Source organism: Endozoicomonas arenosclerae, assembly GCF_001562015.1.
GTDB classification, from domain to species: Bacteria; Pseudomonadota; Gammaproteobacteria; order Pseudomonadales; family Endozoicomonadaceae; genus Endozoicomonas_A; species Endozoicomonas_A arenosclerae.
In genome coordinates, this window is sequence record NZ_LASA01000143.1 from 1 (window position 1) to 48,330 (window position 48,330).

The 48,330-nt window shown below is 48.4% G+C and carries 41 protein-coding genes; 20 read left to right on the top strand and 21 right to left on the bottom strand.

From position 1 onward, the window contains the following. Positions 1 to 158: transposase (locus WG89_RS32990; RefSeq protein ID WP_172806884.1), on the bottom strand; the 158-nt coding region annotated here is incomplete at its 3' end. A gap of 287 nt (positions 159 to 445) precedes the next feature. Here WG89_RS32990 and WG89_RS21635 point away from each other — a divergent pair. Continuing rightward, positions 446 to 937 carry a peptidylprolyl isomerase gene (locus WG89_RS21635; protein WP_062269713.1) on the top strand — a complete coding sequence of 164 codons (492 nt, stop codon included), beginning with the start codon at positions 446 to 448 and terminating at the stop codon, positions 935 to 937. Further along, entirely contained in the window at positions 938 to 1,669 is a 732-nt protein-coding gene (locus WG89_RS21640; RefSeq protein ID WP_062269715.1) for a UDP-2,3-diacylglucosamine diphosphatase, read from the top strand. Positions 1,670 to 1,801: 132 nt separating this feature from the next. On the opposite strand, the gene WG89_RS21645 is transcribed toward WG89_RS21640, so the two are convergent. Then, the gene (locus WG89_RS21645) at positions 1,802 to 2,128 is read right to left on the bottom strand and encodes a GIY-YIG nuclease family protein (RefSeq protein WP_342669271.1); all 327 of its coding nucleotides are present in this window, start codon (positions 2,126 to 2,128) and stop codon (positions 1,802 to 1,804) included. 171 nt (positions 2,129 to 2,299) lie between these two features. After that, complete coding sequence (locus WG89_RS21650) at positions 2,300 to 2,926, bottom strand: MiaE family protein (protein WP_062269720.1); 627 nt, start codon at positions 2,924 to 2,926, stop codon at positions 2,300 to 2,302. A gap of 307 nt (positions 2,927 to 3,233) precedes the next feature. Here WG89_RS21650 and WG89_RS21655 point away from each other — a divergent pair, with 307 nt between their 5' ends. From WG89_RS21655 to WG89_RS21675, 5 genes are all read left to right on the top strand, one after another. Beyond that, the gene (locus tag WG89_RS21655; protein WP_062269722.1) at positions 3,234 to 4,094 is read left to right on the top strand and encodes a universal stress protein; all 861 of its coding nucleotides are present in this window, start codon (positions 3,234 to 3,236) and stop codon (positions 4,092 to 4,094) included. Positions 4,095 to 4,561: 467 nt separating this feature from the next. After that, entirely contained in the window at positions 4,562 to 6,727 is a 2,166-nt protein-coding gene (locus WG89_RS21660; protein ID WP_062269724.1) for a type I secretion system permease/ATPase, read from the top strand. A 2-nt stretch (positions 6,728 to 6,729) separates the two neighbouring features. After that, entirely contained in the window at positions 6,730 to 8,127 is a 1,398-nt protein-coding gene (locus WG89_RS21665) for an HlyD family type I secretion periplasmic adaptor subunit (protein ID WP_062269726.1), read from the top strand. 101 nt (positions 8,128 to 8,228) lie between these two features. After that, positions 8,229 to 17,663: an Ig-like domain-containing protein gene (locus WG89_RS21670; protein WP_062269728.1), complete on the top strand. Its 9,435-nt coding sequence runs from the start codon at positions 8,229 to 8,231 to the stop codon at positions 17,661 to 17,663. Positions 17,664 to 17,757: 94 nt separating this feature from the next. Beyond that, a complete protein-coding gene (locus WG89_RS21675) occupies positions 17,758 to 18,030 on the top strand; it encodes an HU family DNA-binding protein (RefSeq protein WP_062269730.1) in 273 nt (90 codons plus the stop codon). Positions 18,031 to 18,161: 131 nt separating this feature from the next. Here the strand turns inward: WG89_RS21675 and WG89_RS21680 are convergent, their stop codons facing one another. The 7 genes from WG89_RS21680 to WG89_RS21710 all read right to left on the bottom strand — a co-directional run bounded on the left by WG89_RS21680 (position 18,162) and on the right by WG89_RS21710 (position 27,696). Further along, complete coding sequence (locus WG89_RS21680) at positions 18,162 to 18,491, bottom strand: helix-turn-helix domain-containing protein (RefSeq protein ID WP_062269731.1); 330 nt, start codon at positions 18,489 to 18,491, stop codon at positions 18,162 to 18,164. A 128-nt stretch (positions 18,492 to 18,619) separates the two neighbouring features. Then, positions 18,620 to 19,849 carry a glycosyltransferase family 9 protein gene (locus tag WG89_RS21685; protein WP_062269733.1) on the bottom strand — a complete coding sequence of 410 codons (1,230 nt, stop codon included), beginning with the start codon at positions 19,847 to 19,849 and terminating at the stop codon, positions 18,620 to 18,622. After that, positions 19,846 to 21,096, bottom strand: a complete 1,251-nt coding sequence (locus tag WG89_RS21690; protein WP_079253977.1) for a GtrA family protein — start codon at positions 21,094 to 21,096, stop codon at positions 19,846 to 19,848. The genes WG89_RS21685 and WG89_RS21690 overlap by 4 nt, the downstream gene beginning before the upstream one ends. A gap of 328 nt (positions 21,097 to 21,424) precedes the next feature. Further along, positions 21,425 to 22,888 (bottom strand): glycosyltransferase family 39 protein, encoded by a 1,464-nt coding sequence (locus WG89_RS21695; RefSeq protein ID WP_172806885.1) that lies wholly within the window; start codon positions 22,886 to 22,888, stop codon positions 21,425 to 21,427. Between the two features lie 275 nt (positions 22,889 to 23,163). Then, positions 23,164 to 23,334, bottom strand: coding sequence for a XapX domain-containing protein (locus WG89_RS21700; RefSeq protein WP_062269740.1), 171 nt, complete (start codon positions 23,332 to 23,334; stop codon positions 23,164 to 23,166). Between the two features lie 159 nt (positions 23,335 to 23,493). Next, positions 23,494 to 24,756, bottom strand: a complete 1,263-nt coding sequence (locus WG89_RS21705) for a NupC/NupG family nucleoside CNT transporter (RefSeq protein WP_062269743.1) — start codon at positions 24,754 to 24,756, stop codon at positions 23,494 to 23,496. A 636-nt stretch (positions 24,757 to 25,392) separates the two neighbouring features. Next, a complete protein-coding gene (locus WG89_RS21710; protein ID WP_153301744.1) occupies positions 25,393 to 27,696 on the bottom strand; it encodes a hypothetical protein in 2,304 nt (767 codons plus the stop codon). A gap of 162 nt (positions 27,697 to 27,858) precedes the next feature. On the opposite strand from WG89_RS21710, the gene WG89_RS21715 reads away from it, so the two are divergent. The 9 genes from WG89_RS21715 to WG89_RS21750 all read left to right on the top strand — a co-directional run bounded on the left by WG89_RS21715 (position 27,859) and on the right by WG89_RS21750 (position 36,612). After that, a complete protein-coding gene (locus tag WG89_RS21715; protein ID WP_062269747.1) occupies positions 27,859 to 30,249 on the top strand; it encodes an ATP-dependent helicase in 2,391 nt (796 codons plus the stop codon). A gap of 183 nt (positions 30,250 to 30,432) precedes the next feature. Next, positions 30,433 to 31,509 carry an extracellular solute-binding protein gene (locus WG89_RS21720; protein WP_062269785.1) on the top strand — a complete coding sequence of 359 codons (1,077 nt, stop codon included), beginning with the start codon at positions 30,433 to 30,435 and terminating at the stop codon, positions 31,507 to 31,509. Positions 31,510 to 31,660: 151 nt separating this feature from the next. Further along, a complete protein-coding gene (napF, locus tag WG89_RS21725; protein ID WP_062269749.1) occupies positions 31,661 to 32,185 on the top strand; it encodes a ferredoxin-type protein NapF in 525 nt (174 codons plus the stop codon). Further along, complete coding sequence (locus tag WG89_RS21730; protein WP_062269751.1) at positions 32,178 to 32,495, top strand: chaperone NapD; 318 nt, start codon at positions 32,178 to 32,180, stop codon at positions 32,493 to 32,495. Before napF ends, WG89_RS21730 begins: the two co-directional genes overlap by 8 nt. 90 nt (positions 32,496 to 32,585) lie before the next feature. Continuing rightward, positions 32,586 to 35,072: a nitrate reductase catalytic subunit NapA gene (gene napA, locus WG89_RS21735; protein ID WP_062269753.1), complete on the top strand. Its 2,487-nt coding sequence runs from the start codon at positions 32,586 to 32,588 to the stop codon at positions 35,070 to 35,072. Positions 35,073 to 35,080: 8 nt separating this feature from the next. Continuing rightward, a complete protein-coding gene (locus tag WG89_RS21740) occupies positions 35,081 to 35,563 on the top strand; it encodes a nitrate reductase cytochrome c-type subunit (protein WP_062269755.1) in 483 nt (160 codons plus the stop codon). Beyond that, entirely contained in the window at positions 35,560 to 36,156 is a 597-nt protein-coding gene (locus WG89_RS21745) for a NapC/NirT family cytochrome c (protein ID WP_062269757.1), read from the top strand. The genes WG89_RS21740 and WG89_RS21745 overlap by 4 nt, the downstream gene beginning before the upstream one ends. Before the next feature lie 49 nt (positions 36,157 to 36,205). Continuing rightward, a complete protein-coding gene (locus tag WG89_RS29610) occupies positions 36,206 to 36,346 on the top strand; it encodes a TIGR02808 family protein (protein ID WP_079253978.1) in 141 nt (46 codons plus the stop codon). A gap of 83 nt (positions 36,347 to 36,429) precedes the next feature. Further along, entirely contained in the window at positions 36,430 to 36,612 is a 183-nt protein-coding gene (locus tag WG89_RS21750) for a hypothetical protein (protein ID WP_062269759.1), read from the top strand. Positions 36,613 to 36,683: 71 nt separating this feature from the next. Here WG89_RS21750 and WG89_RS21755 read toward each other — a convergent pair whose 3' ends face one another. The 11 genes from WG89_RS21755 to WG89_RS21805 all read right to left on the bottom strand — a co-directional run bounded on the left by WG89_RS21755 (position 36,684) and on the right by WG89_RS21805 (position 44,249). After that, positions 36,684 to 37,061: a DUF7674 family protein gene (locus WG89_RS21755; RefSeq protein WP_062269761.1), complete on the bottom strand. Its 378-nt coding sequence runs from the start codon at positions 37,059 to 37,061 to the stop codon at positions 36,684 to 36,686. Between the two features lie 285 nt (positions 37,062 to 37,346). Next, positions 37,347 to 37,745, bottom strand: coding sequence for a contact-dependent growth inhibition system immunity protein (locus WG89_RS21760; RefSeq protein WP_062269763.1), 399 nt, complete (start codon positions 37,743 to 37,745; stop codon positions 37,347 to 37,349). Positions 37,746 to 37,816: 71 nt separating this feature from the next. Next, entirely contained in the window at positions 37,817 to 38,248 is a 432-nt protein-coding gene (locus tag WG89_RS21765) for a hypothetical protein (protein WP_062269765.1), read from the bottom strand. A 30-nt stretch (positions 38,249 to 38,278) separates the two neighbouring features. Continuing rightward, positions 38,279 to 38,746, bottom strand: a complete 468-nt coding sequence (locus tag WG89_RS21770; protein WP_062269767.1) for a DUF2947 family protein — start codon at positions 38,744 to 38,746, stop codon at positions 38,279 to 38,281. A gap of 283 nt (positions 38,747 to 39,029) precedes the next feature. Continuing rightward, positions 39,030 to 39,443 carry an SCO4402 family protein gene (locus WG89_RS21775; protein WP_153301745.1) on the bottom strand — a complete coding sequence of 138 codons (414 nt, stop codon included), beginning with the start codon at positions 39,441 to 39,443 and terminating at the stop codon, positions 39,030 to 39,032. Between the two features lie 116 nt (positions 39,444 to 39,559). Further along, positions 39,560 to 39,940, bottom strand: a complete 381-nt coding sequence (locus WG89_RS21780; protein ID WP_062269771.1) for an SCO4402 family protein — start codon at positions 39,938 to 39,940, stop codon at positions 39,560 to 39,562. Positions 39,941 to 39,956: 16 nt separating this feature from the next. Further along, positions 39,957 to 40,715 carry a hypothetical protein gene (locus WG89_RS31750; RefSeq protein WP_216638537.1) on the bottom strand — a complete coding sequence of 253 codons (759 nt, stop codon included), beginning with the start codon at positions 40,713 to 40,715 and terminating at the stop codon, positions 39,957 to 39,959. A 6-nt stretch (positions 40,716 to 40,721) separates the two neighbouring features. Continuing rightward, positions 40,722 to 40,967, bottom strand: a complete 246-nt coding sequence (locus WG89_RS21790) for a hypothetical protein (protein WP_062269773.1) — start codon at positions 40,965 to 40,967, stop codon at positions 40,722 to 40,724. 55 nt (positions 40,968 to 41,022) lie between these two features. Further along, the gene (locus WG89_RS21795) at positions 41,023 to 41,229 is read right to left on the bottom strand and encodes a DUF2283 domain-containing protein (RefSeq protein ID WP_062269775.1); all 207 of its coding nucleotides are present in this window, start codon (positions 41,227 to 41,229) and stop codon (positions 41,023 to 41,025) included. A gap of 5 nt (positions 41,230 to 41,234) precedes the next feature. Beyond that, positions 41,235 to 41,720 carry a hypothetical protein gene (locus WG89_RS21800; protein ID WP_062269777.1) on the bottom strand — a complete coding sequence of 162 codons (486 nt, stop codon included), beginning with the start codon at positions 41,718 to 41,720 and terminating at the stop codon, positions 41,235 to 41,237. A 123-nt stretch (positions 41,721 to 41,843) separates the two neighbouring features. Then, positions 41,844 to 44,249 carry a DNA polymerase II gene (locus WG89_RS21805; protein ID WP_245662955.1) on the bottom strand — a complete coding sequence of 802 codons (2,406 nt, stop codon included), beginning with the start codon at positions 44,247 to 44,249 and terminating at the stop codon, positions 41,844 to 41,846. Positions 44,250 to 44,352: 103 nt separating this feature from the next. On the opposite strand from WG89_RS21805, the gene WG89_RS30560 reads away from it, so the two are divergent. The 4 genes from WG89_RS30560 (at position 44,353) to maiA (ending at position 47,941) form a co-directional block, all read left to right on the top strand. After that, on the top strand, positions 44,353 to 44,496 hold the full coding sequence (locus WG89_RS30560) for a hypothetical protein (protein WP_153301746.1): 144 nt from the start codon (positions 44,353 to 44,355) through the stop codon (positions 44,494 to 44,496). A 68-nt stretch (positions 44,497 to 44,564) separates the two neighbouring features. Next, on the top strand, positions 44,565 to 45,878 hold the full coding sequence (gene hmgA, locus WG89_RS21810) for a homogentisate 1,2-dioxygenase (RefSeq protein ID WP_062269779.1): 1,314 nt from the start codon (positions 44,565 to 44,567) through the stop codon (positions 45,876 to 45,878). Positions 45,879 to 45,962: 84 nt separating this feature from the next. Then, a complete protein-coding gene (gene fahA, locus WG89_RS21815; protein ID WP_062269781.1) occupies positions 45,963 to 47,297 on the top strand; it encodes a fumarylacetoacetase in 1,335 nt (444 codons plus the stop codon). A 14-nt stretch (positions 47,298 to 47,311) separates the two neighbouring features. Beyond that, positions 47,312 to 47,941: a maleylacetoacetate isomerase gene (gene maiA, locus WG89_RS21820; RefSeq protein ID WP_062269783.1), complete on the top strand. Its 630-nt coding sequence runs from the start codon at positions 47,312 to 47,314 to the stop codon at positions 47,939 to 47,941. Positions 47,942 to 48,330: the final 389 nt, after the last annotated feature.

Genomic DNA, 48,330 nt, shown 5'->3' on the forward strand with positions numbered 1-48,330 from the left:
TTACAAGAATATCTCTGTCTGTCAGGCTGTGAATCGTCCTTGCCTTGGCGGGTTATGTCTGAGCTGGCACAGTGTGGGCATTTCACCCCGTCAGGCCAGCGAATCTGGCGTATCTGTTCAAAGCACTTGGCGTTGTCGAGGAGGTCATAAAGTTTCATGACACTTTTGTACAAGAAAACGTCTTCTATTCATAGTCAAATAACTCGTCCTCAACCAGCTCCCCAGAATCCATTAAGAGCCAAAGTTAATTGGACTGATAAGGCCCGTATAAGTTCCCTGTTAAGCCTCCAACTACCCATGAATCACCCTGACAGAAGGTTTCACGATCATGACGCCATCAATCTTGGTGCTTTATTGCTCCCAGACCTTTTACACCAGCCTCATAACCACCTAAAATTGCAGGCTTCCCGTTCGCGGACCATTAGAAAGAGATTACGGTAACCCTATGGTTGTACTGCATACCAATTTTGGCGACATCAAACTGGAACTTGACGCCGAAAAAGCCCCCAAGACGGTGGCCAACTTTCTGGAATATGTGAAAAACGGCCAATTTAACGGCACCATCTTTCACAGGGTCATTGACGGTTTCATGATCCAGGGTGGCGGATTTGAACCGGGTATGGTTCAAAAGGACACTCAGGCTTCCATTGATAACGAAGCAGATAATGGCCTGAAGAATGCGGTCGGCACGATTGCCATGGCCAGAACTATGGATCCACACTCAGCTTCATCTCAGTTCTTCATCAACGTTTCTGACAACCACTTCCTGAACCACACATCCAAGACCCCGGACGGCTGGGGTTACTGCGTATTTGGTCAGGTCACCGAAGGTATGGACGTAGTCAACAAGATCAAGGCCGCCAAAACCACTTTCCGTGCTGGCCACCAGGACGTTCCCGTTGATGACGTGGTGATTGAGTCTGCGGAAACCGTTTAAATGAACCTACAGTTCATTTCTGATCTGCATTTAACACCAGAGCGCCCGGACATTGTCCGGGCGTTCACATCTTATATGCAGGAACAGGCACCAAAGTCGGATGCACTCTATATTCTCGGTGACTTTTTCGAGTACTGGGTAGGCGATGACGCCATGGAACCTTTTCACCATGACATCGCCAGACAGCTGAAAGCCTATACCGACTCAGGCAAACCACTGTATCTGATGGCCGGTAACCGGGACTTTGCCATTGGCAAAGACTTTCTCAAAATGACCGGTGCCATCTGGCTTAAAGACCCCTGCACGGTGGACATTAACGGTGAAAAAATCCTGCTGATGCATGGCGATCTGCTCTGCACCGGTGATCAGCAATACCTGCGTTATCGAAAGATTATTCGAAATCCTCTGGTATTGGGTTTGCTAAGACTGAGCCCGCTTAGCTATCGGCTCAATCTAGTGCAGAAAATTCGCAGCAACAGCAAGAAAGCCAAGTCCATGAAAACACTTGAGATCATGGATGTCACACAGGCAGAAGTGATCAGAATCATGGAGCAGTATCAGGTGAAAACCCTGATTCATGGTCACACCCATCGTCCGGATATTCATGATGTTCCTCTAACATCAGGATCCGGCAAAAGGATTGTGCTGGGTGACTGGGATAAAAAGGGCTGGGTGCTGACAGCCGACGAGTCGGGGTTGAATATGGAAGCTTTTGATATACAGCCCTCATAGAAATGTGGGCACTCGACTAACAATACACTGCGAAACTAATTCCGTTCATACTGAACATGAACCCATTCCGCTCACCCTGAGCTTGTCGAAGGGCGCAAAGTCTGAATTTTGGCATTGTGTCCTTCGACAGCCTCAGGACGAACGGGTGGTAGATTCCGCCAAGCGAGAAACTTCATCCCAGTCACCCTTAATCATGGCCTCTTTCTTTTTCCTGCTCCAGCCCTTAATTTGTCGTTCAGACTCTAATGCTTCAGCACGAACTGGATAAGTTTGGTGATAAACCAGTTCCACAGGTAATCGATTTGCGGTGTAACAACTCACAAATGCTCGTGACCTATGCTGGAAAAGCCTACTCTCAAGATCCTCAGTATGTCCTGTGTAATAACTGCCATCAGAACACTTGAGAATATATACAAAAAAAGCCATTTTTCTCCCTTGCTCTCTGATCTTCCGGATCATTGTCGAAGGATGCGGTTAATACACTTCGACAAGCTCAGTGCAAACGGTATGGAGTTTAGCGCTCAGACATACCCCGTTCATCCTGAGCTTGTCGAAGAATACTGGCAATGCACTTCGACAAGCTCAGTGCGAACGGTATGGCGTTTAGCTGAACTAGGAGTCTGAAGGTTCTCAGGCTGAAGCTGGCACACCGCTATGAAAACGAAACGCTTCATCAGCCGACTCAATTGCTTCCCGCTCCACTTCCGCAAAGAAAGCTACACGCTCATCAATAGACTCATCCGAGACACTCTCAGCCAGAGTCAGATAATCCTTGAAGTGGCGGCCTTCAGACTTGAGCAGTGACAGATAAAACTTCTTGAGTTCCTCATCAAGGTAAGGGGCCAGCTTGTGAAAACGCTCACAGGATCGGGCTTCGATATAAGCACCAATGATCAGAGTGTCCACCATACGAGCGGGTTCCCAAGTCCTGACATGTTTTCTAAGGGCACCCGCATAACGGGATGCCGACAGAGGTTTGTAGGGAATGTCCCGTTTTTTGATGATGGCCAGCACCTGCTCAAAGTGCCTCAGTTCCTCACGGGCAAGGCGGGACATTTTATTCAGCAGCTCAAAATGTTCGGTATAACGATACATCAGGTTCAGCGCAGTCGATGCAGCCTTTTTCTCACAATTGGCATGATCTACCAGCATTATGTCCTGATTTTTCAGGGCTTCGGAAATCCATTCATCCGGAGTTGCACAGGGCAAAAAAGCATCCAGTTCAGGAAAGAGTTCGGCCAGGCTCTGGTCACTCATTATTTATGTCTCTAAATCAGCCATGAGCAAAAGAAATATTTACAGCCCTTTGGGGATGAAAAAATTTCACGGTAAAAAACCGCCCTACCTTACCGTCTAAGCAGCTGCCTGTCATGAGTTCTTGTCTCTATCCCTTTGCTTTTAACGTCTACACGACAATTAAGTTAATAAGTTAATAATATTGATGCAGATCAATTTTTCGCTTCGTGCTATTCAGTACGATGAAGTTAGCCTATAAGAAAAAGCAGTATGAGCTTAGCCCCCCTCAGGGGTTTTGAATGACCTTACGCATAGAAAGGAGCAGGCCATGCAAGGAATACAACGCATACTTGTGATTGTTGATACCCGCAAAGCCCGTCATGTCGCATTTAATCGAGCCATTCAGCTGGCCAAAGCCACTCGATCCAGCCTTCATCTTCTGGCCCCTAACCCCAAGCCTGATACTGCGTCTGCTGAATTACTGGGTCACCTCAGTCAGGAGGCTCGTTCCCAGGGAATAGATGTCACCAGCCAGGAGCTCTGGAGAAATAACCTGCTGGAAACCATTATTCATGTCCGTCAGATGGAAAGAAGCCACCTGGTTGTGAAGGATTTCCGTCAGGAAAGCTTTCTGGAAAAACCTTTTTCAACCCCTACCGATTGGGCTTTGCTGAGAAAAAGCCGGGTGCCTGTTCTATTAGTACGGCACGATCGTCCCTGGGAAAAAGAGCTAATGCTGGCGGCCATCAACGCCGATCCGGATGATGCTGACCACCAGCAACTGAACCTGGCCATTATGGAGAACGCCAAGTCGGTGACTGGCTATTTTGATGCTGAGCTGCACCTGGCTTCTGCCTACCCCACCATCATGCTGGCTATGCAGGATAAAGGTGACGGTATGACCGACAAGGATCGCTATCTTCAAAACTGCCAGCACTTTGCAAAAGATTACGGTGTTGCGGAGAGTGCCATTCACCTGGTGCCCGCTCCGGCTGAAACCATGATCCCGGATCTGACTCGTGAGCTGGCAGCCTCCTTGCTGATTATGGGCACCAATGCCCGCTCCGGACTCAGCGCATTGACTCTGGGCAACACCGCCGAGCAACTGGCCAGCAACATTGACTGCGATCTTCTGGCGGTTCAGTCCAAGCATCACATGCTGCCCCTGGAGCGTGAGCTGGAAGCCTGAGAATTAACTGCTTGAATGCTACTTTCTGCAATACCTTTTTGAGGATTGCAGGAAGTAGCCATGGCACAAAACTTATCGTGGAATGGTTTTGTGCTCTCCTTCCCTACCCCATATCGTTCGCACTGACGCCTGTTGAGTTTCACAGGCTCCCGTCATGCCTTGAATCACAAAGCAAAGTTTGCCTGCCAGAAGTTGCGCAATAGCCAAAGCCGACTATTTTTTTAAAGCCATAACACGACGTGAGAACAGTAGAAGGATCTTTGGGGATCTCTCCCTCAGGCAATCCGTTACAGCTCTATGAATTGAAGATATTCCTTACTAACCGGACATAGAGAGGTCCACAGGTGGGGGTTATCAGGAACTGTTGGCAAAAATTCTGGTCATAGAACGAGAGTCTTGTACCTAGCCTTTCGTCCATCGGTGCATGCTCACAGAACAATTGAATCGACAAGGAACCAGTACTCTCCATGCATGAAGGTGAATTTAGCCCTGAATCACAGGCATCCCTTAAGAGCCGGGCACAGGTTCAGAGCCCATTGCTCGAATGCCTGTTGCTGCTCTGTCGTCACTACAAAATATCTGCTTCCAGTAGCACCCTGACCGCCGGTCTTCCATTAGATAATGGCCAGATGAATGAACCTCTGTTCATCCGCAGTGCCGATCGTGCCGGACTATCAGCCAGACATCTGCAGATCAGTCTTGAGCAGCTGACACCTCTGGTGCTCCCCGCTATTTTGCTACTGAAAAATAATAAGGCCTGCCTTCTTACTGATCTGGACCACGAGAAAGGTTCTGCCCGAGTCATCATTACTGAAAGTGGCTCTGGCAGTGAAGAGATTCCTTTGGCCACACTGGCAGAGCAATACACAGGAGAAGCTCTGTTTGTTAAGGAGAAGCACCGCTATGACGAACGAACTCCACGCACGCTGAAGCTCCCTGAACGACACTGGTTCTGGGGCACCTTGCTTCGCTCAAAAAAAATTTACCGCGATGTATTTATAGCTTCCATCGTCATTAATCTGTTTGTCATCGTCAGCCCGCTGTTCGTGATGAATGTTTATGATCGGGTAGTTCCCAACAACGCCGTTGAAACCTTGTGGGTGCTGGCTATTGGTGCCAGCGTGGCCTACCTGTTCGATTTTCTTCTGAAACTGGCAAGAGCCTATTTTATTGATGTGGCGGGCAAAAAATCCGACATTCTGCTCTCAGCCAGCATGTTTGAGCAGACCATGGGCCTGCAAATGGCTTCCCGACCGGTTTCAGTGGGCTCTTTTGCCCGGCACCTTCAGGAATTTGATTACATCAGGGAATTCATTACCTCCTCAACGGTCGCCACTCTTGTTGATTTACCTTTCTGTTTATTGATTCTCACGGTCATTGCCCTGCTGGGCGGCCCGATTGTTTTGGTTCCCATTGCAGGTATGGTCATCATTGCCATCCATGCACTTTCCATACAGCCTGCCTTGAGGGCGGCCATTGAGAACACCCAGCGTTCCAGCGCTCAAAAACATGCCACCCTGGTTGAGAGTCTCACAGGAATTGAAAGCATCAAGGCACGGAGCGCTGAAGGTGAGCTTCAACACCGCTGGGAAAAGCTCTCCGGCCATATTGCCAAGTGGGATATCAAGACCCGGTTTCTAACCGTATCTGCTTCTACGCTGTCAGCTTTCATCATTCAGTTAGTGACCATCGGGATTGTGGTATACGGTGTTTATCTGGTGGTTGATCAGGACCTGACCATGGGGGGGTTGATTGCCACTGTTATGCTGTCAGGTCGCTGCCTGACACCTGTCGCCCAGCTATCGTCTTTATCAACGAAGTTTTATCAGACACAGTCGGCATTGAATGCCCTGAACAAGGTGATGGATCTGCCTGTGGAAGAGCAGAGCCATGACAGCAGTCTGAAGGCACCGGACATAAAAGAAAGCATTGCCTTTGACCAGGTCAGCTTTGCCTACCCAAACCAGCATGGACAGGCCATCGGGGACGTATCCCTGACCATCAAGGCCGGTGAGAAGGTGGCCATTATTGGCCGAATCGGTTCCGGTAAAAGCACCCTTCAACGTTTGCTGATGCGTTTCTACACCCCCACTGCTGGCAGTATTCGCATTGATGGGCTCGATATTCAGCAGCTCTCACCCCACGAACTAAGAGACCGCATTGGCTACGTTTCCCAGGAAAGTCAGCTCTACTTCGGCACGGTCAGGGACAATATTGCCCTGGGTGCAGGGTATGTTGAGGACGAACAGGTTCTTGCTGCTGCTCGATTATGCGGAGTGACCGAGTTTACTGACCGTCACCCCAAGGGATTACAGATGCCTGTTGCCGAGCGGGGAGCCAACTTCTCCGGTGGCCAGAAACAGAGCATTGTGCTGGCCAGAGCCCTGCTCACTCAACCCAACGTTCTGCTCTTTGACGAACCCTGCAGCGCTATGGACAGCCTGTCGGAACATTACTTCCGGGAACGTCTGAGAACCCTTGCCAAGGACAAGACCCTGATCATGACGACCTACAAGTCCAGCATGCTCGACCTGGTGGACAGAGTCATTGTCATGGACAACGGACGTCTTCTGGCTGATGGCCCCAGGGACAAGGTTCTGGAAGCCCTGGCCCAGGGAAAAACGGAGTTTTAACCATGAAAATAGTGACCCATATCACAACCGTCAGGGAAAAAGTCGTCACCCTCTGGAAACAATGGAAACAATCTTTACAGGATTATAAGAGAGAGCAGTTCAGCCTCGAATATATGCCCGACACCAGCGCTGCGATCCTTATGCAGACCCCAAGGGGCGGCCGAATCCTGATTTACCTTTGCGTGCTGACCATCGTGGCTTTTCTGATCTGGGCGGCTTTCGCAAAACTGGATGAGATGGCCAGAGGCAGCGGCAAGGTTGTGCCTTCTACCCGTGTACAGATCATTCAGAATCTTGAAGGCGGCATTATCTCCAACATTTATGTCAGTGAAGGAGATAAGGTCAACTCAGAGCAGCCTTTGATGCAACTGGACAGCACCCGCTTTCTGTCTCTTTACAGAGAATCCCAGGTTGAATACCAGAGCCTGAAAGTGGCGGGCTTACGCCTCAAGTGTGAAATTGATGAAACGGAACTGCTGTTTGGCGGGGACGTAAACGACAGCCCCCAGGCCGTGGAAAGGGAAACCGCACTATTCAACAACCGTCGTGCAGCACTGAATAACGAGCTGGGTGTTGCAGAAGAAAAAATCAAACAGAGCCGCCACGAGCTTAATGAATTGAAATCGCGACGTAACCATCTGGAAAACAGCCTCAAACTGGCCACTCGGGAACTGGATCTGACTCGCCCTCTGGCCAGGGATGGAGCGGTTTCCGAAGTTGAGCTGCTTCGTCAGGAGCAACGCGTCAATGAACTCGCTGGCGATCTCGATGCCGCCAGACTCGCCATTCCAAGACTGGAGTCAGTCATGGAAGCAGCCTTGAAACAGTCCGCAGAACTGAAACTACAGTTCCGACAAAAAGCCATGCAGGAGCATAAAGAAAATACGCTTCGGCTGGCGCAACTCGAAGAAGTATTGACTGCCCATCAGGACCGTGTGGATCGAACTCTGGTTCGCTCCCCGGTATCCGGCACCGTCAAAAAGGTCAATCTCAATACTCTGGGTGGCGTAGTCCAGCCTGGGATGGATTTGATGGAAGTCGTGCCACTGCAGGACCAGCTGCTGATCGAAGTCCAGATTCGCCCGAAAGATATTGCTTTTTTAAGGCTGGGTCTGAACGCCATCGTCAAGGTCACTGCCTATGACTATGTCATTTATGGCAGCCTCAAGGGCACCGTGGATCACATCAGTGCCGACACGATTCAGGACGAAAACGGCCAGAGCTTCTATATTGTTCGGGTCAGAACGGAAAAAAGCCATCTGGGCACTTCCGAAAAGCCGCTACCGATCATTCCAGGAATGCAGACCAGCGTAGACATTCTTACAGGAAAAAAATCGGTTCTGGATTATTTGCTCAAACCCATCATCAGAGCCAGACATTCCGCTCTGCGAGAGGCTTGAGCAAAAGACTTTTATTAGAGTGAGCCTGAAATCAGAGCCACTCAAGACTCCGTTTCAAACATTTATTTTTTAACGCCGACTTGAATTTGCTGAGGTATCCGATGGCCAACGAAGATTCAGCAGTAACCCCTACTGTTACCGTTGTCACCGCTCGAGGTGTGAAGGACCCTGACACCGGACTTCCCATTGAACTGGCAAAAGGCACCACTTTGCCACTGAGCCTGCCCCTGGAAGTCGTACCGGGCGGTAGCCTGACAGTAGAGCTTAACGGCAAGCTGCTTCAGATCACGGAACCCGGCACCATGACACTGGGCCAGCACCTGAAAACAGCTGCCACCATTGCCCCGGATGTCACCACCGAAGTCATAACCGAAACGATTGTCGAGCCGGAAGAGCCCACAGCAGAACAGAAAGCCGCTATGGCCAAAGCGGCCAAGGTTTCATCGCCCAGTGATGCCGGTAGTATTGAAATGCCGGCTGTGGTTGAAGTTGATCAGCTGACAGCACTGCCTGAATCCAGTGACAGTCAGATCACGCAATTGCTGAATGAAACGGCCGAGGCCAGGGCCACTCGTGCAGAACTGGATCAAAAGGAAAAAGATCAGAAAGAAGCTGCTGAGAAAGCATTGGCGGAGCCCAGTTACACGACTCAAGCAGCCATTCCTGCCACGCTGCTGACACCTGCCAAACCGGCACCAGCAGCTGCTGTAGCCCCCCCGGAAGTACCCAAAGTCACAGCTATTAACCCCGACAGTGGCGTTCAGGGTGATGGTATTACCCGACACTCTGATCTGGACGTTGAAGGTACTGGCAGACCTGGCGATCTGATTCGCCTGTTTGTTAACGAAGAAGCCACTCAAAAAACGACAACTGTCGATAACAAGGGCAACTGGATCATCAGCTGGCAAGCTCCGGGAGAAGGTCAATTCGACTTGTCAGCCAAAGCCATCGCAGGTGGTATGACCAGTGATGCGTCTGAGCCCATGCACATCACCGTGGATCAGACACCTCCCAGACATGAAATCGAGACACCAGAGTTCACTGTCTATAACCTCTCCCCAGTCGAAATTTCGGGCACATGCACACCTGGTTTACAGGTTGCCATTACCCTGGATGGCAAACCAGCAGGGTATTTCCAGCCCACCGAAACGGGTGAATGGACACTCGACCTGCCCTTGCCTGCAGAAGCCCATGGTGATTACGTTTATCAGTTCACCATCACGGATGCAGCGGGTAATGCCACCACCCGTGATGTCACTGTTCGTTCCATTACCGCTGTTTACGATGTCAAAGTATCTCCGGACTCAGGCAAAGAAGGTGATGGCATCACCAATGCTGAAAACATAACAGTCTCTGGCAAATGCCCACCGAACAGTACTGTCTTTCTTCAGTACACCACTGACGGGTCGCCTCAAACCAGTCAATACCCCTGCTCTCCTGAAGGAGAGTGGACAAGTGAAAGCATCCACCTGCCTGCAAATGCTGTCTATCCGTTTGCGGCCAGGGTCAAACTGTCTGACGGCAGTTTTTCAAAGCTGGTCGAGTTCCATGTTGAGCGCGACTCAAGAGCTTACCTGCAACTTGAAATTGACGATCCTTTCTACACCAATATCAACCCTCCTGTTATCAAGGGTGAAGCAGAAGCCAACTCTCACATTACCGGTGAATTAAGTCAGCAGGGATCCGTCAAGGCCAGGGCAGAAGTCGATGTTAACAGTCCTTTCAGCCTGCACTTCAAAACCGTTGACTCACAAACCTCCAGACTGCCCGACGGCGATTATGGCCTGAAAGCTGTTCTGACCGACCGGGCAGAAAATACTGCAACCCAAACCCGAAAACTGGTATTGGATACTGTTGCGCCTGACACTCCAGACAAATTGACGGTAGAAGCAGCAGGTGTTCAGCCACTGGATGATGGCTTTCAGGTAAAGAGCTTCACGTTCACTGTTTCTGGTGTAGCTGAACATGAGGGCCACATAGTTCGCCTTGAACTGCCCAATGGGCAGGTTTATGACCATGTCAAAGCAGGCAAAGATGGTGTCTGGTCTCAACCGGTTTCTGTGTCATCTGAAGGCCGTTATGTCATTAAGGTCTTTGAAACCGATCTGGCCACTAACTCTACTCCCCAGCCAGGCTCTGTCACTGTTGCTGTAGAAGGCGTTCCTCTGCAAATTTTAGGTGTGGCGGATCAGGAAGCCACGGCTCAACTGAAGACAGACGACACTCTGACTGTTCGGTTCAACCTGAACAAAACAGCGGTGGTGTCTGACTCAGGAGAGATTACCTGCAGACTGAACCTTCTGAACAAGGACAACACGGTCTTCAAGGAAGTCACTGCAACACTGGATCGTGACGCGACGGATTCAGCCAGCAAGCAGTTGGTATTCAGCTACAGGATCGCCAGTGGTGACCATGCTGAAGGCGTTGAGGTTGTTTCCAACTCTCTGGTAATGACAGATGAAGCTGCCATTAAATCCACACTGGGCACACCCCTTCAAACAGATTTTGAGCAGGCCACTCTGGCTGGTCTGCATATTGATGCTATAGCGCCTAATACACCTGTCATTCTTTCAATCAGTCCGGACTCAGGCAACAGCGACAGTGATCTTAGAACCAATGTCGAAGAGTACTCCCTGAAAGGCCAGGCTGATGCAGGGTCAGAAGTACTGCTGTTTGACCATGGTGTTGCCCTGACCCTGCCTGAAAAAATCATTGCGTCTGAAGGCGGATTCTGGGAAGTTCTCATTGAAGAGGCTAGCAAGGAATACACTGCCAGCTATACCGCCCAGTGCAGGGACAGTTTTGGCAACCTCAGTGCCTTGTCAGCCGCCAAAGAGGTGATCGTAGACCAGGTCAATCCACACCTCGTGTCTCTGGAAGGTACAACAACCAGTACAGCCACCTCACTTAAAGCAGGCACTGAGGTCACTTTCAAGCTGGTCTTTAATGAAACCGTCCAACTGACTGGCAAGCCCGTTCTGAACATTAAAGTCGGTGACCAGGTTGTTCCGCTGGAGGTTAAAGCCGAAGGTGATGACCTGATTGCCCTGTATACCGTACAGGAAGGCTTTCAGGACTCCGATGGCATTACCGCTCATTCTTTTGTATTCACTTCACAACAGCCGGGTGCAGAGGGGCAGCCTCCTGCCACTGTTAACCTTGGCCTGATTACTGATTTATCAGGAAACCCTGCTGAAAGCGATCTCGAAAGCCTGCAGAATACACATATTCTGATTGATGCGATCACACCTGAGATTGTTATTGATCCACCCAAAGCGACAGCAGACGCTCAACCTGTTATTTCAGGTACCTCTTCAGAGCCCCTTAGCCAGCTCGAACTTTATGTTGAAGGCAGCAAGGTGGACATTGAAGAGGTTCAACTTGAGGCCAATGCGTGGTCAGCAAAACTGAGCCAGCCACTGGCCACTGACAAGCATTACTCACTGAAAGCGGTGGGTCTTGATAAAACCGGAAATGAAGGGGCTTCTGAACCGGTTGACCTACATATTGATGCCTCTCTTCCCTATGTATCCATTACTTCCCAACCCTACAGCCATAGTGCGAATCTGGTCATTGAAGGGATCAGTAACATTCACAACGGGAAGGTTCAGCTTTCCCTGAATAAAGGCCAGTTCACTGATCTGGATACCGACGCACAAGGTAACTGGCAATACACCGTTACAGCTGCAAGTGAAGGACTCTATCAGGTTGAAGTCACAGCAACAGGTGAGAATAAACTCAGTGATACCGCCAGAATAGAAATAACTCTGGATAGAACTGCGCCTGTTTTCGTGAGTGAACTGGGAGAGATTTTCACCAATAACCAGCCTGTCTTTTCCATGAAATTGGATACAGAGGCTGATTATCTTAAAACTGTCTGGTTAGCAGTCAATAACGAAACCGTACTTGCTACCTACAACTCTGCGACAAAATCCTGGGATGCCACTCCCCTGACGCCTCTGATACAGGGCGAACAGAAGATTATTTTCCAGGCGGTTGACCTTGCAGATAACGAGGGCCGCTACGAAAAAATCATCCATGTTGACTCTTTAGCACCCTACATTGAACTGGATCAGTCTTGCCTGAGTGCACCGGCCCTGACACCGGTATTCTATGGTCATGGTCAGAATGGCACCAAAGCAAAGCTGCTTATAAAAGACAAGGTATCCGGTGACACACTGGACTCACTGAGTCAGACTGTTTCCCAGGGCAGCTGGAAAGTCACAGCGCACAAAGCACTGCCTGCCGGTGATTACACCGTTCAACTTACAGCAGAAAAAGAATTCAGTGACGGTCAGACACTGGTCAGCAAAACCGTTGAGTTTGATCTTGCCCTGCAAGCTCCACCTGAAACAACGCCTCCTGCTCCAGATCAGGACCTGTTACTCACGCTGGACGCGATAAAGCCCTGGCATAACCTTAAGAAAGCGGTATCCCTATCTGGTCAGGCAAAAGAAGGCAGCCTTGTTTCTGTCACAATTGACGGCCATGACATGGGGGAAGTCACTGCTGCCCCCAATAATACCTGGCAAATGCCTCTCAGCCCTGAGCAGCTCTCTGTTCTGAAAGACAAAGAGGGTGCTCAGGATATTCTGGTACAGGCTCGGCTTGATAAAGCCGTCGCCGAAGTTAAGAATGTTCTGTTTGGGGTAGATACCACTGCGCCTGAAATCACCTTGAATCCCCTTGAGGTTTCAGGTTCAAAATACACGTTCAGTGGTACTTTCTCCGAACAGCACCCCTATTCTGAAGCCATCAGAGTCCTGGTCATTGATACCCGCAAGGACTCCCAAGACCCATCCAACTACATTCGTCTGACCCCTCAGTTAAAGGACGGTCTCTGGAAAGCGGAGTTAGACGCCAGTGACCTGCCTCCGGGCGACAAGTACCTGCTCATAGTCAAAAGTAAGGACAAGGCAGGCAATGACACGACTGAAAAGCAAACATTCAATATTGAAACCGCTGCCGAACCCACTCCGCCTGAGCCAGCAACAGGCCTTGAACTAACGCTTGCTCAGTGTCCTGACTGGATCAACTTACAAAAGCCGTTCAAACTGTCAGGCTCCGCCAAAGAAGGCAGTCAGGTCAGTGTCGCCATTGCCGGCCATGATTTCGGCACAGCCACCGCAGACACCAATAATGTCTGGAAACTGGATATCTCTCCGGAATCACTTCAGGCCGCTCTTTCCGGTCAGGAAGGCGTGAAAGACGTTCTGGTAACGGCCTCCCTGGGTGAAGATAAAGACAGCAAACAGGATCAGGTGGGCATCGACACCACCGGACCTGTCGTTACCCTTGACAGTTACACGACCACTGCCACTCATCATGAGTTCACCGGTCACATCGAAGAAGCCCATCCAGCCAAAAAAGGCTTAAAACTGCATCTGGTTGATATGGAGAAAGGCTCCAGCGACCAGAGCCATTACATCAAGCTGACCCCAAAAGTTGAGGGTAATCAGTGGACTGCCAGCATCGAGCACAGGGAAGCTCTCACACCGGGTGATCATTATCTGCTGCTGGCCAGTAGCAGGGATGCAGCCGGCAACGTGTCTTCCAATAAATTACGCTTTGATCTCAAAGTTCCAGAAGTTAAAGCACCAGAGCCTACTGAAACACCTGAACCAGCAGCTCCAGTCGCCATCAAACTGACTCTGGATCCCCTGCCCCAACTGACGAATCTTGGCAAGTCCTTGTCGATTTCCGGCCATGCTTCGTCTGGCAGCGTCGTTGCTGTGGAGATTGGAGGGCAGTCACTGGGCTCTGCTACGGCCAAGCCGAACAATACCTGGGAACTGCTGCTCAGTCCGGAACAGCTGAAAGGTCTGCCCGATGGATCACTGAACGTTGTTGCCAGCACACTCCTTGATGGTACCAGAAGCACTGATCAGGCTACCCTTGTCGTTGATCAGTCAATGCCGTTGCTGACACTAGATACCCCGATCTGCACACAAGAGACACCGGTATTCACGGGTACCATTGAAGAGCCCCACCTGGCTTCTTTTGAAATCCAGTTGCTCAACGGTGCCGGTCATGTTCTGGATACTCTGGTAGTCACTTACCCTGAAACAGGTACCTGGAAGGCAACAGGTACCCAGCCACAGCCATCAGGAGATGACTACCAACTGACCTGGACTGCCACTGATCAGCTGGGGCAGAAAAACGTTAATACACTGCCTTGCGCTATCCAATTTACACCAGCGACTGAAGAACCAGAATCACCCGTTGATCTGGGACTGACTCTGGGCAAAGTCCCTGAATGGATCAATCTTCAACAGTCTGTGACCCTTTCCGGTACAGCTAAAGAAGGCAGTGCCGTCCGTGTTGCCATTGCTGGTCAGGATTTTGGTACTGCGACTGCAGGCAGCAATAACGCGTGGCAGAAGGAGATTACTCCAGAGGATCTTAAGACCCTTCTGACAACCGGGGAAGGTCTGAAGGAAGTGCTGGTTCAGGCTTATCTTGGTAAAGATTCTGCTACTGCCAATGGTCAGCTGGGCATCGATACTACGAAACCCGCCATCACTCTCGATAACTATACAACCTCTGAAACCCATCACGTTTTCAGTGGTAGTTTCACTGAGGCCCATCCTCTAAAAGCAGGTATGCGGGTACGCCTTTTCGATTCAGGGAATGACCCCAGTGACAAAAGCAAGTACCAGCTCCTTGAAACCAAGATGCTGGATGAGCAGCACTGGCAAGCCCAGATCAAACACAGTGATGTCCCACCACTGGTGGAGAGTTATGGTCTGCTACTCAAGAGTCAGGACAAGGCCGGTAACGACTACTCCAAAAAAGAGCTTTTTGAACTAAAACCTCTTGTCGAGACCAGGAAACCTGCCATTGAAGTTGAAATCACTGCGGCACCGGCTGTCAGTGCATTGAATGAGAAGTTTGAAGTTTCAGGAACCGCCAAAGCGGGCAGCACCATGGCGTTTGAGCTTGGCTCACTGAAGCTGGCACTGGCACCGGTTGTAGGTGGCGACGGCCTCTGGAAAGTCACTTACGCTGATATTCCTGAGACAGACCGCACATCTCTGCCCGAAGGTCCTTTGACATTCAAAGCCATAGCTTCTCTGGAGGGTCATGAGACCTCTGCCAAAGAGCAGTCAATTGTCGTCGATCGTACTAAACCCGAGATAACCATTGATCATGAAACACTGGTTGATCCTGAGCAGAAGTTTACGGGTACCTTCACCGAGGACCACCTCGAAGGCATCAGTGCAAAGCTGGTTGCCAGCGACAATACAGAGTTACCGCTGCAGGTGACTTGGGAAGGAAACAAGTGGACAGCCATTGGCCAGCACAGTCTCGCTAAAGGTAATTTCCAGTTTCATATCACGGTAACAGATCAGGCTGGAACCACCCATACAGCAAAAGAAGAGTTAAAACTGGTTGCTGCTGAAACGCCAGAAGGCCCGTTAGCCCAGGCCATCCTGGACCCGGCATCTCTGGCTACAGAACAGACAACGCCTGTACTGCAGGGAACCCTCTCGGATATTAATCATGAGCATCTTCAAGGACTGACCCTTGAACTGGTTAACAAGCAAACCAGTGAGAGATTATCTCTTCAGGTAGAACCTGAAGAAAACTGGAATGTTCAGGTGCCTGAGGCGTTGAAACAAGGCAGTTATACCGTCACTCTCTATGCTCTGGATAAAAACAACCAGCACACAGAACTGGCTTCTGACACTCTGGACGTGTTTGGCAAAGATCATCTCTTCACCCTGGTGGAAGCGCAAGGCGCAAGCCTGATTGATGGCAATCTCTTCCTGCCGCTCAATAGTCAGAACAAAGTTGAAGGGAAAGTTACGGTAAAAACCATTCCCGACTCTGATCTGAAACTGATGCTGGTCAACCCTTCCAAAGGGGCAGGTAATATCCCTTCACCCGATGGGCAACCGGTTAAGACCAACAAATTTGGTAAAGCCACCTTTGACCTGTCTTCCATGCCAGCAAGTCCTGGAGGCCTTTATACAAGTGGCTTCACAGTCAAAAGCCCGGGCAGTGAAAGAGGCAGAGCCGATGTTTTCTATCTGGCCATGTCACCCATTCCTGTCTATCACTACAGCTTTAATACCCAGACCAGTGCCGATCTGACAACCCAGTTCAGATCCCTGACCTTTGGACAATACAGTCCGATTGAAGGCAGTATGCCTGCTGTTGCTGGAACCTTTGGGGCAGGCGTTCAACTGGGTCACGGTCATCTGGTCAATAGCGGCCTACCCGATATTCTCAAAGGCGACTTTACTGTCTGCGCTGACCTTCAGCCTTCCCCGGATTCATCAAACTTCACCCTGATGGGTAGACCTGATGGTCTGATGATTGGCCTGATAAACGATAAGGGACAGATAGGCGTATCTGCTGGAAAACAGGCTGTCTTTTCCCATTCCATCCTCGGACAGGATGTACCCTTCCACCATGTCTGCCTTTCCCGATCTGTAAACCCGGAGGGAACGCAGAGTACGGTAGCGATTGCCGTCGATGGCAAGATGGAAGTAGAGAATGGAAAGCTGGATCACCCGAATGGTGTCAACACAGATATTACCGCCATCGGTGGTTACCTTGATGATGAAGGCCATATCATTGAAGCGGAAGGTAAACTGGACAACCTGAAAGTCTTCAATGAAGCCAACAGAATGGTCGATGCTTCATCGGATCTTTATGTGGTCTGGAGCTGCCCCGACAACGGCAAGTGTGCCCAGAACGAGTATCTGCCGTTGGGCCAGGAAGCTGTACAAATGAGTTCACTGAGTCAGGGCGGTGACCTGTACATTGAATTCGCGGGGCTCAGAGCAGCCTCGAATAAAGGTTACACTTTCAATGCAGAGTTTGATGTTCGTTTTAATGGACAGCCCGTTACGGCCGACGCGCAGTCACCGGGATTATTCAAGTTAACCGGTGTCAGTGCTGAAAACCTGGGCTCACTGGAAATCAGACCCAGTAACCCCGATTCCATTTATCTGAATGACGGGGGCGACTCGATTAAATCCTATGGCTACACCGTCAAAATGGCGACCAGTCTTGAAGGTCTGAACCATCCGGAACTGACCGTCCGATTGGATTCTGATCGTCTTGAGACCAGTGGCAAACTTCACAACGTCCTGTCTCTGCCCGGCTCACAGGTGGTGATGCATTACCATCAATCTGCGAACCCCGAGGATAAGCCAATGAGGGGTGAAGAACTCAACAGACCGATTCAACAGGATCACTTCCATGCGGTCGAAGGGGGCAAAGTTGCTAACTACGACCCACAGCATGACATCATTGATCTCAACAAGTTGTTAAGCGGTGAACATAAGGTACCTTCCGGTGTCCAGGAACTGGCTGCCCTGCTTTGCACCCGGGAAAAAGCCGGTAGCGAAGGCCTGATTGATCAGGTACTGATTCGCCATAAGGAAAATGCTGGTGACAGTCACTGCGATTGCCACTCCAAAGACGATCCGGCTTATACCGTCAACCTGCTGGACCCCATGCATCAGCCACTTCTGGTTGTGAACTATGACGGTCTGCAACATGACCTCTATCCTTCTTCCTGAGTACGTCTGATACCCGGGACTCCCGTCGCCCACCCGAAATCGCTTCGGGTGGGCATTCTTTCTCACCTACAGGTAATTATTGTCGAGACGAGCTATGAACAAGAAAGAACTTGTTGAACAGGTCGCGGAACAATCCAACCTTTCAAAGAACAAGGCAGAGCAAGCAGTCAATGCCTTTATCCAGAACACTCAGGACACCCTCGCAAAAGGCGATATCGTGCAACTGATTGGGTTTGGAACATTCTCCGTGGTGGATCGAGCGGCTCGCAAGGGCAGGAATCCCCAGACAGGCCAGGAAATCCATATTCCGGCCTGCAAGCTGCCTCAATTCAAACCCGGGAATAAATTGCGAGATGTGGTGAAGTAGTCAGCCGCTTCCAGCAATGAACATTTGGGTCACTTCTCCCAATTTCATTCATGCCCTATCAGGACAAATACCTGCCATGAAATAAAAAAGCACGGTCTTTGTCCTGATTTCCGCTGCTGAAGTGTTGAAACTCAGGCCATAGCCTTCATAACGTTGAGAATGGCTCTTTTCTTTTTCAGATTCATTCGATTCAGCGTTCTGATGATTTCATCATCCACTTTGGTGTCACAGATGGTATCTACCGGAGCCGACAGATACTGATTCCCTCGACCTGTTGCCAACCATTCAAATGAAACTTCCAGTAACTCAGCCATTTTTCTGAGATTCTCAAGGCTGGGACTGCTCATCTCGGTTTCCCACTGTGCCAGAGCACTTCTGGAAACGCCGATCAAATCAGCCAGGGCTTGTTGAGATAAACGCTTTTCCTTGCGTGAACGAAGGATCCTTGTTGTCAGGTTCATCCTTGAACTCTCATAGATAATCGGAAGAAAGATATCTTATTAAGATTTAGTGTAACACAAGCTCTGGTAATGACCGGTGGCAATTAAAGATTCCTTTCTCCCATCCACCTACATGAGCGCTTCCCCTCTCAACCCGCTTTCATAATCAACCCTGATTGATCCAGGGCAGGCCTGATAACTTCAAGGACATGACTGGGCTGGATCGCCTTCAGACACTGATTATCAACGCAGCTGGTTTTCCTGTGGTTACCTGCACTGACACAAGGTGAGCAAGGTAAACCGGCATATATAGGGGTGGAATTACCCAATGCACCATAGAGCGCCGGAGTTTCGGGGCCGAAAATCACGAAAGTCTTCAACTCAGTAACAGAAGCAAAGTGAGGCGGCCCTGAATCATTGGACAACATAAGTTCTGACAGTGAGTAAAGTGGCACCAGCTCCCTGAACTCAAACACTCCTGCACTGTTCAGGCATCTCTCACTGTCTGTTCGTTCCTTTAAAACCTGAGCTTCTGCCCGTTCACCAGGAGCACCAGTGATCACCACCAGAATATCGGAATATTCTGCCAGCAGGGATTGAATCACCTCCACATAGCGATCCTGCATCCAGCGCCGCTGAGGGAGCAAATCACTGGCGTTAGGGTTCACCAGCACCAGACGCTGCTTACCTGGCTCAAAATCACTGCAAATCGACTTGAGCTTACCCACTACGGACTCTTGCAGACCTTCATCCACTTCTGCTCTGGCCAGCTTAATTGCTTCGTCGAAACCATCCTTTTGATAGGGCTGATGTGGGTTATTTTGAGAAGCTCTCACCAGAGTCATGAAATTTCGGGAAATATGGGTGTGGGGGTTATACATCACAGGGTGCGTTAAATGGTCACCACGATACAGCCCTTCTTCATGAACACGGTCAAATCCTGCCCGGTTATCAGCGCCACTCAAACGGCTTAGAATGGCTGTAAACCGTGAGAACAGTTCCAGATCAATAACTGAATCAATGTTCTTCTTGCGGCACCAGATTAAAAACTTGAGACTGCTGATGGCCAACGTAAAAAGATTGTCTGGCTTAATCAGAAAGACATTGTCCTTCTCAATGGTGTTTAACAAATGAAGACTGGCAACATTCTTATCAAATATAACGAAATGCAGTGTTTTGCCCTGCTCTTTTAACCAGCGCATGGCTGGGTCGGCAAGAATAGCACTGCCCATTTCTGACAATTCAATGAACAGTACGTTTTTGGAATTCGTATTCTGATTTCTACGAAGCCTGTCCATTGGCCAGAAAATCAATCTCAGTAGAAAACAAATGGGCACTCCGGCATAGCGATCAACCCATCGCATGGTATCCACTTTCACAGGTTTGCCCCCTTGGCAATATTGGACTGCCGTCCTGCAAATACAAAAACAGTGGCAATGGTGAAATTAAAGAGCATGCCTGCCATAACACCGGTTATTAGCGCTAACTGTTTGTATTCCATAAAGAAAGGTATGAATGTCGTTAATAAATAATAAGTGCCCCAGTTGGGTAAAAAACTGACCAGACACATGCTCAGGTATTTACTCCACTGCTTCAGCTTTTTCTCTTTGGGCACATGTGAAAAGGTAAAAGTTCGGTTCCAGAACCAGTTCCAGCTCGCCGCCACCCAGTAAGAGCCCCCACGAGCCAGCAAATGAGGCACGCCAAACCATTGACCCAGTAAGGTATAAACCCCCATATCCACCAGGAACCCACTGGCACCGACCATACCGAACTTGGTTAGCCGCTGCCCCAGCACAAAGCCTTTATTCATAAGGGTTCCAGGCTTCTTCAAATGAGCTTCCAGCTCATCTTTATAGAGTGACACTGTGCAACGGAAGCAAAGCACCAGGGCCAGAAATGACAAAATGAATTGAAAGTAGAGCACCGGTGCTTCAGAGCGATAACCATTGTCATAAAAAGGTAAGACAGCAACACACAGCAACCCGAGTAAAATGAACGCAACCCGGCTTTTCAGTCCAGAGACCATTTTACTGGCCAGATAATCCCCAATAACTACAGAAAGAATCCCCACCCAGGCACCCAGAAAAATATCGAAGGGCCAATGAGCTCCTACTACCACTCTCGACAATCCGGTCAGGCTGGAAAATAATAAAACCAGCCAGCGTATTTGGGGTTTTAAATAGAGGCACGAAAGTCCAACCAAAAGAAAAACCGTTCCGGTGTGCCCCGAAGGCATGGTATCGGTTTTTAATACGGGACCCAGAACATTCACAGCATCCAGACCCAAAGCACCCACCGGTCTTAATGAAGGCAGCAGTGCTTTGCCACCATTTAAAAGAACAGCACCCACCAGCATGGTTAAAATAACCGCCAGTTGTTTATCAGGCTTTTTATAGAAGAGCAGCATGGTCAGCGGGAATAGAAAAAATCCGTCCCCGAGATTGGTCAATAAAATCCAGAAAGTCGCACCCGGCCATTCACCGCCCCAGCTATTCACCTGATAGAAAACAGAATGATTTAGCGCAGTGACTGAGAGCAAAGCCACAAAGGGAAGCAAAAGGTAGCTAGCTTTATAGATCGTTGAGCGAGACCGACCAGAATCTACTCCGAACAATTCGGACATTCCTTAATAACCTCGAAACCTATCTAAACAGCTTTTAGCGATGGAATTATTGATTCATCCTTTAAGGATGAAAATTTCAAGCACTAAAAACTAAGTTACAACAGACAGCAGAATATGCAAAGACAGTATAAAAAGGTTGATGTGAATCAAATGTGAAATGAGAGCAGTATAGACACTCTGAAAGGCAAAAAAGTTCAAAGAATGTGAATCATTATGGTTAATTTAAATACATACTCCGTGATCCTGAGCTTGTCGAAGGATGCTGATAAAATACTTCGACAAACTCAGTTCGAAAGCTATGAGGTTTAGCGCTGAGTTGCACTATTGTTTAGCTTGAGGGCTCACACCGATAAAACTGAAATTGATTTACTTTTATACCATCCAGAATCGCCTCCTGCTCATCCACCAGTGTGCAAGAAAAGCCCTGCAGATCAAGGTGGCCATTTTCTGGAGCTGATTTTTTATCCCTTACCAACAGCCCATAAGTTTCAACGTCCGGTTTACCATGCCAGAAATCAAACTGGGTCAATCGATCAGTCAGCAATTGAACCGGTTGAGGATAGGCATACCAGGCAATTCGGCTGGCCTTACTCCAGTTATCAACCATCAAGACCGGTTCAATGCCCGCTTCCGTCACCCAATCCTGCCTTAGTGACTCAGCCTGATCTGCGGCTTCTTCCCACCCCACCAGATCCTTGATGGCCGGTGCCATAAATGGGAATGTCGACAAAGGCATAAAGGCCAGGAATAAAAAGACAAAACCAATCAACGATAAGGACAGCACGGATGAGAACAGTGCCAGGATTTTCACCCAGAGTTTTGACCAAGCTCGGCAGATCCAATAGGCAGAAAGCGGGGCCAGTAATGTCCAGCCCAGCGCAGGCCAGTTAGGCAAAACCGTTCCATCCCCTGCTGACCAGCTAATGACCAGCAGTACCGGAAAAGCACTCCAGATAATCAGCCAGCAGGAAGCTCTGTCTTGTTCTGGAATTCTGTTTCGAATCAAGGAAACGGTTGCCGCTATGGCCGCCACATAAGCCAGAATGGAATACAGAATCATCTGGGCTAACTGCATGGATATGGCTTCTTTGGCCGACCACTCCTTAACACCCACTCCCCGGTCAAACTGGTAAGCTAGTGATGCCCAATCATTCTCAGCATTCCAGATGAGTACAGGTGCAATGGCCACCAGTGCAATTATTGCCGCCAGCCAAGGTCCCAAATTCAGCAGCCACTTCAAGCCATGGTGCTGAACCATGAAAATAATCATACCCAGAGGAAGGAAAACCGCTGTGTACTTGCTCAAGCCAGCCAGTCCATAGACCAGACCCAGCATGACCCAATCCAACAATCGGTTTTCCTTATGAATACGACTGATCAATTCCAGAGACAGTAACCCAAACACCATCAGTGGAAGATCTGGCACCAGCCCCCAGCCCATCAGCTGTAATATAGGAGCGGTATTGATCAGAAAAACGGCGACCAGACCCGTCCAGGCAGGCCCCTCAGGAAACAGTTTGCTGCTCACCCTGTAAGCCAGATAGCTGCTCAAGGCGTATAAAATGGCTGGAATCAGTCGTACGGTAAATTCATCGTAACCCAGAGGCGCCACCAGCATTTGCAACCAACCCACCATGGGAGGATGGTCAAAATAACTGAGCGCCGGATACAAGGCATAAAGGGCATAATGAGCCTCATCCACCCCCAGCGGTACACCTGATGCCATTATGAGATGAATCAGGAAAACACCAAAAATAATCCCCCAGGCTGCTAAACGCCCACGTTCCTGCATGAATTCTGTCCCGGAAAAGTTGATAGGAGGTGGCCACAAAGCCACCTGCCAGGTGATCTGCATCCTTCAGGAAGTGAGTAAAGATCTGAATCAAATCTGTTCAGAGGGATTCTAATCGACCCTACCCATACCGAATATGAACACATATCTTTCACACTCTACGACGATCACTGTCTAAAAAAAGTGCATTTAATAATTAACACGAAAACGATTAACTTGTCAGTGGTTACCCGACTTCGGTTAAAACATTATAAGGCTGCTTCCGTTCATCATTATTATGAGAAAAACAGCCGAATGATTTGCTGGTAGGCATGCATGCCCAGATAGATGCCAACAATGCCCATGACACCGGAAAGGTAGGGAGGCGCAGGAATAGGAAGTTTGAGCGCACTGAACAGAAACCCGACAAACAGCCCTGTCACTGTGGCAATGATGACTTCATACATGGGGAAACCACTCTTCAGAGAGTCAGAGGAAAAGCATAAATCTGATCAGGGTGTAAACCCGAATCATCCGATATGAAGAGGGAATATAGAAGAAAATGGCGGATTCAGAAATGAAGAACTGGATGAGCCGGTAAAGACCAGCTCATCCAGAGACAGGCATTAAATAGCCAGGGTCAGGAACAGACCAGCAATGGTGGCACTCATCAGGTTAGAGAGTGTACCTGCTACAACGGCTTTCAGACCGAAACGGGCAATATCGTGACGACGGCTTGGCGCCATAGAGCCCAGACCACCCAGCAGGATAGCAATAGAAGAAATGTTGGCAAATCCACACAGGGCGAAAGTCAGGATGGCCTGAGAACGATCAGACAGCAATTCAACACCGGCTTTGGCGGCTGCTTCCGGATCGATGTAGTTAGCCAGGCTGGAGAAAGCAACAAATTCGTTCACGATCACTTTCTGACCCAGGAAGCTGCCTGCAGTCAGAGCTTCAGACCATGGCACACCGATGACGTAAGCCAGAGGAGAGAATACATAACCCAGAATCAGCTCAATGGTCAGGTCAGGATAACCGAACCAGCCACCGGCCCAACCCAGAAGACCGTTGGCCATGGCAATCAGGGAGATGAAAGCCAGCAGCATGGCACCAATCATGGCAGCCAGCTTAAGACCATTGGCTGCACCAGAGGCTGCCGCATCAAAGACGTTGGCTGGTTTTTCGTCAGCAGATTCTTCTTCGATATCGTCTATGTCATCATTCGGTGTCTCAGTTTCTGGCTTGATAATTTTTGCCATCAACAGACCACCAGGAGCCGCCATGAAGCTGGCAGCAATCAGGTATTTCAATTCAACACCCATGCTGGCATAGCCAACCATTACTGCACCCGCAACAGAAGCAAGACCACCCACCATAACAGCAAACAGTTCGGACTGAGTCATACGGCTGATGAAAGGGCGTACCAGCAGAGGCGCTTCTGTCTGGCCAACAAAAACGTTAGCTGCAGCAGACAGAGATTCTGTACGACTAGTGCCCAGCACTTTGCGCAGTGCACCACCAAACAGTTTGATGACGATCTGCATGATTCCGAGATAGTACAGAACCGCTACCAGGGAGGCGAAGAAGATGATGACAGACAGAACGTGAACGGCAAAGATAAAGCCAAGCTTAAAGTTGGCCAGATCACCAAACAGGAAACCAATACCGTTAGAAGCGTATTCCATGATAGCGTTCACGCCATTGGTAATACCTTCAAGAACGTATTGTCCGGCTGGAAAATAAAGAACAAATGCACCAATACCAGCCTGAATGGCAAAGGCTCCACCTACCGTTCGTAATTTTATCGCTTTACGATTGTCTGATAATAGAATTGCGATACCAAGCAGGACTGCAATTCCTACCAAGCTTATAAGCACGTGTTGCATGGGAATGATCACCTAAAAACAGATTCTCGGGCATTATACTTATATCAAATGGTTTTTACAGAAAGTAATTACCGAACGAAAGCATAATAATGACACACCCTTTACAGGAATCTACAGAGTCCTCCAGTTCCCAGAATTTTCAGTGAATTGACTTAAATCAATCCAGCCCAGACTGTAAGACATCGACTTACTATTAAAGCATGTTTTCCAGAATCTTTTTTCTCGTTAAAGAAAATATCAGTACAGGAATGATAAAAACCAGCCACGTTCTTTGGAACAATACGTACAACCAAGAACATTCAATCAGCCAGGTATAATAAATATTTAAAATAAACGACTATTTATTCTTAAATAGAAGTACTAAAAATTAATTTCTAAATAACTTCCCGTTTTACACAAGAATTCCATTCACCCTGAGTTTGTAGAAGGATCGTGGCATTGGGCTATGACAGGCTCAGCAAGAACGGGTTTTGAGAGGGCTTCTATAAAGAAGGCAACTCCAGATAAGTCCGAAGTAACCTGACTAGCAATTTTATAGACAATCAAAAGAAGTCATTAGGGAATGATGAACGATAAAAGAAAATGAAGCCGATCTTGCTTAACAAGAATAATTCTGGCGTGACTGGAAGGATAAAATCATTTTCTAACTGATTTCTTCCTTATTTTTTTTGGAACCTTTTTGACCGTCCGCTCTGCATACTGCTTTTTAAACTCAGGCGGCAAACCGGTAATCCCATCGTTATACCAGTGATTCACCAGGAACCATTTGGCATCTGTCAGAGGTTTATCCAAAGCCTCCATAAACCAGGCAGCCGCTTTCGGATACTTCTTCAAAAAGACATCAAGGTTTCTGTCGTTTGCTGCAAAATTGAAATAATCTCCGACATAGCCCCACTCAGCCTGGGAAACCGTTTGTGCACCTTGTTCGACGAGCCACTCATTAACAGCTTCGAGGGAGTCTGAGTTAAGAACCCATGCTGGAGCACCATGATAGGCCTTGCTGAGAGATGACCTGGACAATTTCGTAGCGGGTGGTCCCAGAGAATATTCAAGCACCTGAAAGGGATAGGCTACAAAACCTTTATCTTCATCGACAAGAACACGTTTTCTCCCCAGACGCATATACGCATGATTCTCTTTCATAAACTGCTCATACTTGGCGAAGTACTCCAACCGCTTGGCCGTTGTTCCAACATTCACCGTTGTGGTTCCGCCATCAGGCTTTTCAACATCCGAAGCTTCATACTTCCAGAGATACTCCCTGAGCGTCTCTCCCTTTTTATTCACTACTGTGTCCAGCTGCTCATCGGTAAAAACCGGTTCTGTAGCGCGGGTAGGAACCAATCGACCATTAAACATTTTCAGCAGACCTGCTGGCATGTCCTTGAACGCAATGGCATGTTCCATAAGTTCAGGCTGTTCTAAAGCTTCTCCTGTTGCCTTTGAGTCTTCTTCCGCCTCCAGCAAATCGCTTTGATGCATCCTCGATAGCCAATCAACCATCTCCACAGGATGCTTCCTGAAATAGTTCATGGCCTTCATGGCAAACACACCGCAACTGGCAAAATCCTTCTGCAGCATGTCATGGGGATAGAAAGCCATCAGCTGCTTATCCGGATGAAGTTTCTGCATCAATGCAAACACCTTTGCCCTGATCCGCTTACTCGTGGCATTACCTGCACCTTCGGTCTCATGAAGATATAAGTACACTTGCGAATCCGTCACATGGCAAAAAACACCGATGGAATGACAGGAATTCCACCGCTCAAAGAAAAAGTGATAGCTATAATCGGTGTCGATTGAAAGGGTAGATTCATCTGAGTCGTCTTCCATCTCATTCAGATCTACTTCCATTTGGGCCTGTTCAGCTTGCAGAACAGCCTGTTCACTGGCTGCCCTATCCAGCTTCTCCAGCTGTTTACTCGCCTTGTTGGAAAGCAAATAATCCCATAATAATGGCTGAAGAGGACTGTCTTCAGAATACTGTTGCTGGTGCTCTTTGACTTTTTTCCCATAGAGGTTTTTTATGATGGTTTGATTCAGGAAAAACTCACCGTCATCAGGAACCAGCTGGAGCTGATCAGTTTTGCTGACTACCAGCGGACCGGACAATCTAAGTAACGGATTCGGATTGAAGTGCTCTCCGCGTTGAACCATTTTGTATCGGACATGCCACTTGCCTCCCCTTTTGACATAGACGGCACATTCCTGGGGGCTCAGCATAAGATTGTTGACAGTAGTTGAAGCACCACGCTCCATAGCTGTGGGGTTAAGAGCAACATTAGGTCCCGTTAGGGGGTTGCCCTTGGATTTGGCTTTCTTGGCCACAGGCTCGGGAGACTCATTAGTCTCTTCCGTTTCTTCATCATCCAGAGTGGGTATGTCCCGATCATAGAAAACCATGATCTCTTTCCCTTCGGGAACCGATCTGAGCGGGGGCAACTGGAGAGGAATCGTATCAAAGGTCTTGGTGGGATCAGGATCGCAGAGAAAAACATCCATCACATCGATGTCATCAGACAGCAGTTCAAGAGAAAGACTCTCCCCCTTCTGGCAGTAATAAGCATTTCCAATTTTATCATAAGGAACACTGCGATCCCGGAATGCCGTTATCCCTTCGACGATAGCCTGAGCGCTTCGCATATCGGTCATATCATCTTCGACGCAGCGGTAGCTGGCAATTTTCCAGCTTCGATGCTCACTTTCTGACTTGAGGGTTTTGGCAACATAAGGGGTAAGAGAGGCTTTTCTGACATCTTCTCTCAAACTAATGGCCATATATTTCAGGCAGGAATTGACCTCATAACCCTCTTTCATGACCACCTGTTTGCATACCGGGTCTTTCTGCCGGACTTTCAGACGATCAGAGGCCTTATCCTCTCCCTGAATGAGAGGACTGGGTGGATTCAGTGGGAATGTGACGGTCAATCCTGTATCCATGGCTTCCTTTCCTTGGTTACTGCAGAGCTTGAGCTTTATCAATCATTTGACCCTAAGCCGATGTAAAAGTTCCTGCCCAGCCTTATAGAGGTGAGCCCACCAGATCAATCTTTGATATGATGAGACACTCTGTCTGATAGATATTCTTGGCGTTTCGACTGTATGGAACTCACCGGCCCTCAACGGAGGGTAACCCAACATGCAAATGGACATGCCCTGTGCATTGCCGTAGCCGGTTCGGGTAAAACGACAACCCTCGCCTTTTTGATCAATGAATTATTAGGTCAGGGGATTGCCGCCCGCCGTATCATGGTCATGATGTTTAACAAATCGGCCCAGCTGGATTTCACTGGCAAGCTGAGGAAACTTTGCAAACACTACCCGGTACTCCCTGAAGTCAGAACCTATCATTCAACCGGATTACGTCTGCTTAAATCATTGGAAGAATGGGGGCTCAGACCCGTTTATGATCACAGGCCATTATCTGAGAAAGAAATCGAACTGAAAGTCAGGGAACTACTGCTCGCGATGGCACCTGACATGCTCCAGGACAGAATCAAGTCAGACAGTGCCCGATACATTGAAGCAGCAAATGGCTTTATTGATAACGTCAAAGCCAGTTTAAGTACTCCGGCCGAGGTTCTGGAAGCATCAGACTATCCCGACTACTTCGAGTTTCTAGTGCCACTGTTTGAAGCATTCGAACAATGGCGACATCAGAACCGGAGAATTACTTTTACCGACATGCTGTACGACACAGTCTGTTTGATAGAAACCCACCCTGAAGTGATCCCCCGCATCACCAACAAGATGGATCGTATTATTGTTGATGAATACCAGGACACCTCAACGCTGCAGCACAAACTGACCCACATTATTGCCGGAGAAAGAGCCCGGGTCATTGCTGTGGGTGATCCTGACCAGACCATCTACGAATTTGCCGGAGCCAATATTCACAATATTCTCCGGCACTTTGAAGCAGACTATGCCACAACCGATACAGTCCATGAGCTGAGCCTGCCCCATACATTTCGCTATGGTCATGAAATTGCCATGGCTGCCAGCCATCTCATCAGCCGGAACCGTGACAGAAAGGACATCATCTGTATCGCCCATCCTGACAATACAGCCTCGAATATCCATATTTCTCAGGGAGCCGGTGAGGATACTGAAAGAGTTCTGGCCACCATCAAGGAACACATAGCCCACTCTGACACCTCAATTGCAGTGCTTCTGAGAGTCTGGGCCCAATCGGTTCCTCTGGAACTTCGCCTGCTCTCCAGCGGACTGGCCTACCAGTGTGAAGGCCCTTCGTTGTTTGACCGCCCTGAGATTGCTGCCCTGATCGCAGCTCTCAAAATGGCATCCGGTGAGCTTCAACATTTTAACAGTACCGCTCGAGCCGATGTTCTGACCCAGCTTTTCACCCTGCCTCATCTGGGCATCAAGGCCGCACTGGTTCAGCAACTGGTGGGTAGTCTGCAGGAACTCGATCATAACTGGGGAAAAATGTTTGGCCAGAATGCCAGTCGCATAACAGGTATCAGCGATTACCAGCGTCAGAAGCTGTACGACAGAGCTGAAGTATTGGTAACACTGGAAAAAACATCAGGACAAGATCTGGCAGCCCACGTCCTTCAACGCTATATCCAGCGAACGGAGCTTCGTGAAAGCCTTCAGTCCATGAGCCTCAATGATCAGAGGACTGAAGAACAGTTGCTGGCCATTGATGGCTTTCTCAGTTATCTGAAAAAGATGAATTTTTCTGTCCATGACAGTTGTCTGCACCTTGAAGAGTTGAAGTCTAAACAAACGGTACAATCCAGGTCTCAAAGACAAAGCAACAAACCCGCAGAACAGATCATTATCAGTTCCAGCCACAGGGCCAAAGGACTCGAATGGCCCGTGGTACTGATTCCGGGACTCACCTCCAAATACTGGCCCTTTAAAAGAGACGATGACCTGGCACTGGGCAACCAGAGCGATCTGGAAGCAGAGCGGAGATTACTCTATGTAGCGATGACCCGCGCCCGGGAAAAACTGATTCTGTTCACCAGCAATGGTTCACTCATGCCCAAAAATAAAAGCTGGATGGATAATGACTCTCAGCAGATCAGTCCGTTTTTGAAAGAAATGCAGGTACCCCACATCAAATCAGTGTGCCAGTCTCTCTCTCACGATTCAGAAGATGAACAGATAGCACAGTGGAACAAAACAGGCCTCACTAAACAGGCTCGCCGATACCTTAAGGCGATATTACCTGACAGGACTGAAGCCATTGATAATCTTCCGAGCTTTGCTGAAAAAAACCGCTCACGCCCGGCAGCGTCACCTCACAGCTCAGCGTACCTGGCAGCACGACAAAATATTCTGAGAAAAGATGACACAGATGCTCCCTGGCAGGTCAACCGAAGACTCAGACACAGTATTTTTGGCAAGGGAAGAGTCGTGGAAGTCAACGATACCAACTTTGTCATAGTGTTTGATAAACAGCACGGGGTAAAACGTTTTGCCCGTACAGAGCAGGTCTTACACCTTTTTGAGCCGATTTAAGCTCTCTGCCAATCGGCTAAGACAGCAGAATTGTGACAACCTCATTAAAGCATTGACCTTATTTCCAAATTCGTGCACTCTCTGGCCAATACCCTGACTGTTTTTTCTACATTTCAGGGATATTCAGGTGAAAACAGCCTAAGGCTGAATAATAAAAATAAAAAAACACCGATGGGGGTTGCCATGCCTGCACTCACCACTCTTTCCAGTCATGTCGTTTTGATCGTGCTGCTGAGCTTTATCATGTTCAGCAAGGTCAGAGCACAGGAGTTGCGTATTCTGACCTGGTCAGGCTATGCACCGGACAGTGTCATTGAGCAGTTCGAAAAAGAAACCGGTATTCGTGTAAGAGTTACTCTGACCAATAATGCCGACATCATTGACCAGCTTCGGGCAAACCGTGGCTCAGGCTATGACCTGGTTCAACCCAGTATGGATCAGATCTCATGGGCCCAGGAACAGTACAACATTTATAAACCCATCGACATGAGTAAAATTGATCTCTCCAGGATCGACTCTTCTCTATTAAAAGTCACCACACAGAATGTTGAAACGGACGGAGCCCTTTTTGGCCTGCCCCATGTCTGGGGAACCAACGGCCTGATAGCCCGGGACACTGAACAAAATGAATCCCTGAGTTTCAAAGACCTCTGTTCCAGTGAATATCAGGGTAAAACTGCCTTAAGATTGGATCGACCTACCCTGATCGGCTTTGCTTTCGCCATGGGCGAGGATCCTTTCTCTGCCTACAGCAATCAGCACCAATACCGTAAGATTCTGAGCCGTGTCTCCAACCAGCTGATTCAGTGCAAAAGTAACCTTAAAGCCTACTGGCAGGGTGGTGACTCGCTGCTAAACCTGTTTCGAAAAGGTGAGCTTACACTCGCATCAGGCTGGGATGCCGGTGGCTGGAAACTTCACAGAGAAACCGGTGACTTTAACTACGTAGCCCCCAAAACCGGTGCCCTGGGTTGGATTGATACTTTTGCACTGCCTGCACGCAGCAAGAATGACAAAGCCGCTTACCAGTGGATCAACTTTGTCATGAGGCCTGAAATAGCGGCACGCATTACAGAAGCCAGTGGTCAGCTCACAGCCTCTGCGGGCTCAGAAGAATACGTTGATCACAGACTGGCCAAAAGTTACCGAAGCAGCTTTTCAATGGATGCCATCAAGAACATCAAATGGTTCCCTGCCCAGCCTGAAGGGCTGGTTGAATTGGAACAGGAAGCTTTAAACCATATTCGATCTGCGCACTGACAGAGCAAAGGTCAACAGACGGCCCCATCTTGCACATTCGTATTCGAAATTCCCATCTATACTCACCTGCCAGCTGATCAAATCGGTCAGCTGCGTTCCATACTTTTTTCTTCGCATCCGCCAAGGTTCCAATGCAAGCCTGTAGCCGTCTATGAACAGAAACACCTTTGACCGATCCCGACGAAATTTTATCCTGGGGCAGAGCCGTCAAGCCAGTTCGCCACCTATAAGACCCCCATGGTCTTATAACGAACAACATTTTCTGGATTGCTGCAGTCAATGTCAGCAATGTCTGGATGCCTGTCCGGGAAACATTCTGATCAAGGGAGAAGGCGGTTTTCCTGCTGTTGACTTTAACAAAGGTGAATGCACTTTCTGCGAAGCCTGTCTGAAAGCCTGTAACGACGATGCCCTGCTGAAGTTATCAAGCCAGAAACCCTGGCAATTAAAAGCCTCAATTAAACCAGAGTGCCTCACATTCAAGGGCATAGCCTGCCAAACCTGCGTGGATATGTGCGGCACACGGGCCATGACATCACTGTTCAACCCCCAGGGGATCACCTCCCCGCGCATCGACACTGATCTTTGCACTGGCTGTGGCGCCTGCTTTCAGGTTTGCCCCTCAGGCTCTATTGAAATGATTACCCTGCAACCGGCTGAATCTGACCATGAGTAAAACTGAAAATAACGATTCCGGGATAAATGCCTATACTGTGTGTGGTCTTGTTGTGCTGACTCGTCCAGAGAACTACTCGAACGTACTGGATCGCCTGTCCGGTATTGAAGGTGTGGACGTACACAACTCAGCAGACACTGGTCGTTTTGCAATCACACTGGAGGAGTTTCCGGACAGCCCTCTGATGACCCATCAGATTGAGCAGGTCAGAAGCCTGCCGGGCGTCGTGGATGTATCGCTGGCCTATACCCATACAGAACCCCTGATCAATGATGAAGGTCAGGGGATACCTGCCGGGACCAGTCCATAAAATCGCCTGCCGGAAGCTTGAATCGCATCATTAAAACCTCCGGTTGCTTTAACAGTAACCGGAGCGATCACCCACAGGTGCCAAGGCATCATGAACGAAAGCCGTCGCCAGTTTCTTAAGTCTTCTGCCGCAGCCGCTGCAGCCAGTGCAGCCGGATTATCTTTTGCAGCCCCCACTGACGCCATTCCGGTCAGTAAAGACAAAACCATCCGCTGGGACAAAGCACCCTGTCGCTTTTGCGGAACAGGTTGCAGTGTTTTGGTGGGCGTCAAAGATGACCGGATCGTAGCCACCCAGGCAGACCCAGAATCCCCTGTGAACCGGGGCCTGAACTGCATAAAAGGCTACTTCCTGTCCAAAGTGATGTACGGTTTTGACCGACTGACCACACCGCTGCTGAGAATGAAAAACGGCCAGTACGCCAAAGATGGGGAGTTTACTCCCGTCAGTTGGGACAGAGCCTTTCAGGAAATGGCTACCCAGTTCAAGAAATCCCTTAAAAAAGGGCCTGAATATGTTGGCATGTTTGGCTCCGGTCAATGGACAGTCTGGGAGGGTTACGCGGCTTCGAAATTCATGAAGGCAGGTCTGAGGTCCAATAATCTGGAGCCCAACGCACGACACTGTATGGCTTCTGCGGTTGTGGGTTTCATGCGGACATTTGGCATAGATGAGCCCATGGGCTGTTACGACGATTTTGAAAATGCCGATCGTTTTGTGCTTTGGGGCTCCAACATGGCCGAGAATCATCCGGTACTCTGGAGTCGTGTAGCTGCCAGAGTCCTGGCACACGACCATGTTAAGGTTTCAGTGCTGTCCACTTATTACCACCGATCCTGTGACCTGGATAAGCTTCCCATTATTTTCAAACCCCAGACCGACCTGGCCATCGGTAACTACATTTGCAACCACATCATTTCTACCAACAGGGTCAATAAAGAATTCCTTGAGAAACACACTCACTTCCGCCAGGGAGCAACGGACATAGGTTATGGCCTGAGACCTACAGACCCCAGACAAAAAGCGGCCAAGCACCCTGATGATGGCAGTTCCAAACCCATCAATCTGGAAGAGTTTGCCGTATTCGTCAGTGACTACACACTGGATAAAACCTCTGAAATGTCAGGCGTTCCCAAACAGTCACTGCTGGAGCTGGCGGAAGCTTACGCTGACCCGGATCTGAAAATACTTTCCATGTGGACCATGGGCGTCAATCAGCACACCCGCGGTGTATGGATGAACAATATCATCTATAACATTCACCTGTTGACCGGCAAGATCTCCGAGCCCGGAAATAACCCCTTCTCACTGACAGGTCAGCCTTCGGCCTGTGGTACAGCAAGGGAAGTGGGCACCTTTGCCCATCGACTGCCTGCCGATATGGTCGTGAGTAATCCCAAACACCGTGAGATTGCCGAAAAAATATGGAAACTGCCCCCCGGAACCATTCCTGCAAAACCCGGTTATCACGCGGTATTGCAGGACCGGATGCTCAAGGAAGGTAAAATCAATGCCTACTGGGTAATGTGTAATAACAATGTCCAGACCGCTCCTAACCTGAATGACGAAACACTGCCCGGCTACCGGAACCCTGAAAACTTTATTGTCTGTTCAGACGCCTACCCAACGGTTACCACTTCCGTCGCGGATCTGATTCTACCGACGGCCATGTGGGTTGAAAAAGAAGGCGCTTATGGCAACGCAGAACGCCGCACCCAGATGTGGTACCAGCAGGTAGACGCTCCGGGTGAAGCCAAAAGTGACCTCTGGCAACTGATGGAGTTTTCCAAATACTTCAAGGTGTCTGAAGTCTGGCCCAAGGAGCTGATTGATAGACAGCCGGAAGTGGCCAACAAAACACTTTACGAAGTGCTGTTTAAAAATGGCAGCGTTGATCGTTTCCCACTGAAGGAAACCAATCCGGAACACAACAATGTTGAGTCCAAACATTTTGGTTTCTACGTCCAGAAAGGCCTGTTTGAAGAATACGCCACCTTTGGACGGGGCAAGGCTCATGACCTGGCACCGTTTGAAGCCTACCAGAAGAGTCGTGGCCTGCGCTGGCCCGTGGTTAACGGCCAGGAAACTCTATGGCGCTTCCGGGAAGGGTATGACCCCTACGTGAAGGAAGGCATGGGCGTGGAGTTTTATGGCAAACCCGACGGCAAGGCCTGGCTGTTTGCCCTGCCCTATGAACCACCACCCGCAGAACCGGATGAAGAATACGACCTGTGGCTCTGTACCGGTCGGGTACTGGAGCAATGGCACTCGGGCAGTATGACCCAGAGGGTTCCTGAACTTTACAAGGCGTTCCCGGACGCCGTGATCTTCATGCACCCGGATGATGCCAAAGCCAGAAATCTGCGCCGGGGTGAAGAAGCCAGGATCATTTCCCGACGTGGCGAAGTCCGTTCGAGAGTGGAAACCCGTGGCCGGAATTCCATGCCAAGAGGTTACACATTCATACCCTTTTTTGATGCCAGCGAACTGGTCAACAAATTGATTCTGGATGCAACGGATCCCTTGTCAAAGCAGACAGACTACAAGAAGTGTCCCGTCAGGATAGAGAAGGTATGAGGTGAAACATGAAACGTCGAACTGTCAGCCTGCTCTGGCTTCCTGCCTCAGTGGCCATAGTGTATCTGGCCAGCATTGCTGTTCTTCAGGGCGCTGATAACCAGCCCCCCCCGGAAGATGTTGAGTCTCTCAGGGGAAGTGAACCGGTTGGAGAGGTTCCTGCAGCTCCGGAGCTGAAAAAATACCCCAAGGAACGGGTGCCCATGGATCTGCAGTATGTCGGACAACCGCCGTTGATCCCTCACTCCATCAGGGGCTACGAGATTACCGCCAACAGTAACAAATGCCTTACCTGTCATGCTCTGGAAAATGCAAAAAGTGCCCGGGCACCGGGGATTGGTATTTCCCATTACCGTGGCAGGGACGGAAAAATTCTGGCTGATGTATCGCCTTCACGGTATTTCTGTACCCAGTGTCACGTCCCCCAGGCTAACGCCAAACCCCTGGTCCCCAATACCTATGAACCTGTCGAGAGTCTGAAAAAACCATGAAGCTGCCCATCCCTGAGTTTTTAAAAAGGTACTGGCATTTTCTGACCCGCCCTCTGGCGTTGGCGCTCTGGATTATTCTGGCATTCGGCTTTTTCGCAGGCATCATTTTCTGGGGTGGTTTTAACACCATGATGGAGATGAGTAACACAGAAGCCTTCTGTACCAGCTGTCATGAAATGCGAGACAACGTTTTCGAAGAAATGAAAACCACCATTCACTACAGCAACCGCTCCGGAGTCAGGGCCAGTTGTCCTGACTGCCACGTCCCCCATGAGTGGACTCACAAGATTGTTCGCAAGGTTCAGGCCAGCAAAGAACTCTGGGGCAAAATTACCGGCAAGATTGATACCCCCAGAAAGTTTGAAGAGCATCGACTGCAGATGGCCATGCGTGAATGGGATCGTATGAAAAAGAACGACTCCAGAGAATGCCGGAACTGCCATAACTTTGATTCAATGGACTTTTCACTGCAATCCAAACGGGCTGCCCATATGCACAGCACGGCCCTGGCGTCAGGAGAGTTAACCTGCATTGATTGCCACAAAGGCATTGCCCACAAACTGCCTGATATGTCGGGCGTACCGGGCTGGTAATTTACGACTATACTCTTCTATTGTAAGGGCAACACAGAGAGGTCTGTTTATGAGCGTTCTGGAAACAGTCATCTGGTACACACTGGGCTACATGGTCATGCCCCTGATTTTTCTCGGTGGCTATGCCGCTACCGCCTTTATTGCCTGTCTGTTGATTGACTGGCTGAAGCTGGATCAGAAGACTTCGTGAGAAACACTCTGCTAGTGTCGTTCGCTTTTACAGGCTTAGCAGGCTGTTCGTTTTACTCGCCCGAAGATGGACAGGAGCATTTTATGCCCATGAGAGCCTTTGAGGTGGGGAAAGTGCTCTATAAAGATGTCGGTGACTGCACTCGGGCAGACTTTAAAAACTGTGTAATACAACCAGCAGCAGACCAGCCTGTTCTCGGCATTCCGGCTGGTTTAAGTAATCAGGAACTGGAAGCATTAGTTAAAAAGCGATCTGGATCACACTGAATCATCAAAACAACCCCATTCGCACATCAATCAGGGTATTAAAATCCAGATTAAGGCTATTCGAAGATTCCTTAGTTGCTATAAAAAGTATCTATTTGGTCACAAAATTCAGTGGCCTTTAAACCAAGTAGTGGCTTCCATGAGGATTTATCTAGCCCCCTATAATTCATCATTCCTTCAAGCAACTCAGTAGTGATTAAAGCTTCAACTTCAGAGTCTCTATGCTCTATAAACTCTTCAATCAGAGAAAAAAGTTCATCAATACTATCATAATTTTTGTTCAGAATATTTGAAGGAATAAGCTCTGAGAGAGTTACAATTACAATATTAAACATGAATATTCCATCTAAAGAAATCCAATCATTTGCAGTTGCAACGAGACGTTCTCTATATCCTAGATATACTTTACAAATCCTGTTAAGCATTTCCAGTTTATTTATTTCTTTCATTGCTAGCACTTACCTTTGTTTAAACTTCAAAGCATCTTCAAGATCTTTAATTAAATTTCCAGTACTACAGAGGGTAATTTGAAGTAGGAAGCGCCTTTTTTGCTTATTTCTTTATCCCAAAAAAGCTCTGAAACACTTTTATCTAACAAAAATGCAAATATTTCATGGTAACCTCACTTAGGCTTATTACATTCTTTACAGTTTTTATATTCCTCTAACGGATTTTTGGACCTTTAGGTGCGCTTCAGAAGTAAGTTTGACGTCTGTGGTGAGAGGGAGTGAGAGTCATGAGAGAAAGTCCATTTTAGATAGCTTAGGTAGAATTTCTGTATCAAGCGTTGAGCGTATCTCTGTTAATGAGTCTCCCACTTCTACCATTCTGTTGTTAAGTGCAGGTTGGCTTTCCCAGAAACTCTGAGGGAGGTCCAATAATACTGAGGCTAAGTCTCCAACATAGAGGTTTCCGGAACAAAGTGGATTTTCCTCCAAAAGAGTCAAGGCAATAGGAACCAGATATTCAAGCCCGATACGCTGGCTAATCAGGAGTCTGAGATCTTCAGGAGTAAGATCTTCAAGCTTTTTTGTACTTGCTTCCCTGAGTCGATCGATCAGTCTGCTATCAAGACCTGATTTTTGCAGTCTGGTTCGAAGTTCGGTTAGTTCATAGGCTGTAGAATGACTCATTGATTGATGCCTGATTAACGGAGTATTTTTCCAGAATAATGCAAATTATCAGCATTCTAGACCTTCTCAGTTCAAACGTGCTCTGAAAATACAATTTGTTCTATATCAATACTCTTGCCAGAAAAAACCCTATCCAATCGTTCAATGTACCATGTAACGTCGGTCCTTCGAGATTTGCCAACAACCTTTCGGCCAATCGATAGGGTAATTGAGAATGAACTGTCAGTATGAAAAAGTACTTCGCCGCCGCTCATTGTGTCTTGCCAAGTGAATACAACACCTACTAATTCTCCACGCTTAACTTTTTCGTCTGCGAGCTCGATCAAGGCTTGATCAGTTAATTGTTCATTCTGCCAATTAAAGTCATCAACATCACCAATAGGTAAAAAACTGACTTTTCCAGAGTCGTTAAGCGTCCAGCCTGCGTCAAGAAACATCTGGATCAGTGTGGGAATAGCAAAGCTTTTGGCAAGTTGTATATCGATACTGGCTGAGATTGACACTTAATGTAACCTGTCAACGACTTAAGGGTATTAAGATACTTTCAAAATATCACCAATTGGTCTGAATAAAATGGCTTCTCTATTTATTGGATTGGATGGAATCAATATAGGGCAGTCATCATCAATAGCAAGAAAATCATCCCAGAACTCTAAAAAAACACTCCAGCTTGATTCTAGAATAATGCATTTACTAATACAGAATCTGACAGTTTCTTTATCGCTCCATTTAAACTTGGATTTCAGAATATTAGATACTGGTATATTGTCGCTTTTATTATAAAAATCTAGCCAACTTCCAATAAGATCACTCTCGCCAGAAACAAGCCAGCAATCATTGGGTAATTTGAAGTAGGAAGCACCTTTGTTGCTTATTTCTTTATCCCAAAAAAGCTCTGAAACACCTTTATCTAACAAAAAGATGCTATTTCTGGGAATAGAGTCAAAATACTCTCTGTAACGAGTGCGCTCAACAGGTAGAGACTCAGCTTTATTTGTCATCTTGTACAACCCGAGAGATTATCCATAGATTGGTATATAACCTATGCTTTTTCGTCTGGCAACTACCATACCTACAACTAAACAGCGGGATACTGATTAACTCTTATATTTTCTCAGGAGAGACTTTTGGTAGCAGGCTTCTGGTTGAAGTGAGTTGGCAAGCACTTATCTGTCGAGAAAAGCCAAACTCTGGCTTCTAGTGGTAAGCCAGCAGAACCATTAGCCACCATCGATGACTTGCCTGCTCAAAGAGGGAGAGCAGACTATAGAGCTATCAATAAGCTTATGTGCCTAACTCATCAGGGTTTAATACCCGATACGTGCGAGCAGCTGCTTCAACAACATTACTCCAACCTTCGCAATCTATGACCTCTAACGCACTATCACTATTGCATGATTTATAAAAGTTGAACAACACCTTAGCCATATGAATCATGGCTTCAGCTTCAGCACTATTTTTAAAGACAGAGCCAATATAACTGTGCGCATTTTCAAGATAGTCCATATCTTCTATAAGAATGTCAGTGGCGCAATCGTACCAATCACCAACGTCAGGGGGCATGCTGTCGTGAGTCTCCATATAAGGCTGCCATTTTTTTTGAAACATCTTTTGATAATCAAAATCCCTTAAATCATCCAAACTATGTAATGTATTGTCCCGCATTTGCGGATATATAACTTCTTCACAGCTTTTCATTATGGGCTCCAATTGAAACGGGACACTCATACAATTTGATACTATTTCCATTCTCTGAAAATGAGTGTCCTTCATGCCTCCGAACCGGTTTAAGCGATTAGTTGAAAGTGGAGCCCTCATGGCATCTGTTTCTCTGGTTTGGTCATAGAACGATATGCTTTATCAGCAGCATCTAGAACATTCTTCCATTCAGGCAAGTTAATATATTCTTCGTCCGTGAGCTCTGTGCCGTATTTTTTAAAGATTGTATCGAGTTCTAGACATAGTATCCCAACGAGTTCAGCTTCTATTTCGTTTTTCAAAAACCACCCTATACAGCTATTGGGGTCTGTTGCTAGCTGAGTATCATCAAAGAGGAAGTGAATGGAGTTATCCAGTTCATCAAACTGGACATCGCTAGTAAAATTCTTATTTACCCATACCGCAATCTGATAATCTTTATTCCTTAGATCATCGAGATAGCCAATCAGTTCTTCATACATTTCCGGATATTTCATTTCTGATGCTCTTTTTCTAGTTTGGTGAGTCCCATTTCTTCCAAGAAATATATTCACTTAAAGGAATGTGTGCATGTTCTCCATTATTTTTGATAGAGCCAACAATTGGCAACCCATCTCTCCCTAGAACTTTACCACTACTGCGAACAATAACATGATCAACCTGTTGAGATGGTAGACTATGGTTAGGATTCCCTTTATCAATTCTAATTCCATTTCCTTTATTTTCAGGATCGAACCAACGCTTACCGATGCCTTTTCGAATATCTGTGGGTTCTATCCATCTTTCGGGGATTTTGTGAATTACTTCATCTGGTATTTTCCATTCCGAATAATACACCGGAACCCCCCGGTGCGCCTCAGGACTCCAAAGGATAACCAGTTCACCTTCTGAGGCTGGGAGCTCAAGGGTTGTCGGGCCTGAAGTCTCACTAACCGGGGTTGTATAAATAACAACCTGACGGGCATCAAGGTTATCAGGATAACCCTCAATACCTATTTCAGGGGGCTTTTCCGGGGTCCATGTCAGGCCAATGCCATTGGGCAGCATGACTGTGTTTGAATTGAGTGTCAGGACATCAATGGGTTGGCCCTGAGCATTATGGTATACAGGCAGGCCTGAGTGATCTTTCCCCTGGTAGTTGAGCTTTTCACGATGAAACTTCAGATCAGCGTCATCCGATAAAGAAGCTGGCCAGAATAAGGCTGATAGGGGAATCGCTCTGGCAGTGACTTGTGGAGCAGGTTTAAGCCATTGTCCCAGATTTTCAAACATCAGAGCCTAGTCTGCTCCGGTCATGATCTGAGTACTGTCAGCAATGGCTGAAAGAGGGCCAGCCAGCAATACTCCGATATCGGAGAGCTGGTAGAAAGGGCAGGTTTCGGAAGTGCAGTGATCAGTCACTAAAATTTGATCAGAGAGCAAATCGGCGCCTGAATCTTCGTCGTCTCCCCGGTTTTCTTCAAAACTGAAAGCAGAAAGGTCTGGGAGAATTTGCTTCTGGTAGTGAGTTTGGTATCGGTGCATGAGGCTTACACTTCTTGTTGCCTGACCAAGAAGGTTGTTTTTTTGAGCCACCGGATTAGGTTATATCCATTCCTATTATTGAGCCTTCCTCATCAAAATCCAGATAAATATCTGGCCCTTTGTAATCATTGATCAGGTCGGCCAAACGCAGCTGTTTTCTTACTAAACCAGATATAGCAACCTGAGGATGTTTAGGAAGATACAAATATGCAACTTCTGGGTCGCTTGAACTGACTTTAAGCTTAATTTTTTGTCTTGGCATTACAATCACTTTGCTATCAGTACTGTCTTAAGTTTCGCTGAACCATTTTTACTAATTTGATAAACGGCCAACCCATCAAGCCACTGCTCCAGCAAGAACAGAAGCTGGAAAACCATGCCGGTTCGAGGTGTGTCGCTCAAATTCTGGAAAAATGCAGTTCTTTGTTCAAAAGCTTCTTGCTCTTCCATCCATCGCCAGTAGAGTGGCAGAACAATGGCCAGGCTATCCGCCTCTGAGGCATGCAAGGTAATGAATTGCTCATACGCATGAATAGCCTGATCCGTTTGGCCACGGTCTTCCAGAAGAAAGATGTGACTTAATGGGTCAACCCAGTCAATGCTCTTTTCTTTGGCGAGCCGAAGCATGGATTCACGACTGTCGGCTTGTTCATAAGAAAGCCAGGGAACAGGTGCAGCCTGGAGTGCAGCGGTCATCAGCAGAAGTGTCGTACAAAGAAAAAGTCGACCAATAGGGAGAAACACTGCGCTCATAATTACAGCTTTTTTTGTAACGTGACTGATCAGTTAATGAGCGCTTAAAGGTAGATCAGCTGTGAGGGACTGCAAATTTTTGCGTATTAAAATAGACACTCGTAATGAATGGTTATAAACAGCTCAAAACAACCCCATTTGCTCGTCAATCAAGGTATTAAAGTCCAGATTGATGAAAGGCAGTACACCATCCGCAACCGGTTTTAGCTGCTTGTCGATGTAATGCTGGTAATCAATGGGACTCCTGAGGTATTCCAACGGTTCAGGCCCATTCACCGTCATCACGTATTGCACCCAGCCCTTTCTCTGGTACTTCAGTGACTTTCCCAATGATTGATTGATCTCGTCAGCCATTCTGGCGGCTCGCACTTGAGGTGGCACATTCTTTACATAGTCTTTCAGATTACGACGCAACCGCTTTCGATAGACAAGCTTATCATCCCACTCTCCTGCCAACGTTTTCTCTACTGTTTCTCTGACCAAAGCCTCAGGTGATTGATCAGCAAAAACGAGAGTAAACAACTCTGTCTGAAAATACTTGGCCAGTGCCGTCCAATCAGAACGCACAGTCTCCAGCCCTTTGAAAACCAGTTCCTGCCCGGAAGAAGTCGTTTTAATACCGGCATAACGCTTTTTACTGCCCGTGTCCGCACCTCGAATCGTAGGCATCAGGAAGCGTCGATAGCAGGTTTCAAATTCCAGCTCGAGAGCAGATTCCAGCTGGAAGTCACCCTTTAGCTTTTCATCCCAGCGCTGGTTAATCATTTTCTCCAGTTTTTTGCCCGTAGTTGCCGCCTGATCATCGGAATAGGTTTCATTCAAGAGCACAAATGTGGAATCCGTGTCCCCATAAATCACCTGATAGCCCTGTTCTTCAATCCAGCGAGCTGTCTGTTGCATGATCTCGTGCCCTCTTATAGTGATGGAACTGGCCAGACGCGTATCGTAAAAACGACAGCCTCCAGAGCCCAAAACACCATAGAAAGAGTTCATGATAATTTTGAGGGCCTGGGAACGAGCTGCATCCTTCTGCTTTTTGGCTTCATCCCTCTGGGCCCACAGGGAGGCAATGATATCGGGTAGAAAATGTTTTTCGCGGGAGAACATCCCCCCCCTGAAGCCGGGAATGGCATCATCGGGCTCAGCCAAACCTTCAACCAGGCCCATGGGATCAATTTTGAAAGTCTTGATGATAGAGGGATACAGACTTTTGAAATCCAGCACGATGACATTGCGGTAAAGCCCGGGGATCGAATCCATGACATATCCGCCAGGACTGGCCAACCCTCCCCCTTCAGGCAAGTTGGGCGCTATGTATCCGGCCCGATGCAACCTGGGTAAATAAAGATTGGTAAAGGCCTGAACAGAACCGCCCATGCGGTCCAGCTCCAATCCGGTTAGATGACTGCGAAGCCTGAGATAATCCAGAATATTGGTGTGCTCAAAAATAGCTTCAACCAATCGGCAGTCTTCCAGGTTGTATCGGGCCAGCTTTTCCTTGTTGTGGCGAAAGTCATGATTGATGATCGCCATCCGGTTATCGACATCCTCTGTTGCCTTACCTCGCCCTAACAGGGCTTGGGCTACCGATTCGAGACTGAAACTATCGAATTGATAAGTAGCTGCCTTGAGAGCTTCTATTCCATCAATCACCATGCGGCCGGGTATGGTTATAAAACCCTGACCACTGTCCCCCCTGCGATTTCGCCAGCTCGCGGCCTGTCCACCCCTACCCAACCTGAGCTTCATACCATGACGATCAGCACGCTTGAGTAACAGACGAAAATCAAAATTAATAACGTTCCAGCCAATCACGATGTCCGGGTCCAGCGTATGAAGCACCTCTTCAAAAGCTTCCAGGAGGGCTTTCTCATGATCAACCCACTGAATCCACTCCACGGGCTCCTGGTTGCCCACCATGATCACAAGACCATAATCACCACCTGAGAGCCCGATGGAATAGAGTTCCCCTCTCTCAGAACACTCAATGTCCAGAGAAATCACTTTGAATGAAGGATTAAACTCTGCGGGTCGGATACGGGCATTCTGATACTCGACATAGCCTGACCTTGAGCGTGGCTGGCCTGTAAACTCGAGACCGCCATAGACAAATCGCTCCATAAGATAGCGATCTGCCAGCCTGAAATCAGACTCAAACAGTTCCAGCCCTTTGGCTCTGAGATAATCGTGGATTAAGAAGGACTGGGCTGTATCCTTGCTGTAGACCGCAGAGATGGCGTCATGCTGAAAATCCTTCAGGGTGAGAGGTCGAACTTCAGCGTCAGCAAACGCTTTCAGAAAAGCGTGTTGCAGGGGTTCAAACAAAGCCGTCTTAACAAAACAAACCGGACGCTCACCCTGAATCACTAATCGAACCGGACCGGATTCTGTTACCACCCAGAGAACAATCTCGGTCTGCCCCTTCTTGTCATGGCTGTGCCGGCTCAGTAGAAAACCTTTTTGCAAGGGTTCTCTTTTTTGTAAGGGCTCAATAGCAGGCAAGTCAGTTCTCAAACGTAATGTGTCCAACAGTTTATGCATTCTGGGAAGGTGCAGGCTTATCAGATAGTAACATTGCCGGAAGCTGGCCGGGAGATTTGAACGACAAGGAGAGCAACTTTTCCGTTTTGATATGGACAAACTCTCAGGTCTGGCTAAAAATGGAGGAACTTCAAGACCTGAACAAATCGCTTCTGCCCTTATCCGGGTTGAGCGTTTGAAATTGAAAAGCCTGGTGCAGGAACCACCAGTGCTTGAAAACAGCCATGAACAATAAAAGCAACATTTTCTCAAAACCCTTGAGATGAAAAATGTTCACGATAAGAAAAAGATAGGTTCAGTTTGATGACAATACCTGACGATCTTGAGTACCAGACCGGTTTTGGTAACGAGCATGAAACAGAGGCTCTACCCGGAGCCCTGCCCAAAGCCTGCTTCAGTCCTCAGAAAGTAGCTTACGGACTGTATGCGGAGCAGTTTTCATCCACCGCATTCACCGCCCCCAAACACCAAAACAGGCGTACCTGGACCTATCGAATCCGGCCCTCTGTCGTTCAGGGAGAATATTTGCCCTGGAATCAGAACCCGCTACTAAAAACAGCCCCCCTGGATGACCTGCCACCAACACCGGCACAGCTCAGGTGGGATCCATTGCCCATGCCGGATCAGCCTACGGACTTTATCAGCGGCTTAACCACCATAGCCGCTAATGGTGATGCCCGATCACAACTAGGCAGCGCCATCCATCTTTATGCAGCCAACCAGAATATGGAGAAGCGTTTCTTTTACAACGCGGACGGTGAGCTGTTGATGGTGCCCCAGGACGGTGAACTGCTTATCTTTACCGAATTAGGCAAATTACAGGTCAGCCCGGGAGAAATTGCTGTCATTCCCCGAGGAATGAAATTCAGAATCGACCTGCTTTCCGGTCAAGCCCGTGGTTATATTTGTGAAAATTATGGAGCCCCGCTGCATCTGCCTGAACGCGGCCCCGTGGGCGCAAATGGTTTTGCCAATGATCGTGACTTTCAGTATCCCGTAGCCTGGTACGAAGACGAGGAAGGCGATTTCGAACTCCTTTGCAAGTTTTCAGGTCATCTCTATGCCTGTGAACTGAACCATTCGCCATTGGATGTGGTTGCCTGGGTGGGCACCTCGGCCCCCTACAAATACGACCTGTCTCGATTCAATGTCATCAACACCGTCAGTTATGACCACCCTGACCCTTCGATCTTCACGGTCCTGACCTCGCAGTCCGATACACCTGGAGTCGCCAATCTGGACTTTGTCATCTTCCCGCCACGCTGGATGGTGGCTGAAAACACCTTCCGCCCCCCTTGGTACCATCGCAATATTATGAGTGAGTTCATGGGGCTGGTGCACGGTGTTTACGACGCCAAGGAAAAAGGATTTGTGCCTGGAGGCAGCAGCCTGCATAACTGCATGTCACCTCACGGCCCGGAAGCTGAGGTTTTCAAAAAAGCCAGCGAAGCCGACCTCAAGCCGGTTCGCTATGAAAACACCCTGGCCTTTATGTTTGAGTCCCGGTATGTCTATGTCCCTTCACAATTCGCCATGGACAGCGACATACGACAAAAAGACTATATTAAATGCTGGTCTGGCCTGCAGAAACATTTTGATCCGGCTCTCAAACCCTGAGCCCACAACAATAAAAATTCTGAGTGCCTGAATCTCTGTATAGATTTCAGGCACATCTTTTTCTTAATGCTTTCAGGATAAACAATGATTTCACTGAATGAGACCCATGACGCTTCTCTCACCAGCTGGGTAAATTGCGCCAATCAATCCGGCACTGACTTTCCGATCCAGAATCTGCCTTTTGCTGTTTTCAAAACGGGCACTGAACCCTTCCGTTGCGGTGTAGCTATTGGCAACCAGATTCTGGATCTGAAAGCCATATCAACCCTTAAACCTTTTGAAGGTAAAGCGGCTGAAGCTCTGACGGCCTGTGCCAGTGAAACACTCAATCCCTTCATGGATTTAGGCTTTGAACACTGGAGTGCTATGAGACTGAGCCTTTCCCGAGCCCTGAGAGCAGGCTCTGATCTGGAAAGTCAGCTAAAACCCTGTCTGATCCCTATGGATAAGGCCGAGTTTGCCCTGCCCTGCCAGATTCGGGATTACACAGACTTTTATTCCTCTATTTATCATGCCACTGCCGTAGGTTCCCTGTTCAGGCCTGATAATCCATTGCTACCCAACTACAAGTGGGTGCCCATTGGTTACCATGGCCGGGCTTCATCCATTGAAGTCACAGGCCAGTCGTTCCACCGTCCGGTAGGCCAAACCAAAGCCCCGGACGCCGAACAGCCTTCCTTCGGTCCTTGTAAACGTCTTGATTATGAGCTTGAGATGGGCGTCTTCATTGGTCAGGGCAATACGCTAGGTGATGCCATTCCACTGCAAAAGACCGATCAACATATCTTCGGTATGTGTCTGCTAAATGACTGGTCTGCCCGGGATATGCAGGCCTGGGAATACCAGCCATTGGGACCTTTCCTGGCCAAGAGTTTTGCCTCAACCATCTCGCCCTGGATTGTCACCCTGGAAGCGCTGGCACCTTACAGAACCGAATATCAGCGACCCGCTGCCGATCCAAAACCCTTGCCTTATCTTTCTTCAGACGAGAACAGTTCGCTGGGAGCGCTGGATATTCAACTGGAAGTACTGCTGCAAACCCCTGCCATGAAAGGCTCGCAGACGCCTGTAGCGCAAAAACAGTGCATGGAAAAGTTGTCCCAGTCCAGCTTCAGACACTCTTACTGGACCATTGGACAGATGGTGGCTCACCACGCCAGTAATGGTTGCAACCTGCAATCCGGTGACTTGCTGGGCACAGGAACACAGTCAGGCCCTAAGCCCGAAGAAGCCGGTTCATTGCTCGAACTGACCAAAGGCGGCAAACAGCCACTGAATCTTACCAATGGCGAACAGAGAACGTTCCTGCAGGATGGAGATACTGTCGTTATGAGAGGCTGGTGTGAAAAAGAGGGTGCTGCAAGAATCGGTTTTGGTGAAGTCGCTGCCACCCTGCTACCCGCTAAAGCAGCGAACTGAAAGAGGATAGTCGTATGAAGCTATACAGCTACTTTCGATCATCGGCTGCCTATCGGGTCAGGATTGCCCTGAACCTTAAAAAACTGGATCACGAACTGGTTCCGGTCAATCTGTTGAAATCGGAACAGACAGGCAGTGACTACAAGGGCATCAACCCTCAGGGACTGGTCCCTACTCTGGAAGTTGAATCAGGCAGATTAAGTCAGTCCATGGCGATGCTGGAATGGCTGGAAGAAACCTGCCCGGAGCCTGCCATCATTCCCGGAGACGCCTGGCAAAAGGCTCAAATCCGTAGCCTGGCCAATTTGATCAGCTGCGATATTCATCCCCTGAACAACCTCAGGGTATTGAAAACGTTACAAGCTGAACTGGGAGCCACTGATGAGCAGAAAACACAGTGGTATCAGCACTGGATACAGGTTGGCTTTGATGCCTTTGAGCAACAACTGGGAGACTCGGACTTTTGCGTCGGAGACACGCCGACACTGGCCGACATCTGTTTAGTCCCCCAGGTCTACAATGCCTTGAGATTTAAAGTGCCGTTAACGGATTACCCAAAGATCAGGAAAATCTACCAGCACTGCAATGAGCTCAAAGCATTTATTGATGCGAGCCCAGAGCAACAACCTGACAGTACCCTATAAGGAATAGTCCTGAAACTTCTAGATTGAAACCCTCTCAAAACCCGTTCGGGCTGAGCCTGTCGAAGCCCAATCCCCCCCCTTCGACAAGCTCAGGGTGAACGGAATACGTATGTAAATCGGGAAGTTATTTCGAGACAAATCCTAGCAGCCTGTCGGACTTGAACCCATAAACGCAGTTCAAGTAATTTCAGACTCTGACTATTCCGGAGAGAACTTATAAAACCCTCTCCGGCGCATTACATTTTCAACTTGTCCTTATGATTTTTCTCACTCTTGGCCTCAGATCAGCCCAATAGTGCCACAGATAAGTCGCCAACAAGACCAGTTCCAACCACTGCTCTTCATTCACTTGTTTCAGGCTGAACATCCGCCTCAAGTTATACGCAAGA

Coding starts and splice junctions, on each gene's coding strand:
- WG89_RS21650 (WP_062269720.1), bottom strand. CDS start 2,926: ATGAGTGACCAGAGCCTGGCCGAACTCTTTCCTGAACTGGATGCTTTT.
- WG89_RS21760 (WP_062269763.1), bottom strand. CDS start 37,745: ATGAGTCATTCTACAGCCTATGAACTAACCGAACTTCGAACCAGACTG.
- WG89_RS21775 (WP_153301745.1), bottom strand. CDS start 39,443: ATGAAAAGCTGTGAAGAAGTTATATATCCGCAAATGCGGGACAATACA.
- WG89_RS21720 (WP_062269785.1), top strand. CDS start 30,433: ATGCCTGCACTCACCACTCTTTCCAGTCATGTCGTTTTGATCGTGCTG.
- WG89_RS21710 (WP_153301744.1), bottom strand. CDS start 27,696: ATGGATACAGGATTGACCGTCACATTCCCACTGAATCCACCCAGTCCT.
- WG89_RS21635 (WP_062269713.1), top strand. CDS start 446: ATGGTTGTACTGCATACCAATTTTGGCGACATCAAACTGGAACTTGAC.
- WG89_RS21750 (WP_062269759.1), top strand. CDS start 36,430: ATGCCCATGAGAGCCTTTGAGGTGGGGAAAGTGCTCTATAAAGATGTC.
- napA (WP_062269753.1), top strand. CDS start 32,586: ATGAACGAAAGCCGTCGCCAGTTTCTTAAGTCTTCTGCCGCAGCCGCT.
- WG89_RS31750 (WP_216638537.1), bottom strand. CDS start 40,715: ATGTTTGAAAATCTGGGACAATGGCTTAAACCTGCTCCACAAGTCACT.
- maiA (WP_062269783.1), top strand. CDS start 47,312: ATGAAGCTATACAGCTACTTTCGATCATCGGCTGCCTATCGGGTCAGG.
- WG89_RS21745 (WP_062269757.1), top strand. CDS start 35,560: ATGAAGCTGCCCATCCCTGAGTTTTTAAAAAGGTACTGGCATTTTCTG.
- WG89_RS21770 (WP_062269767.1), bottom strand. CDS start 38,746: ATGACAAATAAAGCTGAGTCTCTACCTGTTGAGCGCACTCGTTACAGA.
- WG89_RS21675 (WP_062269730.1), top strand. CDS start 17,758: ATGAACAAGAAAGAACTTGTTGAACAGGTCGCGGAACAATCCAACCTT.
- WG89_RS21690 (WP_079253977.1), bottom strand. CDS start 21,096: ATGTCCGAATTGTTCGGAGTAGATTCTGGTCGGTCTCGCTCAACGATC.
- WG89_RS30560 (WP_153301746.1), top strand. CDS start 44,353: ATGGACAAACTCTCAGGTCTGGCTAAAAATGGAGGAACTTCAAGACCT.
- WG89_RS21700 (WP_062269740.1), bottom strand. CDS start 23,334: ATGTATGAAGTCATCATTGCCACAGTGACAGGGCTGTTTGTCGGGTTT.
- WG89_RS21795 (WP_062269775.1), bottom strand. CDS start 41,229: ATGCCAAGACAAAAAATTAAGCTTAAAGTCAGTTCAAGCGACCCAGAA.
- WG89_RS21755 (WP_062269761.1), bottom strand. CDS start 37,061: ATGAAAGAAATAAATAAACTGGAAATGCTTAACAGGATTTGTAAAGTA.
- WG89_RS21705 (WP_062269743.1), bottom strand. CDS start 24,756: ATGCAACACGTGCTTATAAGCTTGGTAGGAATTGCAGTCCTGCTTGGT.
- WG89_RS21695 (WP_172806885.1), bottom strand. CDS start 22,888: ATGCAGGAACGTGGGCGTTTAGCAGCCTGGGGGATTATTTTTGGTGTT.
- WG89_RS21730 (WP_062269751.1), top strand. CDS start 32,178: ATGAGTAAAACTGAAAATAACGATTCCGGGATAAATGCCTATACTGTG.
- WG89_RS21715 (WP_062269747.1), top strand. CDS start 27,859: ATGGAACTCACCGGCCCTCAACGGAGGGTAACCCAACATGCAAATGGA.
- WG89_RS21790 (WP_062269773.1), bottom strand. CDS start 40,967: ATGCACCGATACCAAACTCACTACCAGAAGCAAATTCTCCCAGACCTT.
- WG89_RS21740 (WP_062269755.1), top strand. CDS start 35,081: ATGAAACGTCGAACTGTCAGCCTGCTCTGGCTTCCTGCCTCAGTGGCC.
- WG89_RS21680 (WP_062269731.1), bottom strand. CDS start 18,491: ATGAACCTGACAACAAGGATCCTTCGTTCACGCAAGGAAAAGCGTTTA.
- WG89_RS21655 (WP_062269722.1), top strand. CDS start 3,234: ATGCAAGGAATACAACGCATACTTGTGATTGTTGATACCCGCAAAGCC.
- WG89_RS21665 (WP_062269726.1), top strand. CDS start 6,730: ATGAAAATAGTGACCCATATCACAACCGTCAGGGAAAAAGTCGTCACC.
- WG89_RS21780 (WP_062269771.1), bottom strand. CDS start 39,940: ATGAAATATCCGGAAATGTATGAAGAACTGATTGGCTATCTCGATGAT.
- WG89_RS21800 (WP_062269777.1), bottom strand. CDS start 41,720: ATGAGCGCAGTGTTTCTCCCTATTGGTCGACTTTTTCTTTGTACGACA.
- WG89_RS29610 (WP_079253978.1), top strand. CDS start 36,206: ATGAGCGTTCTGGAAACAGTCATCTGGTACACACTGGGCTACATGGTC.
- WG89_RS21640 (WP_062269715.1), top strand. CDS start 938: ATGAACCTACAGTTCATTTCTGATCTGCATTTAACACCAGAGCGCCCG.
- WG89_RS21645 (WP_342669271.1), bottom strand. CDS start 2,128: ATGATCCGGAAGATCAGAGAGCAAGGGAGAAAAATGGCTTTTTTTGTA.
- napF (WP_062269749.1), top strand. CDS start 31,661: ATGAACAGAAACACCTTTGACCGATCCCGACGAAATTTTATCCTGGGG.
- fahA (WP_062269781.1), top strand. CDS start 45,963: ATGATTTCACTGAATGAGACCCATGACGCTTCTCTCACCAGCTGGGTA.
- hmgA (WP_062269779.1), top strand. CDS start 44,565: ATGACAATACCTGACGATCTTGAGTACCAGACCGGTTTTGGTAACGAG.
- WG89_RS21660 (WP_062269724.1), top strand. CDS start 4,562: ATGCATGAAGGTGAATTTAGCCCTGAATCACAGGCATCCCTTAAGAGC.
- WG89_RS21670 (WP_062269728.1), top strand. CDS start 8,229: ATGGCCAACGAAGATTCAGCAGTAACCCCTACTGTTACCGTTGTCACC.